58 protein-coding genes, 7 tRNA genes and 1 pseudogene (2 of these 66 running past the window's edge) are annotated in these 57671 nt (G+C 47.0%); 49 read left to right on the top strand and 17 right to left on the bottom strand.

Translation table 11 applies throughout. From position 1 onward, the window contains the following. The 4 genes from ACO9K6_RS05235 to ACO9K6_RS05220 form a co-directional block, all read left to right on the top strand. Positions 1–290, top strand: partial view of a glycosyltransferase family 2 protein gene (locus ACO9K6_RS05235; protein WP_424766480.1) — the final stretch only. It extends 691 nt beyond the left edge of the window; only the last 290 of its 981 coding nucleotides appear in the window; its start codon lies off the left edge, out of view; the stop codon is at positions 288–290. 169 nt (positions 291–459) lie between these two features. Then, positions 460–1890, top strand: coding sequence for a cardiolipin synthase (cls, locus tag ACO9K6_RS05230; RefSeq protein ID WP_424766479.1), 1431 nt, complete (start codon positions 460–462; stop codon positions 1888–1890). A gap of 77 nt (positions 1891–1967) precedes the next feature. Continuing rightward, a complete protein-coding gene (locus tag ACO9K6_RS05225) occupies positions 1968–2150 on the top strand; it encodes a hypothetical protein (RefSeq protein WP_424766478.1) in 183 nt (60 codons plus the stop codon). Between the two features lie 15 nt (positions 2151–2165). Further along, complete coding sequence (locus ACO9K6_RS05220) at positions 2166–2351, top strand: H-type small acid-soluble spore protein (RefSeq protein ID WP_424766477.1); 186 nt, start codon at positions 2166–2168, stop codon at positions 2349–2351. A gap of 90 nt (positions 2352–2441) precedes the next feature. Here ACO9K6_RS05220 and ACO9K6_RS05215 read toward each other — a convergent pair whose 3' ends face one another. Next, positions 2442–2753: a dehydrogenase gene (locus ACO9K6_RS05215; protein ID WP_424766476.1), complete on the bottom strand. Its 312-nt coding sequence runs from the start codon at positions 2751–2753 to the stop codon at positions 2442–2444. An 80-nt stretch (positions 2754–2833) separates the two neighbouring features. Next, positions 2834–3280: a cupredoxin domain-containing protein gene (locus tag ACO9K6_RS05210; RefSeq protein ID WP_424766475.1), complete on the bottom strand. Its 447-nt coding sequence runs from the start codon at positions 3278–3280 to the stop codon at positions 2834–2836. Positions 3281–3446: 166 nt separating this feature from the next. On the opposite strand from ACO9K6_RS05210, the gene uptA reads away from it, so the two are divergent. From uptA to ACO9K6_RS05180, 6 genes are all read left to right on the top strand, one after another. Continuing rightward, positions 3447–4055 (top strand): undecaprenyl phosphate transporter UptA, encoded by a 609-nt coding sequence (gene uptA, locus ACO9K6_RS05205; RefSeq protein WP_424766474.1) that lies wholly within the window; start codon positions 3447–3449, stop codon positions 4053–4055. Between the two features lie 39 nt (positions 4056–4094). Then, on the top strand, positions 4095–4703 hold the full coding sequence (locus ACO9K6_RS05200; protein ID WP_424766473.1) for a DedA family protein: 609 nt from the start codon (positions 4095–4097) through the stop codon (positions 4701–4703). A gap of 49 nt (positions 4704–4752) precedes the next feature. Beyond that, positions 4753–5319 carry a thioredoxin family protein gene (locus ACO9K6_RS05195; RefSeq protein WP_424766472.1) on the top strand — a complete coding sequence of 189 codons (567 nt, stop codon included), beginning with the start codon at positions 4753–4755 and terminating at the stop codon, positions 5317–5319. Positions 5320–5328: 9 nt separating this feature from the next. Continuing rightward, positions 5329–5991 (top strand): MBL fold metallo-hydrolase, encoded by a 663-nt coding sequence (locus tag ACO9K6_RS05190; protein ID WP_424766471.1) that lies wholly within the window; start codon positions 5329–5331, stop codon positions 5989–5991. A 22-nt stretch (positions 5992–6013) separates the two neighbouring features. Next, positions 6014–8272 carry a Tex family protein gene (locus tag ACO9K6_RS05185; RefSeq protein WP_424766470.1) on the top strand — a complete coding sequence of 753 codons (2259 nt, stop codon included), beginning with the start codon at positions 6014–6016 and terminating at the stop codon, positions 8270–8272. A gap of 270 nt (positions 8273–8542) precedes the next feature. Then, on the top strand, positions 8543–9199 hold the full coding sequence (locus ACO9K6_RS05180; protein ID WP_424766469.1) for a nitroreductase family protein: 657 nt from the start codon (positions 8543–8545) through the stop codon (positions 9197–9199). A 75-nt stretch (positions 9200–9274) separates the two neighbouring features. On the opposite strand, the gene cmpA is transcribed toward ACO9K6_RS05180, so the two are convergent. Together cmpA and ACO9K6_RS05170 are read right to left on the bottom strand one after the other, a co-directional pair. After that, a complete protein-coding gene (cmpA, locus tag ACO9K6_RS05175) occupies positions 9275–9421 on the bottom strand; it encodes a cortex morphogenetic protein CmpA (RefSeq protein ID WP_424766468.1) in 147 nt (48 codons plus the stop codon). Between the two features lie 79 nt (positions 9422–9500). Then, positions 9501–9863, bottom strand: coding sequence for a hydrolase/acyltransferase (locus ACO9K6_RS05170; RefSeq protein WP_424766467.1), 363 nt, complete (start codon positions 9861–9863; stop codon positions 9501–9503). 126 nt (positions 9864–9989) lie between these two features. Between ACO9K6_RS05170 and ACO9K6_RS05165 the strand changes: the two genes are divergently transcribed. The 10 genes from ACO9K6_RS05165 to ACO9K6_RS05120 all read left to right on the top strand — a co-directional run bounded on the left by ACO9K6_RS05165 (position 9990) and on the right by ACO9K6_RS05120 (position 13122). After that, complete coding sequence (locus ACO9K6_RS05165; RefSeq protein WP_424766466.1) at positions 9990–10469, top strand: SprT family protein; 480 nt, start codon at positions 9990–9992, stop codon at positions 10467–10469. A gap of 27 nt (positions 10470–10496) precedes the next feature. Next, positions 10497–10572 (top strand) — tRNA-Asn (locus ACO9K6_RS05160). A 5-nt stretch (positions 10573–10577) separates the two neighbouring features. Next, positions 10578–10668, top strand: a tRNA-Ser gene (locus tag ACO9K6_RS05155). A 106-nt stretch (positions 10669–10774) separates the two neighbouring features. Then, a tRNA-Glu gene (locus tag ACO9K6_RS05150) sits at positions 10775–10849 on the top strand. Positions 10850–10900: 51 nt separating this feature from the next. Then, positions 10901–10976: transfer RNA gene (locus ACO9K6_RS05145), tRNA-Lys, on the top strand. Between the two features lie 57 nt (positions 10977–11033). Further along, a tRNA-Leu gene (locus ACO9K6_RS05140) sits at positions 11034–11118 on the top strand. Between the two features lie 179 nt (positions 11119–11297). Next, positions 11298–11612, top strand: a complete 315-nt coding sequence (locus ACO9K6_RS05135; RefSeq protein WP_424766465.1) for a hypothetical protein — start codon at positions 11298–11300, stop codon at positions 11610–11612. A gap of 112 nt (positions 11613–11724) precedes the next feature. Next, positions 11725–11799 (top strand) — tRNA-Glu (locus ACO9K6_RS05130). A gap of 51 nt (positions 11800–11850) precedes the next feature. Further along, positions 11851–11936 (top strand) — tRNA-Leu (locus tag ACO9K6_RS05125). Between the two features lie 229 nt (positions 11937–12165). Beyond that, the gene (locus ACO9K6_RS05120) at positions 12166–13122 is read left to right on the top strand and encodes an iron-hydroxamate ABC transporter substrate-binding protein (protein WP_424766503.1); all 957 of its coding nucleotides are present in this window, start codon (positions 12166–12168) and stop codon (positions 13120–13122) included. A gap of 260 nt (positions 13123–13382) precedes the next feature. Here the strand turns inward: ACO9K6_RS05120 and ACO9K6_RS05115 are convergent, their stop codons facing one another. Beyond that, complete coding sequence (locus tag ACO9K6_RS05115) at positions 13383–13721, bottom strand: L,D-transpeptidase (protein ID WP_424766464.1); 339 nt, start codon at positions 13719–13721, stop codon at positions 13383–13385. Positions 13722–13917: 196 nt separating this feature from the next. After that, positions 13918–15219 (bottom strand): uracil permease, encoded by a 1302-nt coding sequence (gene uraA / locus ACO9K6_RS05110; protein WP_424766463.1) that lies wholly within the window; start codon positions 15217–15219, stop codon positions 13918–13920. Positions 15220–15323: 104 nt separating this feature from the next. Between uraA and ACO9K6_RS05105 the strand changes: the two genes are divergently transcribed. The 4 genes from ACO9K6_RS05105 to ACO9K6_RS05090 all read left to right on the top strand — a co-directional run bounded on the left by ACO9K6_RS05105 (position 15324) and on the right by ACO9K6_RS05090 (position 18192). Continuing rightward, on the top strand, positions 15324–15470 hold the full coding sequence (locus ACO9K6_RS05105) for a hypothetical protein (RefSeq protein ID WP_424766462.1): 147 nt from the start codon (positions 15324–15326) through the stop codon (positions 15468–15470). An 87-nt stretch (positions 15471–15557) separates the two neighbouring features. Next, complete coding sequence (hflK, locus tag ACO9K6_RS05100) at positions 15558–16619, top strand: FtsH protease activity modulator HflK (protein WP_424766502.1); 1062 nt, start codon at positions 15558–15560, stop codon at positions 16617–16619. Further along, complete coding sequence (gene hflC / locus ACO9K6_RS05095) at positions 16616–17482, top strand: protease modulator HflC (RefSeq protein ID WP_424766461.1); 867 nt, start codon at positions 16616–16618, stop codon at positions 17480–17482. The genes hflK and hflC overlap by 4 nt, the downstream gene beginning before the upstream one ends. 203 nt (positions 17483–17685) lie before the next feature. Beyond that, positions 17686–18192 carry a C40 family peptidase gene (locus ACO9K6_RS05090; RefSeq protein ID WP_424766460.1) on the top strand — a complete coding sequence of 169 codons (507 nt, stop codon included), beginning with the start codon at positions 17686–17688 and terminating at the stop codon, positions 18190–18192. Between the two features lie 62 nt (positions 18193–18254). On the opposite strand, the gene ACO9K6_RS05085 is transcribed toward ACO9K6_RS05090, so the two are convergent. The 4 genes from ACO9K6_RS05085 to ACO9K6_RS05070 all read right to left on the bottom strand — a co-directional run bounded on the left by ACO9K6_RS05085 (position 18255) and on the right by ACO9K6_RS05070 (position 21006). After that, complete coding sequence (locus ACO9K6_RS05085) at positions 18255–18824, bottom strand: manganese catalase family protein (protein WP_424766459.1); 570 nt, start codon at positions 18822–18824, stop codon at positions 18255–18257. A 43-nt stretch (positions 18825–18867) separates the two neighbouring features. Then, positions 18868–19131, bottom strand: a complete 264-nt coding sequence (locus ACO9K6_RS05080; protein ID WP_424766458.1) for a spore coat protein CotJB — start codon at positions 19129–19131, stop codon at positions 18868–18870. Next, the gene (locus tag ACO9K6_RS05075; protein ID WP_424766457.1) at positions 19131–19358 is read right to left on the bottom strand and encodes a spore coat associated protein CotJA; all 228 of its coding nucleotides are present in this window, start codon (positions 19356–19358) and stop codon (positions 19131–19133) included. Before ACO9K6_RS05075 ends, ACO9K6_RS05080 begins: the two co-directional genes overlap by 1 nt. Before the next feature lie 355 nt (positions 19359–19713). Beyond that, on the bottom strand, positions 19714–21006 hold the full coding sequence (locus tag ACO9K6_RS05070; protein WP_424766456.1) for a glycosyltransferase family 39 protein: 1293 nt from the start codon (positions 21004–21006) through the stop codon (positions 19714–19716). A gap of 302 nt (positions 21007–21308) precedes the next feature. Between ACO9K6_RS05070 and ACO9K6_RS05065 the strand changes: the two genes are divergently transcribed. From ACO9K6_RS05065 to ACO9K6_RS05035, 7 genes are all read left to right on the top strand, one after another. Beyond that, positions 21309–22265, top strand: a complete 957-nt coding sequence (locus ACO9K6_RS05065) for an ABC transporter permease (RefSeq protein WP_424766455.1) — start codon at positions 21309–21311, stop codon at positions 22263–22265. A 34-nt stretch (positions 22266–22299) separates the two neighbouring features. Next, positions 22300–23196, top strand: coding sequence for a carbohydrate ABC transporter permease (locus ACO9K6_RS05060; protein WP_424766454.1), 897 nt, complete (start codon positions 22300–22302; stop codon positions 23194–23196). A gap of 76 nt (positions 23197–23272) precedes the next feature. After that, complete coding sequence (locus tag ACO9K6_RS05055) at positions 23273–24937, top strand: extracellular solute-binding protein (RefSeq protein ID WP_424766453.1); 1665 nt, start codon at positions 23273–23275, stop codon at positions 24935–24937. 100 nt (positions 24938–25037) lie between these two features. After that, the gene (locus ACO9K6_RS05050) at positions 25038–26579 is read left to right on the top strand and encodes a response regulator (protein ID WP_424766452.1); all 1542 of its coding nucleotides are present in this window, start codon (positions 25038–25040) and stop codon (positions 26577–26579) included. After that, positions 26576–28384, top strand: a complete 1809-nt coding sequence (locus ACO9K6_RS05045) for a sensor histidine kinase (RefSeq protein WP_424766451.1) — start codon at positions 26576–26578, stop codon at positions 28382–28384. Before ACO9K6_RS05050 ends, ACO9K6_RS05045 begins: the two co-directional genes overlap by 4 nt. A gap of 70 nt (positions 28385–28454) precedes the next feature. Next, positions 28455–29414: a ribokinase gene (rbsK, locus tag ACO9K6_RS05040; protein WP_424766450.1), complete on the top strand. Its 960-nt coding sequence runs from the start codon at positions 28455–28457 to the stop codon at positions 29412–29414. After that, positions 29408–29548: a TetR-like C-terminal domain-containing protein gene (locus ACO9K6_RS05035; protein ID WP_424766449.1), complete on the top strand. Its 141-nt coding sequence runs from the start codon at positions 29408–29410 to the stop codon at positions 29546–29548. The genes rbsK and ACO9K6_RS05035 overlap by 7 nt, the downstream gene beginning before the upstream one ends. A 123-nt stretch (positions 29549–29671) precedes the next feature. Here the strand turns inward: ACO9K6_RS05035 and ACO9K6_RS05030 are convergent, their stop codons facing one another. Then, positions 29672–30562, bottom strand: a complete 891-nt coding sequence (locus tag ACO9K6_RS05030) for an ROK family protein (RefSeq protein WP_424766448.1) — start codon at positions 30560–30562, stop codon at positions 29672–29674. 257 nt (positions 30563–30819) lie between these two features. Between ACO9K6_RS05030 and ACO9K6_RS05025 the strand changes: the two genes are divergently transcribed. The 8 genes from ACO9K6_RS05025 to ACO9K6_RS04990 all read left to right on the top strand — a co-directional run bounded on the left by ACO9K6_RS05025 (position 30820) and on the right by ACO9K6_RS04990 (position 42073). Next, positions 30820–32064, top strand: coding sequence for an MFS transporter (locus ACO9K6_RS05025; protein ID WP_424766447.1), 1245 nt, complete (start codon positions 30820–30822; stop codon positions 32062–32064). 249 nt (positions 32065–32313) lie between these two features. Then, positions 32314–33606: an ABC transporter substrate-binding protein gene (locus tag ACO9K6_RS05020; protein WP_424766446.1), complete on the top strand. Its 1293-nt coding sequence runs from the start codon at positions 32314–32316 to the stop codon at positions 33604–33606. A 92-nt stretch (positions 33607–33698) separates the two neighbouring features. Continuing rightward, a complete protein-coding gene (locus ACO9K6_RS05015; RefSeq protein ID WP_424766445.1) occupies positions 33699–34595 on the top strand; it encodes a carbohydrate ABC transporter permease in 897 nt (298 codons plus the stop codon). Beyond that, positions 34596–35429: a carbohydrate ABC transporter permease gene (locus ACO9K6_RS05010; protein ID WP_424766444.1), complete on the top strand. Its 834-nt coding sequence runs from the start codon at positions 34596–34598 to the stop codon at positions 35427–35429. Between the two features lie 91 nt (positions 35430–35520). Next, entirely contained in the window at positions 35521–37278 is a 1758-nt protein-coding gene (locus tag ACO9K6_RS05005) for a family 43 glycosylhydrolase (protein ID WP_424766443.1), read from the top strand. Between the two features lie 32 nt (positions 37279–37310). Further along, positions 37311–38624, top strand: coding sequence for an ABC transporter substrate-binding protein (locus tag ACO9K6_RS05000; RefSeq protein WP_424766442.1), 1314 nt, complete (start codon positions 37311–37313; stop codon positions 38622–38624). A 10-nt stretch (positions 38625–38634) separates the two neighbouring features. Then, complete coding sequence (locus tag ACO9K6_RS04995; RefSeq protein WP_424766441.1) at positions 38635–40461, top strand: cache domain-containing sensor histidine kinase; 1827 nt, start codon at positions 38635–38637, stop codon at positions 40459–40461. Further along, entirely contained in the window at positions 40454–42073 is a 1620-nt protein-coding gene (locus tag ACO9K6_RS04990) for a response regulator (protein WP_424766440.1), read from the top strand. The genes ACO9K6_RS04995 and ACO9K6_RS04990 overlap by 8 nt, the downstream gene beginning before the upstream one ends. 50 nt (positions 42074–42123) lie before the next feature. Here ACO9K6_RS04990 and ACO9K6_RS04985 read toward each other — a convergent pair whose 3' ends face one another. Further along, complete coding sequence (locus tag ACO9K6_RS04985; RefSeq protein ID WP_424766439.1) at positions 42124–43023, bottom strand: ArsR/SmtB family transcription factor; 900 nt, start codon at positions 43021–43023, stop codon at positions 42124–42126. A gap of 158 nt (positions 43024–43181) precedes the next feature. On the opposite strand from ACO9K6_RS04985, the gene ACO9K6_RS04980 reads away from it, so the two are divergent. After that, the gene (locus ACO9K6_RS04980) at positions 43182–44948 is read left to right on the top strand and encodes a glycoside hydrolase family 2 protein (protein WP_424766438.1); all 1767 of its coding nucleotides are present in this window, start codon (positions 43182–43184) and stop codon (positions 44946–44948) included. Between the two features lie 105 nt (positions 44949–45053). On the opposite strand, the gene ACO9K6_RS04975 is transcribed toward ACO9K6_RS04980, so the two are convergent. From ACO9K6_RS04975 to ACO9K6_RS04965, 3 genes are all read right to left on the bottom strand, one after another. Continuing rightward, positions 45054–45281 carry a 3-dehydroquinate dehydratase gene (locus ACO9K6_RS04975; RefSeq protein WP_424766437.1) on the bottom strand — a complete coding sequence of 76 codons (228 nt, stop codon included), beginning with the start codon at positions 45279–45281 and terminating at the stop codon, positions 45054–45056. Between the two features lie 119 nt (positions 45282–45400). Beyond that, positions 45401–45598, bottom strand: coding sequence for a helix-turn-helix transcriptional regulator (locus ACO9K6_RS04970; protein ID WP_424766501.1), 198 nt, complete (start codon positions 45596–45598; stop codon positions 45401–45403). Positions 45599–45604: 6 nt separating this feature from the next. Beyond that, a complete protein-coding gene (locus ACO9K6_RS04965; protein WP_424766436.1) occupies positions 45605–45811 on the bottom strand; it encodes a hypothetical protein in 207 nt (68 codons plus the stop codon). A gap of 174 nt (positions 45812–45985) precedes the next feature. Between ACO9K6_RS04965 and ACO9K6_RS04960 the strand changes: the two genes are divergently transcribed. Continuing rightward, complete coding sequence (locus tag ACO9K6_RS04960; protein ID WP_424766435.1) at positions 45986–46372, top strand: Sir2 family NAD-dependent protein deacetylase; 387 nt, start codon at positions 45986–45988, stop codon at positions 46370–46372. Between the two features lie 268 nt (positions 46373–46640). Here the strand turns inward: ACO9K6_RS04960 and ACO9K6_RS04955 are convergent, their stop codons facing one another. Together ACO9K6_RS04955 and ACO9K6_RS04950 are read right to left on the bottom strand one after the other, a co-directional pair. After that, positions 46641–48143: a response regulator transcription factor gene (locus ACO9K6_RS04955; protein ID WP_424766434.1), complete on the bottom strand. Its 1503-nt coding sequence runs from the start codon at positions 48141–48143 to the stop codon at positions 46641–46643. Between the two features lie 33 nt (positions 48144–48176). Further along, positions 48177–49913: a cache domain-containing sensor histidine kinase gene (locus ACO9K6_RS04950; protein ID WP_424766433.1), complete on the bottom strand. Its 1737-nt coding sequence runs from the start codon at positions 49911–49913 to the stop codon at positions 48177–48179. 181 nt (positions 49914–50094) lie between these two features. Here ACO9K6_RS04950 and ACO9K6_RS04945 point away from each other — a divergent pair, with 181 nt between their 5' ends. The 8 genes and pseudogenes from ACO9K6_RS04945 to ACO9K6_RS04910 all read left to right on the top strand — a co-directional run. Further along, complete coding sequence (locus ACO9K6_RS04945) at positions 50095–51453, top strand: ABC transporter substrate-binding protein (protein WP_424766432.1); 1359 nt, start codon at positions 50095–50097, stop codon at positions 51451–51453. A gap of 93 nt (positions 51454–51546) precedes the next feature. Next, entirely contained in the window at positions 51547–52425 is an 879-nt protein-coding gene (locus ACO9K6_RS04940; protein WP_424766431.1) for a carbohydrate ABC transporter permease, read from the top strand. 4 nt (positions 52426–52429) lie between these two features. Next, positions 52430–53269 carry a carbohydrate ABC transporter permease gene (locus ACO9K6_RS04935; RefSeq protein ID WP_424766430.1) on the top strand — a complete coding sequence of 280 codons (840 nt, stop codon included), beginning with the start codon at positions 52430–52432 and terminating at the stop codon, positions 53267–53269. A 64-nt stretch (positions 53270–53333) separates the two neighbouring features. Continuing rightward, entirely contained in the window at positions 53334–55502 is a 2169-nt protein-coding gene (locus tag ACO9K6_RS04930) for a glycoside hydrolase family 2 protein (protein ID WP_424766429.1), read from the top strand. A gap of 141 nt (positions 55503–55643) precedes the next feature. Beyond that, positions 55644–55978, top strand: a pseudogene (locus tag ACO9K6_RS04925) (TIM-barrel domain-containing protein); the annotation flags it as partial. Then, complete coding sequence (locus tag ACO9K6_RS04920) at positions 55938–56267, top strand: hypothetical protein (RefSeq protein ID WP_424766428.1); 330 nt, start codon at positions 55938–55940, stop codon at positions 56265–56267. The pseudogene ACO9K6_RS04925 and the gene ACO9K6_RS04920, both read left to right, overlap by 41 nt. 273 nt (positions 56268–56540) lie before the next feature. After that, positions 56541–57311, top strand: a complete 771-nt coding sequence (locus ACO9K6_RS04915; protein WP_424766427.1) for a sugar phosphate isomerase/epimerase family protein — start codon at positions 56541–56543, stop codon at positions 57309–57311. 30 nt (positions 57312–57341) lie between these two features. Further along, positions 57342–57671, top strand: partial view of a Gfo/Idh/MocA family protein gene (locus ACO9K6_RS04910; RefSeq protein WP_424766426.1) — the start only. 690 nt of this gene lie beyond the right edge of the window; the window shows 330 of its 1020 coding nt (coding positions 1–330); the start codon lies at positions 57342–57344; the stop codon falls past the right edge of the window.

Below are 57671 nucleotides of genomic sequence, written 5' to 3'. Positions count from 1 at the left end.
ATGGCATCTCGATGAGCTGCAATCCGTGGATAAGGCCCTACAGCGCGATTGGCGGGGCAGGCTCGAAGCTGGTAAAGCTGCAGCTAAAGGGTCTGCATGAACATCGGAAATGGCATCTCATTCCGGGGCTCATTGCTGAATCGGCTGCCAAGCTGATCGGCTACAAGCTGGGTTATCATTTTAATCGCCTGCCGGCAAGCGTGACGCGCAAGCTCAGTATGCATAAGCTTGTTTTGGCACATATTGCGAGAACGAACGGCTTCGAGACGCAGCAGACAATGAAGCAATGATTTATTGTTATGAAATACTATGTGATCATTTATTAAGGCTTCCCGAATGGGAGGCCTTTTCGTTTGCTGTGTTACTCCAGTAGTATACCTTCCCACCCTGACGCTCAAACTAATCATTCCTGAATAAACCTGTCAGCGTCTCGGAGCGTGAGGAGAAAGTGGTGTTAGCGTGGCACAGTGGCTCGGTTGGTTGAACGTGGCGCTTGTCGTTTATATTGCGCAATTGGCGTTTATTTTTGTGACGGAGCATCGCCGGCCGTTCGAAATGAGGGCCTGGCTCTTTATTGCGTTCGTTTGCCCGTATATTGGTATTGCGGCTTATCTTGTTCTGGGGCAGGAATTTGTTAGGAGGCGGCATTTTAGCAGGTTTAAGGAGGCGACATTTGAACTCGCCATAGAGAGATCATCAGCGGTAGCAAAAGCGGCTGAGCTCGGTCTGAAGCAGCAAGACCAGCTGGAGAAGCTGTTCGCGATGCTTGCTGGATTGGCTCCGTTTCCGATCACGCGGCGTAATACGACAAAAGTTCTCACTAACGGATATGGCACCTACGAGACTATCTTTCAAGAGCTTGAACGTGCGCGTCATCACATCCACCTGGATTATTATACGATTCGCGATGATGACATCGGCAAAAAATTCCTTAGGGTGCTTTCCCGAAAGGCCCGCGATGGAGTAGAGGTCCGGGTTGTCTATGATGGTATTGGCAGCATGAAGCTAAGCGAGGCGTATATTCAGGAGCTTCGCGTGGCGGGCGTGCAGACAAGCTGTTTTTTGCCGCCGCGCTTTGCTTTTTTTGATAAACGTTTAAATTACCGTAATCATCGTAAAATCGTCGTTGTGGACGGAAAGGTCGGCTTTGTAGGCGGCATTAATATCGGCGATGAGTATTTGGGCAAAGACGCAAAGCTCGGGTTTTGGCGGGATACGCATTTACGGCTCGAGGGAGACGCGGTTTATTTTTTACAGGAGCTGTTTCTGCAAGACTGGGCTTATGCGGCTAAGGAGCAGTTGAATGGCAAGAAATATATGCAAGCTCATGGCTGCGAGGGTGAAGAGAGGGTGCTGGTTGTCTCCAGCAAGCCCGGGCTTCATGATCAGAAGATCAAGGAGGTCATGCTTGCGGCCATTATGATGGCCAAAACGAGAGTCTATGTGACTACGCCATATTTTATTCCGGATGCGGGTATACTAATGGGTCTTCGCTTAGCAGCGTTAACCGGCATAGACGTAAGGCTTGTTATTCCTAAGGTTGCCGATTCCAGGCTTGTGCTGCGCGCTACAATGTCCTATATCCAGGAGATGCTGGAGGCGGGTGTCAAGGTGTATCGCTATGAGAAGGGGTTCATCCATGCCAAAGTATTAATTGTTGATGAAGTGCTGGCTTCCGTTGGAACAGCGAATGTGGATATGAGGAGCTTGTACAGCAACTTTGAACTCAATGCAGTCATGTTCGATTTGGACACGATTAGACGGCTGGAGTCAGATTTTTGGGATGATTTACAGCATAGTCACCAAATGGATTTCGAGGCTTTCCAGAGCAGACCTCTCAAGCAGAAGCTAGCGGAGTCTGCGCTGCGTCTGCTCTCTCCGCTGCTGTGAGACATGCATGGTTAAAGGCCATTTCGGGCATATTTTGTTAGGAAGGACGATTGAACTAGCTAAAGGAGGATTAACGAATGAGTAGTTTAGAGCATGAGCAGAAGCAGACCTCAGCAGAACCTCAGAATGAGGGCAGGGATGATTATTTTATGGACATCGACCGGATGGTGAATGAGGGATTAGGCGGAGGCAATGTGACGCTGCAAAATGGACTCATTGATGAATCCACCACGGATACGATGGAGCGGGAAACGAAGTAAGGGGGGTACGATGCGATGGATACAGCGCGCGCAATGGAAATTTATAAGTCGAAGGAAACCTACAAGGTTCATCTTGACAGAGATTCGGTCTGGATTGAGAATGTAGACGAGGATAACGGCATGGCGACAGTCATGGTCGGCAACAATCCGGTGAATACGAAAACAGTCTCCTGCGACCGGCTGAAGGAAGTAGACTCATGACGGCATGACAAGCGAGGCAGCCCTGACAGTATGGGAGCTGCCTCTTTTCGTTGAAGTCAAGCGCCTAGCTTGACTGCTCTTCCCATTCGTTCAACCGCCGTACGCCTCGCGGAAGGCATCACATAGCTTTGTGCGGTCTACCTCCCAGAGCTCGGCGATGTCTGCGCTGACGTGTTCATCCCACCAGTCTGCTTGCACCTTGCGGTTGCTTTCATTTTCGACGATCCAGGTGAGATTCAATATAACCTTTTTAAAATAAAGCGACTCGGCCTGTTCCATCTTATCCTTCGGAATCCACAGCTTCATCCGTTTCACAGTACGGTAAAGCTCCTTGCTGCAGGCTCTGCGAATTTTGCGCGCGGTCGGGTAGCCTGCGGTATGCTTTTGCGCGTTAGCTTTCACAGGTAAAAGCCTCCTCTCTATCACATATGTATGCGTTTTGAGAGAGGATGGTCACTCCGTCCAGCTGATGTTTGCAGCCGTTACTGTACGACGATATAGCCGACCATTGGTCCGCTATGGCGCATATCAGTGTGGGTCAAGCATAGGATAGGGTAGGTGCCTTCTTTCTCTGCGGTAAATCGAACGATTGTCGTTTTTCCCTTCGTAACCTCACCGCGGATGCCAAGCCCTTCGACGACAAAAGGATGGCTGTTGCCGTTCACTCCGCCAATGTGCAGCTCGATCGATTCGCCTTTATTTACGATAATTGTACCGGGATCCCAGCGGTACACCTCGATTTCCTTGCCGTCCTCAGTATTGGTTTTGAACTCCCCGGTGACCAGGTGAATGACGCGCGGCGCAGCGGCTTGTCCATTTACTGCACGAGACTGATCCCAGCTTAAGTACACGCCGACTAATACGATTAAAGCAGCCACAACGATAAACAGCTGAATCTGTCTTTTGCTCACTATTACTACTTTGGACATGAAACGATCACCTCATCTATTCGTAACATTTAGAGCTAGTCTATGCAGGGTCTTGTCCGCGCATGACAAAAGTGGATTGGCATGAATACCTATGTTAAGATAGCTTCAGCAGTCGAAATGATTGGAGAAGCTATGACCAGCAGAGGAAGGCGGTTTGTTAACGACAATGGAATGGGTAAGTAATTTTTTGCATGAGGTGCTGGTTTGGATCGAAGACCTGGGGTATTTCGGCATCCTAATTGGTCTGCTGATTGAGGTGATTCCAAGCGAAGTCGTACTGGCCTTCGGCGGTTATTTGGTATGGAAGGGTGACGTATCCTATTGGGGAGCCGTTCTGTTCGGTACGCTTGGCGCTGTTGGACAAAACTGGATATTATATGCGATTGGAAGGTACGGGGGCAGACCGATTGTCGAGAGGTTCGGCAAATATATAAAAATTAAATCGAAACATGTCGATACCGCGGAAAAATGGTTCAATAAATTTGGTGCCGGCATCGTATTTACAGCTCGTTTCGTACCTGTCATGAGACAAGTTATATCCATTCCAGCCGGCATGGCGCGCATGAATTTTGGTTTATTCACGCTGCTTACAGCACTTGCTTCCATCCCTTGGTCTATCTTATTTGTTTACTTAGGAAAATCACTAGGAGACCAATGGCAGCGAATTGACGAGAAGGCATCCCAATACGTTCAGCCTGCTATCTGGATTGCTCTCGCAATATTTGTCGTTTACATGCTATTTAAGCTTTTAAGGACACGCGGCAAGACCGTCTAATTATACGGTAATGAGATTAGTTAATAGGTGGAGGTTTGTATGGAAAACTGGATTACGGATTTTATGGAGCAGTATGGATATTTCGGTATTTTACTCTTGATTGCGCTTGAAAATTTATTTCCTCCGATACCGTCTGAGGTGATTCTGACATTCGGGGGCTTTATGACGACATACACCAGCTTAACGCCGCTGGGCGTCGTCGTCACCGCTACGCTGGGATCGGTTATCGGAGCCATTATTTTATTTTACCTTGGTCGGCTACTTGGCGTGGAGCGTTTGGAGAAAATCATCGATAGGTGGGGGCATGTCCTTCGCGTCAAAAAAGAAGATATACGAAGAGCGGATGCCTGGTTTGATAAATACGGCTACTGGGCTGTGTTTCTTTGTCGGATGGTTCCGCTCATTCGCAGTCTGATTTCCATACCCGCAGGCATGTCCGGCATGAAGTTCGTGCCATTCCTTCTATTCACCATATTCGGAACGCTCATTTGGAATACGCTGCTTGTGTACATCGGTGCTGCGGTAGGAGATAACTGGCATGATATTATTAACTTTATGGATATTTACTCCACTATTGCTTACGCGATTATCGCAGTTGTAATTATTATTGTTCTTATATTATATATTCGCAGAGCCAAAAAGTTTTAAGTATAATTAGGTTAAACACTACCATTTCATAAACGAAAGAGGGATATCGATGAGCAAAAGCATAGCGGATAAGCTTGGACAAGGGATTAGCCCACAGCAGTTTATTGACGGCATGACTAAAAATAAAGAGTCGTTTATCGACTGGTCAGAACAATTCGTTTGGACGGACGAGAGCGATAAGGCGTTTTTTGAATCGCTGAGCAACCGTGATGATCTTCGTTGCCTCATCTTGATGGCAGATTGGTGCGGAGATGTTGTTCGCAACATACCTGTCGTATTCCGCGCTCTTGAGAACAGCGGCATTCCAATTGATGTGCTTATTATGGAAGAGAATCTCGATACGATGGACCAGTATCTGACGCTGGGCGGCCGTTCGATTCCGGTTGTTATTTTTGCCGATACGGGCGGAGCGGTGCTTGGACAATGGGGTCCGCGTCCTGCCTATGTTCAGGAACCGATGGTTGCGTTCAAGCAAGCCAATCCGGACCGTGAAGCGGCGGATTATCAAGATAACCTGGCGGCTGCACGTCAAGAAATTATGCGCCGATATGGCGAAGGAACCGGCTACCAGTCTGTGATTGTGAAAGAACTGCGCACTCTGCTGGAGTCGTTATAGAAGGTGGCTATGAGCGAGAATATGAAGATTGAGACATTTACCCTAGGACCCTTACAGACGAATGCATATGTAATAAGTGTGACTGAGACAGTCGCGGCAGAAGGTCGGCAAGCGGAGCGGGCGATCGTTATCGATCCTGGCATGAATCCTAAGCGGCTGCTCGAACGCTTAGCGGGCGTGAAAGTAGAGGCAATATTGCTGACGCATGCGCATTTCGATCATATGGGCGGAGTTGATGAGGTTCGCAAAGCAGCGGGTTGTCCGGTTTACATACATGATTTGGAGGCGGATTGGCTGACTGATCCCCGTAAGAACGGGTCCATGCGCTGGCAGGACGTTACGCCGCCGCTGTCTACAGATCCTGCTGAATATGCCCTTGCAGAGGGACAGACGCTGAAGATGCTTGGCTTGACCTTTAACGTCATGCACACGCCTGGTCATTCGCCTGGAAGTGTGAGCTTCTTGTGCGGCGAGCATTTGTTCTCCGGCGATGTGCTGTTCAAAATGTCGGTCGGCAGGACAGACCTGCCGGGTGGTCGCGAGCGGGATTTATATAATTCCATTCGTACGAAGCTGTATAAGCTAAAACCGGAGGTTATCGTATATCCCGGACATGGCGGACGCACGACAATCGGCTTTGAAATGGCAAACAATCCCTATACAGGGGCATGAAGCAAAGGACGGTGCATGACGTTTGACGGATACGAAGCAGCAGATAGTGACAGCCGAGCTGGAAGAAGGCGCAGGCAAGACAAAATTAACAACGGAGCAAAGGACCGCCGAAAGCGAGCGGATCGTAAAAGCGATTGCGGCACTGCTTTCCATTCCGGTTACGAAGGTGAAATCGGCGGTAGCGCTGCTGGATGAAGGAAATACGATTCCGTTCATTGCTCGTTACCGGAAGGAAATGACCGGTGAGCTGGATGAAAATGATCTGCGGTCTATTGAAGAAAAACTTCAATATATGCGTAATTTGGAGGAGCGTAAGCGCGAGGTCACTCGGCTCATAGCGGAGCAGGGCAAGCTGACAGACGAGCTGGAGGCGGATATTCAGAAATCTGTTAAGCTGCAGGAGATCGAAGACCTGTATCGCCCTTATCGGCAAAAGCGTAAAACCCGCGCCAGTGTCGCGAAAGAAAGAGGGCTTGAGCCGCTGGCGAGCTGGCTGTGGTCACAGCCGCGTCAAGGCGAACCTCTAGATGAAGCGGCTCGTTATGTGAATGAGTCGAAGGGGGTTCCAAGCGCGCAGGATGCCCTGCAGGGAGCCATGGACATTATTGCCGAGAATATCGCAGATGATGCGGCTATCCGCTCATGGGTGCGTAAATTTACGTTCGATCAGGCGCTTCTGAAAACAGATGCGAAGAATGCGGACGAAGAATCGGTTTACGAGATGTATTACAGCTATCAGGAGCCTGTACGGAAGCTTCCGCCGCATCGCATATTAGCGATCAACCGCGGTGAACGCGAGGACGTGCTGCGTGTGAGCTTCGACGTACCTGCTGAGCGAATACACGACCATATTCAGCGTAAGCTGCTTCGGAACGGAACGGCCGCTAGCATTCGCGACATCCTTGCCGCCGTGGTTGAAGACGCTTATAAGCGTTTGATTTCACCATCGATTGAACGCGAGGTGCGCGGTGAGCTGACCCAGAAGGCTGAGGAGCATGCGATTTCTATTTTCTCCGAAAATTTAAGAAACCTGCTGCTGCAGCCTCCTGTTCGCGGCAATATCGTACTTGGGGTAGACCCCGCGTTCCGTACAGGCTGCAAGCTTGCGGTCATTGATGATACGGGTAAGCTGCTCGAGGTTGCGGTATCGTACCCGACCCCGCCTAACAATAAAGTAGCCGAAGCTGAACGTCAGATTAACGGATTAATCGATAAATACAAGGTCGAGTTGATCGTAATCGGCAACGGAACAGCCTCGCGCGAGACGGAGCAGTTCATTGCGACCCTTTTAGGCAAGCGCAAGGCGTCCTCTGCCGGCAGTGAAGAGCTGAAGTACATTATCGTCAATGAAGCAGGCGCGAGCGTTTATTCGGCCTCTAAGCTGGCTCAGGAGGAGTTCCCTGCCCTTGACGTAGCGGAGAGGAGCGCGGTGTCGATTGCCCGCAGGCTGCAGGACCCGTTGGCTGAGCTCGTTAAAATTGAGCCGAAGGCCATTGGCGTCGGTCAATATCAGCATGACGTCAGTCAGAAACGGCTTGATGAAACGCTTGGGGGTGTCGTCGAATCGGTGGTTAACCATGTCGGTGTCGACGTCAACACCGCATCCGCTTCGCTGCTTTCTTATGTAGCGGGCATTAATGCGACAATTGCGAAGAATATTGTTAAATATCGCGAGGAGAACGGCCGCTTTGCGAAGCGGACACAGCTGCAGAAGGTACCGCGCTTGGGTGCAAAATCCTACGAGCAGTGCATTGGCTTCATCCGTATACCGGAAGCAAGTAATCCGCTCGACAGCACCCCAATTCATCCCGAGTCGTATGATGTGGTGGACAAGCTGTTTAATGAGATGGGAATCCAGCTGAAGCAGTTAGGCTCTGAAGAGCTGAAGGTGAAGCTGGCGGCCGCTGATGCTGCTGCGTTAGCTCCAACGCTTGGCGTAGGGGTTCCTACGCTGCGCGATATCATCGACAGCCTTCTGAAGCCCGGTCGTGACCCGCGGGAGGAACTGCCTCCTCCAATCTTCCATACGGATGTGCTGAACTTGGCGGATCTGGCTCCGGGAATGGAACTGCAGGGAACGGTGCGCAACGTAATTGACTTCGGCGCCTTTGTCGATATCGGAATAAAGAATGACGGACTCGTTCATATCTCGCAAATGAGCGAGAAATTCGTCAAGCATCCGATGGATGTTGTATCGGTTGGCGATACGGTTACGGTTTGGGTGCTCGGTGTGGATGAGAAAAAAGGCCGTGTGAGCTTGACCATGCGCAAGCCGAACTAACCGGCTGCAGCTGGCTCGGTGTGCGATGTGAAACAAGCAAGGCGGAACGAGGATCAAGATAATTATTTCATTATCGCGTAATCCGCTCTGCGGCTTGGAGGGGCTGTCCTTATGAGGTCAAATATGACCTGAATAGGGCAGTTCTTTTGGTTGTGTTCATTTTTTCCAAAGTTAATATACCAAAGTAAGTAAATTGACAAATGTAACGATCACAACTATACTGTGTATATAAAAGATACAGATAAAAACTATTCCTTGGAGGGAACCCCTATGACACAAGCGCAATTAGAAACAACGACACAACCTCAAGCTGCATTTTTCGATGTGTTGAACTCGCGCCACTCTGTACGCAAGTATGATAGCAATGCCACCATTTCGGAGGAGGAGCTTCGCGAGATTTTGGAAATGGCAACGAAAGCACCTTCATCCTCGAATATGCAGCCTTGGCGCTTCCTTGTTGTAACGGATCCTGAGTTGAAGCAAAAGCTCCATCCAATTGCTTTCAATCAACAGCAAGTAGTAGAAGCATCTGCTGTAATTATCGTGTTGGCGGACCTGGAAATGTATCGTTTATCCGACAAAATATACGGCGCTTCTGTTGAAGCGGGGTATATGACGGAGGAGGTCGCAAATAATTTCATTAAGAACTCGACCGAAATGTATTCTGCTCTGCCGGAAGAAAGACGAAAGGAAATCGTCGTATTTGATACGGGGCTCGTTGCTATGCAGCTTATGCTGACTGCGCGCGCCAAAGGCTATGATACGGTTCCTATGGGCGGCTACAACCGTGACCAAGTAAAGGAACTGTTCCATATTTCGGACCGCTACTTGCCGACACTCATGCTGCCGATCGGCAAAGCTGCAGCCGAAGCACATCCGACTTCCCGTCTGACGGTTGACGATGTAACTTCTTTCAACAAATTCTAATGCTTCTTGCATAAATACAAAACCGGCTCTTCCAATGAGGAGGCCGGTTTTTTTATTGCCGATTTATGGGAGCCATTAGTGGAAATCGGCGCCGTTGCTGCCTTGCTCCTTCGGATTTTGCTTATTACGGTAGAAATACCAGCAGTCATTAAGGAGCTTCACTTGCCGGCGGTCTTTCTTATGAAATGCGCGCATCAGTTGGTTGCACAGCCACTGCGGCATACGCATCGTCCTCCTCCCGGGCCTAACATGTTGTACTTTTACATTATGGGGAAGGGCGAATGTCCGTGCAGGTCCAACCTTAAATGAGCTGTTCTTCCTCGTACTCCTCATACCACTGCTCAAGCTGCGCTTGCAGAGCCCGTATTTCCGTCAGCAGCGAAATAAGCGGATAGGATTTCTCCTGCACGCCGGCAAAATCCTGCTCCAGTCTGTTAATGTAATCAAGACCGGATAAAATCATAATGGAAGAATCATGCAGATCGACATCATTGCATTCCGCCACGGCGTAAGGCAGGCTTGGGATATATTCGGCCGTCAATTTATCGATTTCTTTATGAAGACGCAGATTAAGCGCGCTTAGCTGATAAGCGTGCGATTCAGGCATTTCGACAAAGAAGATGCTGTCGTTCTGTTTCATTAAAACAAAGCGCATAGTTGCCATATTGATAAGTGCTCTCCCCTCGGTATGTTACCGTGTTTCATATACAAGTAAGTCTGTTTATAATTCCTACTTGACAGTTTAGCCTATTGAGGCTTTAAAATTCAAGTAGTTAGGGGAGAATAATTGATGAATAATGATTCGTTACAGCAATGGGTTGAGCAAATTTCGACGGCTTATTTCGGCCGTCCATTTCTGCACCAAGCAACCTTTAACAGCCGTCTGAAGGCAACGGGGGGACGTTATTTTACACGTTCACACAATATTGAGATCAGTCCGCATCAACTGGAGACGTTTGGCTTTGCTGAAACGGAAAAAATAATCAAGCATGAGCTGTGCCATTATCACTTGCATATTATGAGGCGGGGATACCGGCACCGGGATGCCGACTTCAGAAATCTGCTGGCCCACGTTGGCGGCTCGCGTTATTGTCAATCGCTTCCAGAGCGTGCACAGCGCAAAAAGATGCCTTATCGCTATAAGCTTATTTGCAGTAAATGCGGCATGGAGTATTTGCGTAAGCGAAAAATTGATCCCGCTAGGTATGCATGCGGCAAATGTCGGGGCAAGCTAAAAATAATTGCGCTTGACTTTGAAAATGAAGCATGATAAATTATTACTTGTCACTTTTAATTTTCCCTGATAGCTCAGTTGGTAGAGCACTCGACTGTTAATCGAGTTGTCACAGGTTCGAGTCCTGTTCGGGGAGCCAAGTTTGGAGAGATACCCAAGTGGCTCAAGGGGACCCTCTGCTAAGGGGTTAGACTGCGTAAGTGGTGCGAGGGTTCGAATCCCTCTCTCTCCGCCACATGTTTTCTCACAAGTGTTTGCAACGGGGGACCGTTCAACCGGTCTTTTTTATTTGCCTGTATAGGCTGCAGCCAAGTGTGAAGCAATAATTGCTTTGTTATCAAGGCCCGTTGGTCAAGGGGTTAAGACACCTCCCTTTCACGGAGGTAACAGGGGTTCGAATCCCCTACGGGTCACCATCTTTTCTCAAGCTGAAAGAGCTCTCAAGAGTTGCTTTACAGTCACAGTGAGAGCCATTAGCTCAGTTGGTAGAGCACCTGACTTTTAATCAGGGTGTCGAAGGTTCGAGTCCTTCATGGCTCACCATTTGCTTCAACCCTCGAAGCGGATGCGAGTGAAGGGAACGGTATGAATGTTAAATGTGCGGTAGTGGTGGAACGGCAGACACGCTATCTTGAGGGGGTAGTGTCCCATGGACGTGCAGGTTCAAATCCTGTCTACCGCACCATAACCTAATTAATACCATGTATATAGGTGAATTTAGAGGGTGTGCGACACGAACACTTTTCTGATAGATGCTGCCACTTTATATTCAGATCATAAAATCTGACTAGAGAGTGGTTTTTTCGTTATAGATGATGGATACCGTGCGAGCAGAAGCATCAATTGAAATGAGGAGCTGTGGATATGAGAATGAATTTGAATTTTACGAATAAGGGACAAGCAGCAATCGCTAAGTTCAATAATGAAGAGTTGCTGGAAATATTCGCACGATACAGCAATACGTTAATGAAAAAATATTCAATTGAGATTACGGTGCCGGCTGAAGGCAATGAAGCGATTGTAGAAAAAGGCGCGATGACGGTTATAGCGGATAAGATTGAATGCGATGTAGATACCTTCTTTAAGGAACTGGGAAGAGATGTAAAGGTGCCTCTGAAGAAAAGGCTGTCTCCAGAAGATAAATTAGACAATGTATTCAAGGCGGAGTCACTTGATTAGTAATCGCCAGGTCTGAATCTTATTCTCAGAAAAAGTGCTTGTAATCCAGCATATATGCTGATATAATCATTTTTGTTGTCTGAAGGATATAGCTTATATAGCTGTAAGAAATGGCCCGTTGGTCAAGGGGTTAAGACACCTCCCTTTCACGGAGGTAACAGGGGTTCGAATCCCCTACGGGTCACCATTGTTTCATTCATCTTTACATGCTCGGAGCAAATGAAACAACTTCATATGTGCGGTAGTGGTGGAATGGCAGACACGCTATCTTGAGGGGGTAGTGGGCGTATGCCCGTGGAGGTTCGAGTCCTCTCTACCGCACCATAACGAAATAACGAACACCTTCGCGCGAGCGGAGGTTTTTTTATTTTTACAGGAAGGAAGGGGAGTGCAACGCAGGGAGGCTTGAATGAAAAACCTTGAAAAAACACTTGCTTTAAATGACGATTTATGATTTAATGACAATGAAAATCATTATCGATAAACTGGTGAGGGAGAAATGAAAGTGAAAAGATTTGGACTAGGAAAAGCGGGTTTATTGGCTTTAGCATTGATGCTCGTGCTCGTTATTGCGGCATGCGGCTCTGGAAATACGAATCAAGCAGGGGAGAACAACAGCCCAAATAACGCAGCGGCAACGAATGGGACGAATGCTGCGGAGGCTTCGAATACACCAGCATCAGAAAGCGAGACCGTTACATATAAAGCGGCTAATGGTGATATTGAAATACCTAAAAATCCAAAACGGATTGCACTGCTTGCCGATTACTTTGGATATTTCATGCAGCTTGGCATTAAGCCGGTTGCCGTAACGAACTATTCGTTCCAGAATCCGTTCTTTGAGGGTCTTCTGGACGGTGTCGAAAATATCGGAGATGGAAGCGATTTGGAAAAAATCATTGCAGCGCAGCCTGATCTAATTTTCACATGGGATGAGAAAAGCGTAGAGCAGTTGGAAAAGATTGCTCCAACGATTCTCATCCAATACGGCGCTTTGAACTATAAGGATCAGCTAAAGGAATTTGGAAAAATAACGGGTACGGAAGCAAAGGCAGAAGAGTGGTTGGCATCTTGGGATGCTAAAATCGCTGAAGCGAAACCGAAGCTGCAGGAGTCAGTTGGTGATAAGACGATCTCGATTATTCAAACCGACGGTAAAAACGTATATGTATTTGGCGATAAATTCGGCCGCGGCGGTGAAATCCTCTATCAAGAATTGGGGCTGAATGCGACACCGGCAACGAAGAAAGAAACGATTGATCAAGGACCAGGCTATGCGAGTATCTCGCTGGAGAAGCTGCCTGAGTTCGCAGGCGATTACATCTTTGGAGGAGCATGGACGCTGGAAAATACCGCGGACTTGCTGTATGATAGCGCCATTTGGAAAGAGCTTCCGGCTGTAAAGGCGAATAATGTATTTGAAATCCATCCGATTGGCTTTTACTTCAATGATCCGATCTCGCTGGAGAAGCAGCTGGATTTCTTCTTAACGAACTTGGTGAAGGAATAAAGCCCCATAGTTAAGCTTTTAATTAACAGTTGAAATTAAACAGTAAGAGGACTCTTTCAGAGGTATTAATAAGATACCTTTGAGAGAGTCTTTTTTTGTTGTCCTGGATTCAACTTTATTTGATGAAGTTATCCATTGATAGATGGAATTAGTCTTTACGAATAAGAAGAGACCTCCCCTAAAGCGGCTTGCAATAATTACAGTAAATGTATATACGAGAGGCGAGACGGAAGTTTTCGGTAAATCGGAAGTCCAGGCAGCTACGGCCGAATCGTCACCATTGTGCCGATAGGCACGATTTGCGATAAAGCTACAACGTCATCATTAAACATGCGAATGCACCCATGCGAAACAAAATGGCCGATGGAGGAAGGATCATTGGTACCATGGATGCCGTAATGCGGCTTAGATAAGCCCATCCAGAAGTCGCCAAAGGGTCCTCCTGGATGGGCTTGCTTGTTAATGATGAAGTATTCGCCGGTTGGCGTCTGGGTTACCATCCTTCCGACTCCTACAGGGTAAGAATGAATGACGGTATTCCCGTCTAAAAGATGCAATTGACGTTCAGAGAGATCAACGATAATCCGATAGGCAGGCATTTTCTCAGCACTCCTTTCCATATAGGGTATGTGGGAGTATGCAGAATGGCTTCACAGCATTAAAAAGTGAAGAGGCAGTGGGTAGAAAGAGAGCGGTAAGCACCTATGTGTTCCTACAATACAAAAGTAACAATTAGTAAATGGAAAAAGGAGAGTCCCTCAAGGTCATAGACCTGGTGGACTCTCCTTTTTTTGTTTAATGTCCTGCTGCCTCGCTGTCATTGGAGAGCCTTAGCACCTCGAACAGCTTGAACAGAAGACTAAATACGATTGCGACCACCGTTGCAAGCGCCATCCCGTGAATGGAGAAATCTCCAATCGTAAGTTTAACGCCGCTTAGACCGGTTACGAAAACGATGGTAGAAAGGAATAGATTGGTTGGTTTGCTGTAATCCACTTTTGATTCTACAAGCATGCGAAGACCTGATGCGGCAATAACGCCGAAGAGCAGCAAGGAAACGCCTCCCATAACGGGCGCTGGAATACTGGATATGAGCGCGGAAAACTTGCCTGAGAATGACAGCACAATCGCAATCACAGCCGCTCCGCCAATGACGAAGGTCGAGTAAACTTTCGTAATTGCCAATACGCCGATATTCTCGCCGTAGGTCGTATTCGGTGTGGAGCCTACGAAGCCGGACAAAATCGTTGAAATACCGTTGCCAAGCATAGAACGGTGAAGGCCAGGGTCCTTTGACAAGTCCTTCTCCACGATGTTGCCTGTGACGACCAAGTGACCGATGTGCTCTGCAATGACGACAAGCGCAGCCGGTGCAATAACAATTATGGCCGTCCATTCAAATTGAGGAAACGTGAAGGTCGGCGATTGAATCCAACCGTTCTCTCCCACCTTGCTGAAATCTGTGAAGCCCATGAAAAAGGCAATCACATAGCCGGTAACGATACCGAACAAAATCGGAATAATGCGCATAAATCCGCGGAATAGCACGGATGCAAGTACGGTTACAACCAACGTAATTGTCGATAAAGCGACGACTCGCGAGTCAGGCGACCAGTTATCTGGAGCACCGGCTTCTGGAATCCAGCCAGCCATTCGCGCAGCAACCGGAATAAGCTCCAAGCCGATGATTGCAACAATGGCTCCCATAGCTGCTGGAGGGAATACGATATTAATCCATCCTGTCCCAGCGGCTTGAATAATAAGAGCTACGATCGTAAAGATGACACCGGAAATAATAAATCCGCCAAGCGCCGCCGCATAGTTGCCGCCGCCGGCTGCTTGATCACCGATCACGGCGCCAGCTGGAGCGAGGAATGCAAAGCTTGAACCGAGATAAGCAGGGATTTTGCCTTTGCAAATCCATATGTAAAACAGTGTGCCGATTCCGTTCATGAGCAAGCAGACCGCCGGATCGACGCCTAGGATATTCGGTACGAGAACAGTCGAGCCGAACATGGCGAACAAATGCTGCAGGCTGAGCATGAAGCTTTGTCCAAGTGGCGGTCTTTCATGGACACCTATTGCTTTTTTCATCATAATGCGCTCCTTCAATGATCTAGTTTAGCTAGGTATAACCCTTGTAGATTCTACCTAGTTCCGCAGTGGTTGGCAAGTGTTTTCTTATCATAGGCTGGGCTGGAATGAATACATTAATGAAAAAGGGTGGGGAAGCACGCGGTTATAAGGATGTATTTGAGGATATGGTTGGCAAGCAAGGTGTCGTCCTTGTTAATTCCGCTGCGGATGCGCCCGGCATTGTAAGGATCGGCAAATTATTAAAAAAATGAAAAAAAACCGTGACCTATGCCCGAGTTACACGTATTATCCATTAAATCAAGGGATGTTGTCAAAAGGGGAGAGATGTATTGAGCATTATGGATCAAGATCAGAATCAAGGTCAAAATCATGCCCACATTAATACGCGCAGACCGCCGGAGTTCAAGCCGGGCACGGTGAAGAAGATAGTTATCGGTATCGTGGCTGCGGTTATCGTGGTTTGGTTGGGATCATCGTCATTTTACACGGTGCAGGAGCAAGAACGTGCGGCGATAATGACCTTCGGTAAGTATACGAGTGAGAGCTCGGCGGGGCTGCATTTCAAATGGCCTTATCCGATTCAGCAAGTCTATACTGTACCGGCAGAGCTGACGCAGCGTATTCATATTGGATATCGTCAGGAAGGCAATCAGGTTACGCCAGTAGAAGATGAAGCAATGATGATTACGGGGGACGAAAATATTGTATCGGCAGACGCGGTCGTGCAGTGGAAAATAAGCAATATTCGTGATTTTTTATTCAATATTGATGATCCTGAGCAGTTTCTGCGTAATGCGGCAAGCTCGTCGATCCGTTCGGTCATCGGCTCAGAGAAGCTGGATTACGCCATTACGGACGGTAAGACGGTTATTCAGGATAAGGTCCGGGAGAAGCTGGTCCAGCTGCAGGCGAAATACAACACGGGCATTCAAATCATTGATATTAAGTTCCAAGATATCGAGCCGCCAAGCGGTCAAGTTGCTGAAGCATTCCGCGAGGTAACGAATGCGCGGGAAGAAAAAAATACGAAAATCAACAACGCAGCCAAATATGAGAATGATCGTATCCCGAAAGCACGGGGAGAGGCGCAGGCGTTAATTGAGAACGCAGAAGGTCAGAAGAAGTCGCGTATTCTCAATGCTCAAGGTGACGTTGCACAATTTAATGCGATTTTCGCCGAGTACAAGAACAATCCGAATGTTACACAAAGCCGTTTAGTTCTTGAAACATTGGAGAAAATATTGCCTAATGCTCAAATTTTCATTACAAATTCGAATAGTGACACCGTAAATTATTTACCATTAAACGAACTGCTGCGCAGCGGATCGAGTAACGTGACGGCTCCGCCAGCAGCGACACCGCCTGCAGATGCAGCTCCGCAAGGAGGCAATGCGCAATGAAAAAAAATCAATGGATAACCCTTATCGTAGGTGTCATTGCTCTTATTCTATTATCAGGCTCGATGTATGTCGTAAAAGAAGGCGAGTACAAAGTCGTTCTTCGATTCGGTGAAGCAATGCGGGTGGCGCCTGAGCCAGGCTTGAAATTTAAAATTCCGTTTATTGAAAACGTATCGATGCTTCCGAAGTATCAAATGACGTATGAGAGCAGTCCGACGACTATTCTTACGAAGGACCAGAAGCCGATTGTTGTCGATAACTATACCGTTTGGCGAATAACGAATGCATCCGAATTTTTAAGAACCGTTCAAACGGTGAGCGGCGGCGTTCAACGACTCGATGAGGCAGTATATAACTCAGTCAGACGCAAGCTGTCTGAGGTGAACTACGATAACATCATCAGTGAGAACACGGAGCGCGGCAATATTAATGATGAGATCACGAGGGATGTTGTTGAAGCATTAAAGCGAGACAGCTACGGCATTGAGGTTATTGACGTGCGCATTAAGCGTACCGACTTGCCAGAGGAAAATAAACAAAGCGTATATAACCGAATGATTTCGGATCGTCAATCGATTGCCGCGAGGTATCTGTCAGAAGGTGACGAGGAATCGCGCAAAATAACATCGAAGGCGGATCGTACAGCCACTGAGCTCATTGCTCAAGCGGAAGCCGACTCGAAGAAAATTATTGCGGAGGGCGAGGGCGAAGCGGCTCGTATTTATAATCAGGCTTATGGCAGCGACCCGCAGTTCTACAACTTCTACCGTACGCTTGAAAGCTATGTGACGACGCTGCAGAATGAGCCGGTCATCATGATTCCGATCGATTCACCTTATGCGAAGATACTGTTAGGACAATAGGATAAGCAAGGATTGAGGGACTGTTTTCCGGGTTAATATTACCTGGGATACAGTCCTTTTCTCAGATTAGGAAATTCTCATTATTTTTTCATTTATGGGCTGAAAGCCTCTTCAATACTAGCAATTTTTTCTCATAGGTATAATTTAGGTAACCTCAAATTTGCTATATTTGTTGCAGACAAAAATAGTGGAGGTCATCTTAAATGCAGCTTAAACCATTCATTACGAAAGTTATCATAGCAAGCATGTGCGCAACGACAGTGGCGACAGCTATTCCATTTGTACAAGCCCCGCTTGATTCAAAGGTATCGGCAGCGTCAAGCTCGAAGGCGGATAAAGTCATCAGTCTTGCGGAAAGCTACAAAGGCCGTATCAGCTACGATTGGGGTACAAGAAACGTAAACCGTATGATATTCGATTGCTCCTCCTTTACGCAATTCATCTACCGCAAGGTAGGCGTTGAATTGAAGTGGGGAACGAAGGACCAGAAGTCGCAGGGTACGGCTGTCAGCAAAAAAAATCTTCGTAAAGGCGATCTTGTCTTTTTTGATACGGTTGGAAAAAACAATCGCGTCATTAACCATGTTGGCATCTATATGGGCGGAGGGAAATTTATTCATAACACGCCTTCTAAAGACGGTCTTGCGATTAACAGCCTGAGCTCAGGCTGGTGGTCCAGCCATTACGTTAGCGCTCGGAGAGTGCTGTAATCTGTAAGCAAAAACAGGACATTCCCGTAGAGGAAGGGTCCTGTTTTTTTTACCGCTATCTGCTAATAGAATATTTTTTCATTTTGCTTCTCTTTCAAGATTTCCACGGCTTCTCGGAAGCGTAAGGAATGTACAATTTCACGTTCCCGCAAAAACTTCAAACTATCTTGAAGATCGACATCATCCGTCAGATCAATGAGCCATTGGTAGGTTGCTCTTGCCTTTTCCTCCGCTGCGATGTCCTCGTATAAATCTGCAATCGGATCTCCTTTGGCTTGAATATACGCTGCTGTCCATGGCACGCCTGAAGCATTCTGATAAAATAATGCGCTGTCGTGAGCAACATAATGATCACCTAATCCGGCCGCTCTCAGCTGCTCGGGTGTCGCATCCTTCGTCAGCTTATAAACCATGGTGGCAATCATTTCTAAGTGAGCGAATTCCTCTGTCCCGATATCGGTCAACAGTCCGATGACCTTATCCGGAATCGTATAGCGCTGATTCAAATAACGCAGCGCTGCTGCGAGTTCACCATCCGCTCCTCCATATTGCTCCAATAAAAATTTCGCCATGAGCGGATCACATTTGCTTACGCGAACAGGATATTGCAGCTTCTTCTCATAAATCCACATTCACCGTACCTCCTCAACGATTTGCACGATAGAAAATCGTTCATTAAACCTGCCAAGGCCAAGGGGACTCAATCCATGAGAAAGGAGCGTGGACATAGCTTTGGCCAAAGTGCTTCAGCGGACCATACTCGGTTTCATAGCGATGCGCGATCTTTTGTCTGAGTTGAGCATATTGATTGTATTGCTGGATGGCATTCGTATCGCTCGGATGTGTGTCCAAATATAAATTTAATTCCACTAATACAAAATCAACGGCCTGCAATTCGTGAAGCAGCTTGTAGTAATTTTCATCCAACACTTTTTGCATCAGACTTCACCTTCTTCTGGCCTGTTGTTTTTGGGACCATACGAACTATAGAGCGCAGGCCATAGCGTTCCATGCTTCAGTGCTTCAAACGGTGTGAATTGAGGGAGGTTTGGAGGCTGAAAGGGAATAAATAATTGAGGCGGCGTACTAAAGCTTTTTACTCTTATGGGCGGACATGGATCTAACGGACTTACGTAAGGCTTAAAATAGCGTACCTGCTCGTTCACGATCGCAGTCTCCTTTCGGGTATTGTTCGAAACAATATATGGGCGTATGGTTGACCAAAATGCCTAATTAATGTATAAACTGCAGCCTAAGCCAGAGGTATACTTCCAAATTCCATTTCTAATGTACAAAACACATTAGAATCACAGCCTTATAACTGCTTTAAAGTGCCGGCTGCTTCAAGAGCAGCACAAGGAAAGCCTGATATTCTACCGTTATGGAAGAATATCAGGCTTTTTTGCTCAATTGGGGTGTCTAGAGGTGCCTCCAGTCGCTCCCTTGGCAGGGAGGGCTTGGGAGGTTTCGAAAAGCCTTTAAAGCTTGCTTGGAAGCCTATGAAGGTTTGTTTAGAATTTTTTATAGGCTTGGAGCATTCTTGGTTTGTTTTCGTTCGAAATATTTGATCGCCCAATCTATAGCATAAGCCGCTAATATGAAAATAAGAAACACGTTCGGATAGCCGTAACGGTTGAAGGCGACAAAGGGAATATAGATTACCGTAAAGTAAGCCAGGGAAAGCAACATGAAAAAGTAAGGGATGCTTTTTTTCTTCATCGCTTGAATGAACAGAAGCACCAGCCCCGCAGCCCCCATCAGCATCAACAGCGCGTGATAAACGACTACTGGCGCTTTAGGCACATCGAATACTGTTTTCCAATAATAAGGCGTTGCATAAAGGCCGAATACCTTGTCGACGGTATACCATTTCAAGTACTCCAGCGGCCGTTCCTGAAAGCCAAAGATAACAATTTTTTTGGCGGCATCAGCCAAATCATTATCCGAGCCAACGAATAAGTTGTTGCTGTCGCCTTCGTATTCCGGATGAGCCTCGAAGAAGGCCTGCGATGGCGCTGCGTGATGGATCAACGCTCCTAGCAGCATCGGATTTCCGGCTGACTTCGTGAATGGAATGAATTCATCGAACGTTATGTAATTGCGAATCCACCATGGCGACAAAATCAGAATGAGCGTTATTGATATAATGGCCGTGCGCGTGACGATTGTTCGCAAGCTTACCCTTTGGAAGAGCCAAAGGAGAAACCATACAATGGGCAAAAGGATCGAATGCGGCTTGAAATAACAAGCCAATCCAACGAGTACGGCGGCAATGACGTAATGCTTCAACTGATGGCTCTTCAAAGCAAGAAGGGTGATGCAGCATAATAAGATAAAGATCGTTCTGAACATCGTTTCCGATAAAATGGCGCCAGCGGAGAAATAATCCGGCAAATAGAGCGCAGTCGCGATAGCGGCAATTAGGGCTGTCCTCTGATTGAAGAGCTGATTGGCTAGCACAAATATAAAGTAAACGGACAGTGCCTGCAAAGCTGCTTGAAAAATGCGGAAAGCCATCACTGCCGTATCGTTTTGTCCGAATATAAGCATCAGTCCAGATAATACGACAGGCATACCTGGCATAATAAAGGTAGAAGGCTCCTCGCCGCTATTATAAGCAATCGTGTTCTTATTCAATAAGATTTTCGCGCTATTTACATATTTTACGTCATCGTTGTCAAGCTTCTCATAGGAGCCTAGCAAGTAATGATCACCGTAAACAAGTGCGGATGCCGTACTTCCTGCAAATACAAGAAGAATCGTGACGAGAAGAGCGATCTTAATCGGCTTGGATACATTTTTTAGCTGAAACAAAACTGGACACCTTCATTTCTTTTATATACTTGAGCTGCAAAAATCATCTTCCAATAATAATAGAGACGGACATTTGATGCAAAAAGTTCCAATTGCTAATTGGTATTTTTGGAGACTTTGCATGTTCGTGCAAGGACAGTTGCTGCATAGCATAAAGAGCGGTGAAGGCAAATATTTTAAAAATTAATTTTTTATTATTTAATCATTGATAAGTATCATTTTTAGTTGTTCAGTTAGCTAGTCTCGTTTTTGTCCCTGCGATAGAATACAAGAAGAACAACAAGTGCAAGGGGGATTGAGCAGTGGCGCAGATTTCTGTAGAGAGCGAACTGAAATTAAAAACGAAACCAAAAAACGGCTTCAAAAGATTTATTAAGCAAATTGACATCCAACTCATGGTTATACCTGCATTATTGCTCATTTTTGTATTTAGCTACATACCGATGTACGGCGTTTTGATGGCGTTCCAGGATTACAGTCTCTTCAAAGGTTTTTTTGCCAGTGAGTGGGTTGGACTGAAGCATTTCGATATGTTCTTCAATTCACCTGAGTTTTTCAAAGTGATGCGAAATACGGTTGTCATAAGCTTATTGAAATTTTTCATAGGTTTCCCGGCACCGATCATTTTAGCTCTCATGCTGAATGAAGTGAAAAACATGTTGTTTAAGCGTGTGGTACAAACGGTTAGCTATTTGCCGCATTTTATGTCATGGGTTATTGTTGCCGGTCTAGTGATGTCGATGCTCTCTACCGATAACGGAAGCATCAATATACTTATGGAAAACTTGAATTTTATTGATGAACCGATCAATTTCCTCTCGATTCCTGAGTTATTCTGGTCCATTCTCGTATCGACCGGAGTTTGGAAGGAAATCGGTTTTGGTTCGATCGTTTATTTAGCGGCAATTGCCGGCATCGATCCGAGCATGTACGAAGCTGCGTCGATGGACGGTGCGAGCAAGTTTAAACAAATTTTCTTGATTACGATTCCTTCTATCATGCCAGTCGTGATTATATTTATGATTCTTGCCATAGGAAATCTGCTGAATGCGGGTTTCGAGGATATACTCCTGCTGGCGGTCAATCCGGTACTCAGGGACGTGTCAGATGTTATAGACACTTATGTGTATAGGGTAGGTCTTCAAAATTCAAGGTACTCTTACGCAACTGCGGTAGGATTGTTCAAAGCGGTAATTAGCGTTGGTCTGTTGACGATGGCCAATTACTTAGCCCGCAGAGCCGGAAGCAGCTTGTGGTAGATTATACAATTAATCCGGAAAGGCGGATGATGCAGTGATTCGGTTAAGCTTTGGAGACCGTGTAATGACGGTTACAATTTATATTCTGCTTGCGTTATTAGCTTTTATAACCTTCTATCCTTTTTGGAATGCATTAGTTATTTCGTTGAATGAAGGCATGGACACAGCCAAGGGAGGCGTCACCTTTTGGCCGCGAGCTTGGACGATGGAAAACTATAAAATTGTGTTCGAGGACGACCGGCTGCTTGGCGCCTTCTTTATCTCGGTAGCCCGGACGATTGTTGGAACAGCAGCATCTATCCTCTTTACCGCTATTTTTGCTTACGGTATCTCAAAGAAGGAATTGATGGGCCGGAAGTTTTATATGGTCGTTTGTATTATTACAATGTATTTCAGCGGCGGACTTATTCCTTCCTTCTTGCTCATTCGTGAGCTTGGCCTGATGAACAGCTTCTGGGTGTTTATTATCCCGTCGCTTATCAGCGTATGGAATATGATTATTTTCCGGACCTTCTTCTTGGGCTTGCCTGCAGGGCTTGAGGAGTCGGCGAAAATTGACGGTAGCGGCAACTGGGGAATCTTTTTCCGGATCGTTATTCCGCTCTCTGGGCCAGTAATCGCAACTCTATCGCTTTTTACAGCTGTATTCCATTGGAATGACTGGTTTGGTCCAAGTATTTACATTTCCAACGAGAATCTTCTTCCGATACAGACCATGCTGAAACAAATTTTGAATACGAACGTCATATCCGATCAGTTGTCGCAGCTAGACTCCGCGGCGCAGGGCCAAATGGCCAAAATGCTGACGGTTACTGGCAAGTCACTGTCGATGGCGACGATGATGGTAGCAACGCTTCCGATTATTATGGTGTACCCGTTCCTTCAAAAATATTTTGTGAAGGGCGTTCTTATCGGCTCTTTGAAAGAGTAGGACCTCATGCATTGAATGTAGTTTAGGGCGAAAGCTTTGAACATAAAAAAACAGCTTGAAAGGGGAAATTAGACAGATGAAGATCAAAAGCAAACTGCTAGTTCCAGTTGTATCCGCTTTTATGGCCGTCTCATTGATGGCAGGCTGCAGCAATAATGGCGGCAACTCCGGCAGCGGGGAAACGGCTAATGGCAATGCTGATGCAAACAACAGCAACAGTAATACTCCAGCAGCTGTTTATGAGCTCGGCAAGGAGCAGTTAGATTTCACTCTTTATGGTCACTACGATTGGTATACAATGCCAGAGTGGGGCGGGGATATCACTAGCACATGGATTAGAGATACGAAAAAAGTTAATGTGAAGCCGATTCATTCCGGCGGAGCCGCTCAAGAAAAGCTGAACACCATGATCGCAACCGGAGATTTGCCGGATGCAATCTGGATGGAGCGCGTTGATGTTGAAAAATTGCGCAGCGCAGATATGCTTGTGCCGCTTGATGACTACCTGGACAAATATCCTAACTTGAAAAAATGGCTAGGCGATGAAGGCATCAACATGCTTCGTTCCGAAGACGGCAAGCTGTATCAGTTCCCGAACTGGTATACAAAGCAGCCAAACGGTAACGCAGGTTATGTCGTGAATAAGAAAATTTACGAGGAGCTTGGATCACCTAAGCTCGAAACAACGGATGATTTATACAACTACCTGAAAATGGTTAAAGAAAAATTTCCAGACGTAGTACCGTACGACCCGGACAGAGCGGTTGACGGTCAAGGCTTGGATACGCTTTATTCCGCATTTAAAGAAAATGATCAGAAGTACCCAGGTATGCGCGCTGTTCCTAACGGCGATCAGCTGACTTCGATCTTCCTTGATCCGGCATACCGCGAAGCTATGCAATATACGTCTAAGCTGTTCCGCGAGAAGCTAATCACACAAGATGCTATGACGCAAACCGTTGACCAAATTAAAGAGAAATTGCTGGCAGGCCGAGTTGCGGTATATTCCTCCGCAAGCCCAACTGAAAACGCAATGCTGGCGCACGGTGAACTAGTAAAGCAAGATCCGAATGCAGGCTACTTCATGATTTGGCCAATTCACAAAGAAGGTCTCGATAAGAACAAAATTTTCCCTGGCACGTACGGCATGCTTGGTTGGAACGTAACAGTTATTACTAAATCAGCTAAAGATCCTGAAAAAATCTTTGCTTTCTACGATTGGTTGACAGGTCCTGAAGGACAAAGCGTAATGATGTGGGGCCCTCCTGGCATCTACTGGGATGGAACGGAAGCTGATGGCGAAACACCAATTTTCACTGAAAAATACACATCTGAAGCAGGTGAGCTTGCTAAGCTTCAAGCCATCACAACAAGCTTGAACTGGGTTGGCAATACCGTATTCATCGATACAACTAAAGCGGCATTCGAAGAAACATTGCCGGTAGAGCAGCAGAACTGGTCGACTCGTTACCAACGTGAGATTACATGGAAGACGCAATCAAACGCAACGGAGTTCATCAACATTGATCCGCAGCCAGAGACAGAGGAAGGCATTATTCGTCAACGCATTGAGGATCTGTATCTGGAAGTAAGAGCAAAAGCATTGTTTGCGAAAAGCGATGAGGAAGTCCTTGCAATCCTTGACCAAGCGGAGAAGGATGCACAAGCAGCAGGCTATGATAAGCTTCTAGCTTATAAGACTCAAAAATGGCAAGAAAACCTTGCTAAAATTAATGGGTAATAAGCTGTTTAGCTCGTCATAACTGACATAAAACAGCCATAAGGGTGTGCTATAATAAGCATACCCTTATGGCTGTTTCTTGAATGGAGCTGAGAACATCATGTATAAAGTATTATTGGCAGACGACGAGAGGCTGGATTTGGAAGGGATGAGGACCTTCATTCCCTGGCAGGACCTTGGGATGGATGTGGTGGACGCCGTCATGAATGGCTTTGATGCTTGTAAAGTGCTCGAGGCAGAGAAAATCGATATTTTGGTCACGGATGTAAGGATGCCTAATATGTCTGGACTGGAGCTCGCAAGAAGAGCGCTGGAGAAGTGGAAGGATATTAAAATTATTTTCGTAAGCGGTTATCAGGATTTCAGCTATGCCAAGCAGGCGCTATCGCTCAACGCGGTTAATTATGTGCTCAAGCCGATGGATGACCAGGAGCTGATTGATTCTTTAATCAAGGTCCGCGAGGATCTCGATGAGGAACGGGTTAAGCAGGATACATACGGACAGATGGTCCCGATCGTAAAGAATGAGTACTTGCTGCAGCTGCTGGAAGGGTTATGCAGCGAGAAGACGATTGCCGCGCTGAAGCAGGAATATAATATGAGCAATTTCGTCTTTCCGGGCTGCGTTGCAGTGCTGGAGATCGATGATATGTCGTGGAAGCAAGCGGACGAAAGTCATATGGAGCAAGAGTTGATGGAGCGGCTTGTCTCGATCTGCGCTGAGTTCGGTGCCCGTCACATTTGTAAATTGAGCAAAGCGCGTGTTGCGCTTCTTATAGAGCAATCGTATTGCGATGCGCTTGTGAATCAAATTATTGAAAAGGTTAATCGAAAGAAGGATTTTACGATAACAGCTGGCGTCGGAGAATTGAGACAATCGCTTGCCGAGTTGAAGCAATCCTACCGTCATGCTATTGAGGCACTGGATCTAAAGATGTTTTATGGCAAAGGGAAATTGATCGTTCATGGAGAAGTCCGGTCGGCTGAGAAGGAAGACGTGAAAAACCTGGATGAGAGGCTTGAGGCTTTATTCGGGGCAATGTCCAATTATGAACTCGTATTGATTCATGATGAGCTGGATGATTTGTTCCAGGTTGCCAAAAGCATGAAATCCAAAATTACGATTCGAAATTATGCGTTATATATTCTGATGAGGCTCGATCAATATTTGCAAAGAACGAATGAAAACGTATTCCAATTACTCGGCATGGAGCTTGATAATTATGATATCATAATGCAATTCGAGACGATTGACGATATTCATTTATGGCTGAGAAGGCGTGTTTATGAAATATCGGAAACCTTGCAAGCGAACAAGCATAAAAAAAATTGGAAGCTCATTAAGCAGCTGGTTGAATATATGAAAGTAAGGACACATGAGAATATAACGCTGCGCGACTTAGCCGAGCAGTTTTCATTATCGCCGAACTATCTCGGCTTGATTTTTAAGGAGGAGACCGGTAAAAATTTCAGTGAATATTTCATTCTGCTTCGGATGGAACAGGCCTGTGAGCTGCTTAAAACGACAAATATGAAAATATATGAAATTGCGGATCAAGTAGGCTATCGGCATCTTCCTTATTTCAGCAGACAATTCAAAGAAACGTATGGCATGACGCCATTGGAGTATAGACGCACATGAAAACCGTCAAGAAGGATGATCGTTATGTTCCATTCGGCATTAAGCTCATGCTTACCTACAGCTTATTTATCATCATTCCGGTGCTGCTTGCAGGCTATGCGGCGAATCTGATCTTTACCAACTCGATTCAGGAGCGTACCCGTGAAGCCAATCATGGGACCTTGCAGCAAATAAAGGATAATATTATGTACAAAATGGAGGATATGTCCCGAATATCCGACATGCTCTATTTGGACAGTAACTTAGCCTCCTACCTGCGTCATTACGAGGAGGGCTGGGTCAGCTATGAAGTTACGACGAAACAGCTCCTTCCGAAAATCCAGACCACGATAGAGGCAGCCAACAATAAGATGCGGCTTGCGGTCTATCTGCACAACAATACGCTTCCTGAAGTTTATCATAATTACAATAATACAGATCCGCTTAGCACCGAGGGACCGCTGTTCGATTTATATCATATTACCCGTATTCAGGATAAATCCTGGTATAAGGAATTTCCCGAGGAGCAGTATGGTGTTACGCTGCAATGGAAGCAGGTCGAGGGAGATTCTGTATTCCGTCATATTTCGCTACTTAGACGGCTCGTCGATACGAATAAACCGACAACCATCGATGAAATAGGCTTTATTCGCATTAGCTTAAGGCTTACGGACTTGCTTGAGAGCGTCGATGCAGATAAGCTGGGTGAGGAAACCCAAATTTTCGCGCTCGATGAAAATAGAAAGATTATGTTTTCCTCTGGCAGTAAGGAGTATTTGATCGGAGATACCTTAAGCGAGGAAAAAATGGCTGATTATTGGGTGATCGGTGAAGAGATTCCGCAGCTGAATTGGCGGCTTGTCGCTCTTGTTCCTACCGATATTATGGATAAAGCAACTCAAAAGGTGCAGTTGTGGACTATTTTAATTTGCTTGGCATGTTACCTTGTATTCTCGTTAGCTGGATTATTCATCTCCCGGTTCTACTCCCGCAAGGTTTCCAAAATCGTTCGCGTTCTGGATGCTTTTCAGGAGGGGGATTTTCAGAAGAAAATTAACTTCAAGGGGAAGGATGAATTCACCCGAATTTCCATCGCGCTTAATGAGATGGGGCAGAACATCGATGAGCTGATTCAAGAGGTCTATATGACAAACTTGAAGAAGAAGGAAGCGGAGCTGGAATCGCTGCAGGCGCAAATCAATCCGCACTTCTTATATAATACGCTGTCCTCAATCAGCCGTCTGGCCAAATTCGGCGAGGTGGACAAGCTGCAGCGGATGGTAATCGATTTGGCGAAGTTTTATCGCTTATCGTTGAACGAGGGGAGAACCGTCATACCGATCAAGAACGAGATCGAGCAAATCGGTGCATATATTAACATTCAAAAAACAAAATTCGGAGATGGGATGCGGGTGTTCTTCGATGTCGATCCGGATATTTTAAAGTACATGACCATAAAGCTTATTTTGCAGCCGTTTATCGAAAATACGCTGGAGCACGCTTGGTATGGGGAACGTATTAATATCCGAATTGTCGGCAAGCTGGAGGATGGAAAAATTACCTGTCAAATTATCGATGACGGAATCGGAATTCGTCCGGAAACGCTCAGCCAGCTGTTCGATCCTGCGGAAAGCTTGAATGTCGGCTACGGCATTCGTAATGTGGACGAGAGAATAAGACTGCATTACGGTGCAGAGTATGGGGTAAGCATTGTGAGCAAGCCGGGAATCGGGACCTCCGTCAATATTACGATTCCAGCGATTCCGAAGGAAAACGGCATTAAGGGAGGAGAGGAGCCTAGTAACTCTCTTCTCCGCGGCGGATAGCGGTACGCCGCGAAAAGCAGTAGAAGCACAAATTGCTCATCAGCATCGATATGGAAAGGAAGGAATTGACTTGTCAAAGCTGCTCGTAGTTGGAAGTATAAATATGGATATCGTCAATAATGTAGCGCAGTTTCCTATGCCTGGCGAAACGATTCACAGCAAAGGGACGGCATTCTTTCCCGGCGGGAAGGGGGCGAATCAGGCAGTCGCTGCCGCTCGCTCGGGCAGTGAATGCCTGATGCTAGGCGCTGTCGGCGAGGATCCTTTTGCTGATACTTTATTGAACTCTCTGCATGACAATGGAATAGACACCACACTAATGTTTCGCAAAGCAGGAACCTCGGGTTTTGCTATTATTACTGTGAATGGTGAAGGGGACAACCATATCGTATTATCTCCAGGAGCGAACGGGCAGCTGACAGAAGCGGACGTGACAGGAGCGATTGCCGACTGGTCTTATGTACATGCCGTGCTGCTTCAGAATGAAATTCCTTGGGAAACGACGCAATCAGTCATTCAAAGAGCGAGCAGCAACGGCGTACCCGTGTTTTATAATCCGGCACCAGCAAGAGAAATACCTGACGCGCTGTTTCATTCCATACATACGCTTATATTAAATGAAACAGAAGCTGCGGTTGTATCCGGCGTATCCGTAAGCGATTCTGGATCAGCTTTGTCTGCAGCGGAACGGATCATTGCCAAAGGAACGAATGCGGTCATCTTGACGCTAGGAGAAAAAGGCTGTGTTTATCGAAATGCCAACGGGGAATCGTTAACCGTTCCTGCGTTTAAGATGAAGGCAGTGGATACGACGGCAGCAGGAGACACCTTTATCGGCGCGTATGCCGCTGCAAGCGCGGAAGGACTTGCCGTTAAGCAGGCAATAACGTTTGCTTCAGCGGCGGCAGCGCTTGCCGTTACGAAGGCAGGTGCTCAAGCCTCTATTCCTTCCAAAGCTGATATTGAAGCTTTTATCCAAAGTCGAAGCAAGCCGGAGATACGGAATACGAGGCTGAAGCCAAGGTGTTAGTGGAGCTATTGATTCAGACGTTAAGCTATTATAAGTTTGAGCGCGACAGATCGATCCATATTGTACAGGGCTTTCGAAGCTATTTGCATGGGTTCGCCTCCCTTGAGCAGAAGGGTGGCTTCGGTCTGACGTAAGCGGTTGATGAGAGTATAAAGATTGTTCTGGAAACCTATCTGGCTGGTTTTTCGGTATCCGTTAAGCATTGAACAAAAAACAGCCCTGTTTCATTAATGGAATTGGGCTGTTGCTTATGATAATTAATAAGAAACTTGAACAAGTGCGGCTGCGCCGATCAAGCCGGCATCCTGCTGCAATTGCGCGGGTACGATTGCTGTCTCACGCCCTGATGGATTAAGCGCACTTTTGGATACATACTGCTGAACAGCTGAAAAAAGAGGCTCGCCTACCTGCGATACGCCGCCGCCGATGACGATTTTGTTCGGATCCAGCACATTAATAAGCGATACGCAGCCGATCCCAATGAATTTGAACACACGGTTGACGAGCTCAGACATTTGCGGATCGCCCTGAGCCGCCAGATCAAATGCCTCCTTGGAGGATACCTCGCGGCCAAGCAGCTCCGAGGCTTGACGAGCTACTGCTGTCCCTGAGGCGACCATTTCCCATGGCGTACCGTCAGGGTCGACAATCAAGAAGCCAGCATCGCCGGCATTTCCAGTTGAGCCGGTAATGAGCTTGCCGTGCAAATAAATGCCTGCACCGATTCCTGTGCTTATTGTAATGAATATAAAATGGTCGGAATCCTGCGCCGCGCCAAGCCATTTCTCGGCAAGGGCCGCTGCGGTAGCGTCATTTTCCATTTTTACGGGTAAAGGTAAATATGAACTCAGTGCGTCTACGACCGGGAAGCCCCACCAGCTTTTGAGATTCGGCGGACAAGTCAGCTTTCCGTTTCGAGTATCGAGCGGACCAGGCGCTCCTACGCCTATGCCTTTCATTGCTTCGAGCGAAAGACTGTTCTGCTCAGCGAGCTGCTTCACCGCTTCAGCGATTCGCCCTGTCATCTCGGCTGGTGATATCGACAAATCGGTTTTGAGAGAGCCTTTGGCAATTACATTACCTTGCTCATCAACAAATCCGTAGGCAACCTTAGTGCCGCCAATGTCTATTCCTACTGCTATACTCACGTCATGCCCTCCAATTAGCTGAAAAATAGTGCTGTAACCATTCGACAAAAAGTCTATCACACTCGTGCTGGATAAGGAAGCATTCAGCCAAAAAGCGGAAAGTTATACCAGAATTTGTGCCGATAACTAATGCTGTACAAATAATAGGGACTGTAGTAATATCCAATCAAATGAGGTGCTACAGTGAAGATCCTTTGCTTCGCAAAGGGTCTTGTCCACGTTTGCAATCAACTACAGTAAGGAAGGTATCAGACCTTATGGAATCAAAAACGAAAAACAGTCCGCTTATCGTAAAATTCGGATTGCCAATGACCGCTAATGTGTGGCGGAACGCCCGCATCGATGTCGGCGCCTCCTTACTGTTCAGTCTGTTTAATGTCGTGCTTAACCAGTTCTATGTAGCCTTTGCGATTCAACAGGGCGCCAGCAATCTGCAGGTAGGCATTTTAACGGCTGCGCCTGCAGTGGGCCTGCTGTTCTCGCCATTTTGGGCGGCTTGGATTGAGAAATCGAATAATCCAAGACCGTTTGTCATTATTCCTAATGTAATCGGCAGGCTGCTGCTGCTGCTGCCGGCATTTTTCGCTTATCCTTCGGTCTATGTCGCTGTTGCGCTTGTTTTCCAGCTGTTAATGGGAATTCAGGCTCCAGCTTATGCGGCTCTCATATCGCGCATGTATCCTAGCGATTTAAGAGGCAGGCTGATGGGCTACGTTCGGGTGGCAATGGGCATCCTGATGATTCCGCTCGCTTATTTTGTCGGGAGCTGGTCGGAGGCGTTCGGCCCTTCGGGTCCATTAATTGCCGCTACAATTGCCGGCATGCTGTCCATTGGACTATTTAATACGTTGATCATTCCGAAGGGGATAGAAAAGGTGAAGCCTATTATAGTTGCTAAGGCCAGCCGATTCCCGCTTCAGGAGCAGTGGAAGCTCGTAAAGGAGAATTCGACGCTTGCCGTTTTTCTAATTGCAACTACTTTTTCGGGCTTTGGCAACATGCTTGCAAGTCCCCTCTATCAAATTATTCAGGTCGATGTACTAGAGCTGTCGAACGTGCAGATCGGCTATGCGCGTGTTGCGTATTTCTCGGCATTACTGCTTACGTTCTTGATTGCCGGATGGATGATCGACCGCTTTGACATTAAATATACATTGTTGTTTGGTATTGGCGCTTATGCCGTTGTGCCGATGCTGTATGGGCTTTGGGGCAATTATCCCGCTGTTATCATAGGAAATGCGGTTCAGGGAGTGGGAGAAGCGATCTGGGACATTGGAATACTCGCCTTCGTATTCCGTCTTGCGCCCGGCCGCGAAGCGATGGTGTTCGGCCTGCATTTGATGCTCTTCGGCATTCGTGGAACACTAGCTCCAATTCTAAGCGCGTCATTGTCAAACAGCGTATCGTTATCGGTGCTGCTTGTGGTGGCCTCGATTTTCGGCTGGATCGGTACGGCACTTTTTGTTTCAGGCAACTGGAAGCGGATTAAGCAGCTAGGCTGAGGAATATTAATCTCTCCTTCGCAGTGCTGTACAAAGCATTTAAGTGAAAAATAAAGAAAAAAAGCTGCTTGGAGCAGGTCCGCCGTGATCTGATCCAAGCAGCTTTTTTGCTTTACTTATTTTGACCACCCAAAAATATGTCCATATGACCTATAAATGCGACATTTTAAGAGCACCGTTGTCTGTATATGATGAGAGCACGGAAGACGAAACGTCTATCCAATTTGATTAATAGGGGGATATACCAATATGACTAAAGCACACAAAAAGTTTTCCATGCTGCTCCTCATGATCACCATTATTGCATTAATTGCAGCCGGCTGCGGCGGCAATAACAATGGCGGGGGAGAACCGGCGAACGGAGGCAGCGATACTGGAGCATCCAATGGGAAGAAAACGGATATTTTGTTCTGGTCGCCCTTTTCCGGCTCGGACGGTCCATTCATGAAGAAAATCGTGGACAAATACAACAGCTCACAAGATCAATATAATGTGAATTTCGTAATTCAGCCAAACGGCGAATATTACAAGCAGCTTGACGTCGCTCTTAGCACGGGCAAAGAAAGCCCGGATCTGATGATTATGCACGTAGACCAAGTCCCGACGTATGCAAGCAAGGATCAGCTTCAGGCCATAGATAGTATGGCGACAGCGGCTGGCATTAATAAAGCCGACTTCGTGGAGGCTGCAGTTGAATACTCCACACTTGACGGGAATTGGTATTCGATCCCGCTCGATATCCATCCGCTCGTTATGTACTATAACAAGGATTTGTTCGAGAAGGCAGGCGTAGCTGGCGCACCGACTAATCGTGCGGAATTTGATGATGCGGTGCAGAAGCTTACGGATAAAGCCAGCGGCGTGTACGGCTATGTTGTACCTACTCTTTGGCCGCAACAGTTTATCTTCCCAACGCTCGTATGGCAAAATGGCGGCGAGCTGTGGAACGGCAACGATGTTGCCTACAACTCTCCTGAAGCTGTCGAAATGGTGCAGTACCTGCGCGGTCTAATTGATAGCGGCATCTCCCCAGGAAATGTCCAGCAGGATGGCGAGAACACACTGTTCTTGCAGGGCAAAAATGCGATTCAATTTAACGGCCCTTGGATGAAATCGCAGTACGATGAAGCTGGCCTTAATTACGGCGTTGCACCGGTTCCGCAAATCGGTAAAGCGAAGCAAGCGGTTTTCGCAGGCTCCCACGGCTTCGTTGTACCGAAAAGTGTTACAGACGAGAACATTACAGCTGGTATTGGAGATTTCCTGAAATATGTATCGACGAATTCGATGGACTGGGCGGAGTCTGGTCAAGCGTTGGCATCGAAGCCGATGCTTGAAAGCGAAGAGTTCAAGGCGCTAGAATTCCAAAGCAGCATTGCTTCTGCCTTCTCTTATGTTCAATTCGCACCGAACGTATTGAACTGGGCTACCATCTCCGAGCCCATCTGGGGCGAGCTGAACAGTGCATTGCTCGGCAAGAAGGATGCACAGAAGGCGCTAGATGATGCGGTTGCCAAATCACAGCAGGCACTCAAAAAATAATAGTGTGGAAGATGGGGATGTAAGGTTCGTTCCCATCTTCCCTCTATTTTAAGGCTTTGAAGAAAATAAGCAGTTCTCAGGGGGGACCCGGCTTGAAAAGCACATTGGCATCGCGGTTTACTTCATTTTTGTTCGTGCTGCCATATTTGGCGGCGTTTAGCATTTTTCTTTTATTCCCAATCTTATATGGCATTTATATTAGTCTTCATAACTTCGAGCTGCTATCCGTTGACCACGAGTTTGTCGGGCTCGCCAATTACATCGAAATTTTTACGCCGGGAACCTATATAAGCGATATCTTTTTCCGGGGGCTATGGGTGACGGCGCAGTTCGTTATCTACTCAGTTCCGCTATTGATTGTGGTAGGCCTAAGCTTGGCGATGCTGGTCAACGCGCTTCCAGGTAAAATCCGCGGGCTGTTCCGCACCTTCTACTTTCTGCCCTATGCCTTGTCCGCATCGGTAATGGCGGTTATTTGGCTTATGATGTTCGACACGAACGCAGGCTTTCTGAACAGCATGCTCATGAAGCTGGGGCTCAACACGATTCCTTGGCTTACGGATACCCCATGGGCGTGGGTTTCCTTGATCATTACGACGTTATGGTGGACGATCGGCTTTAACATGATTATATTTATTAATGCATTAAATGAAGTGCCGGAGGACTACTATGAAGCTGCTTCGATTGATGGAGCGAATGCCTGGCATAAATTTACGAAAATTACGCTTCCGTCGATTCGTCCGGTCATGCTGTTTGTCATGATCACGTCGACGATTGCTTCTTTTAATATTTTCGCGCAGCCTTTCCTGCTCACGCGCGGAGGTCCTGGAGATACGACCAAGGTACTGCTCATCAACGTGCTGGATCAGGCTTTTATCCGCAAGGAAATCGGCGCAGCATCAGCGATGGCAATCATTATGGCGCTAATTATTATCATTATTTCAATCGTACAATTCAAGCTCACGAGTGGCAGAAAGGGTGATGCGTAAATGGTGAAGACGAGAAAGCTGTGGCTCGTGCTGCTTGCCGTTGTCATTGCGGTCATTTTCCTGCTTCCGCTCGTTTGGATGATTTCAACATCGTTCAAAAATGATTTCGAAGCCTTGTCAGGCAAAATGAACTTTTTTCCGCTCAAGCCAACGGTCGATAATTTCGTGCAGGGTCTGAACGGTGAGCTGATGAACGTTCCGATCATGCGCTGGATTATGAACTCCTTATTTGTTGGTATCGCAGGAACGGCTATCGTACTGATTATTGATTCGATGGCGGCATACGCGCTAGCGAGGCTGCAGGATTTGCCGCTGCGCCGAACGATGCTGTCTCTCTTTATCGCCTCGCTGATGATTCCCGGCGTATTGACGTTTCTGCCGATGTATATGGAATTTAATGCGCTCAATTTGATCAATACGTACCCAGCACTTATTTTACCGGCAACCGCAGGAGCGTTCGGGGTGTTTCTGCTTTATCAATTTTTCGCCTCTTTTCCGAAAGAAATTGAAGAGGCTGCCCGCATTGACGGAGCGAATAAGTGGAAAATTTATGCACGTATTCTGCTGCCTTCGTCCGTTTCCATTATGGTGACGCTCGGCATCTTCACATTCATGGGCATATACAATGATTTCGTATGGCCGCTATATGCGACGACCTCGCCGGAAATGCGGACGATTACAGCCGGTATTGCGATCATGGCGACAGGCAGCTATACGCAAAGCTACGGCAAGCTTATGGCCATGACAACCATTGCAACGCTGCCGGTTGTAATTATTTTCATATGGGGACAACGATCCTTTGTGAAAGCCATAACGCAAACAGCTGTTAAATAAGCAAGCGATAACTCCAGGTTAGACGAAGAAGAGACCATTAGGGTCTCTTTCTGCACATTAACCATACATCAAAAATGATGGAGGGAATAAGATGAATGCAGCACGCAAACGGCTCGCTTGGATTGCTGCTTTAGCAGTGGCAATTATTATAATGACGATGGGGGTTTGGCTTTTCATGAACAAATCGATTGGACAATCATTGCAGTCGCAGCCGTATAATGGGCATGGCGGCAATTTTAAAAATTCACTGGCTTCGATGGATACGCCTGATCCCAGCGTGGTATACAAGGACGGCTTTTATTATATGACCTTTACGCATAATGGAACCGATATTATGATAATGAAATCAAGAACAATCGATTTCAGTCAGGCGGAGCGCAAGGTTGTATGGTACCCTCCTGTTGATACGATGTATTCAGCTAACCTATGGGCGCCGGAAATTCAATATTTGCAAGGCAAATGGTATATCTATTTTGCAGCCGACAATGGCTTGAACGAGAATCACCGGATGTATGCGCTGGAAGCTTTATCCGATGATCCGCTTGGCGAATATTCATTTAAGGGACAGATCACCGACGATACGAACAAGTGGGCAATTGACGGTCTTGTGCTTGAGCATGAAGAGAAGCTGTATTTCATCTGGTCAGGCTGGGAAGGCGATATTAACATTCAGCAGAATACATACATCGCCCCGATGAGCAATCCGTACACGATTAGCGGTCCGCGGGTCATGCTAAGTGAGCCGGATCAGGAGTGGGAGCGTGCAGGGGGACCTCCGTATATCAATGAAGGGCAAGCGATTTTGAAAAAAGATGGAAGAGTATTTATTGCCTATTCCGGCGCCGGAAGCTGGACGCCATTTTATGCGATCGGACTGCTCGCGTTGGAGGCTGGCGCTGATCCGCTGGATGCCTCCAAGTGGACGAAGCTCGAGAAGCCCCTTATGGAAATGAACGCGGAAGCTGGCGTTTTCGGACCAGGGCATAATAGCTTTGTCACATCTCCGGATGGCACCGAGAGCTGGATTGTATATCATGCGACAAGCGGAGAAATGGATGGCTGGAACAATCGGAAGGCGCGCGCCCAGCGAGTTGCATGGGGAGAGGAGGGGCTTCCGATATTTGGCGCTCCGTTATCGCTAAATACAGCTATCGAGGTTCCTTCTGGAACGGGGGTATATCGAGCTGTGCATGCCAACAGACAAACTGGGGATGAAGTAAGCTTCACAGGCATTTCTTCAAGCTTCGATACGACTGTTCCCATGCTGCTTCATTATAGAAATGATACGGAAGCCGCAATTAAGCTGCAAGCTGTCGTTAATGGCGGAGAAGCATCAGAGCTTGAGCTTGCACCGACGATTAAAGAAGAAATGGGCTATATTTATCACCAACTGCCTTTGCAAGCTGGGACAAATGAGCTTATTTTATCTGGACTTAACGTGAAAGATCATGTCATCGCAATTGAAATGATTCGCTATGAAGCGGAATACGCGCAAATCGGAGAAGAAGGCGATCTGCAGGAAAATCCTTTTGCGTCGAATGAACGGTCAGCCAGCATTCAGCAAGGCTTGGAGGAAGCGCTTCGTTTTACCAATATAAGAGTACCTTATGCAGGCGATTACAATGTTACATTAGCTATAGCTAATGCGTCCGATCAGGAGCAAAAGCTAAAGCTGTCCGTGAACGATGGACGGGCACAGACGATTGCGATACCTGTGGGCGAGCGCAATCAATTTATTGAAATAGCTGTATCCGTCAAGCTGGGCGATGCACCTAATACGCTAACCATCGGAAATGCGACGGGACAGCTTGAAATCGATTATTTAGGACTAACGGCAGAAGCAAAGTAATGCAAGCAGAAAAGTAAGGGAGGCTTCTCTATATGAACAAATTCAAATTCAAATGGAGCACGCAGCCGGTCATCTATGCGCTATTTGGCCTCCTAATAATCGTTGCAATGACAAGCTGCTCCTCCTCGGAAGAGAATGCAAACAACGATAAGACAGATAAGCAGTCGGCAATTCGGCTTGAATATTGGACACCGTTCAGCGGCGGTGATAATCAGTTCATGACACAAATGGTCAACCGTTTCAATCAGGAAAATCCAGCAATTAAGGTCGTTCAGGTGAACTCGCGCCTGGATGATTATTATTCGAGGCTAAGAACCGCTATTATGTCCGGAAGCGCGCCGGACCTTGCTATTTTGCACCAAACGAGCCTGCCGCAATTCGTTCAGAATGGTTACATTGAAAATCTGGCGGAGTCAGCGGCACAAATCGGCTTGGATTGGTCCGGCTTTCATTCGAATATTCTCGATTCAACGGTCTATAACGGTCAGCATTATGCGGTGCCGCTGGATACGCATGCGTTGGTCATGTATTACAACAAGACCTACCTCAGAGCAGCAGGATTGCTCGATGCTGCAGACAAGCCGGTAATCGGGCACGGGGCAAAGGCATTCGAGGCTTTCCTTGAGGAGCTTAAAGCCTCTGTGCCGCACGGAGTCGCTCCAATGGCGCAGCCGAGCACGCGGATCGATGCGGTGTGGCTTTGGTGGAGTCTATACAATCAATTCAACGGAGGGGGGACTTTTTATAATGAAGACGCCAGCGAAGCGGTTTTCAATAATCCGCAGGCGCTGAAGGCTTTGTCTTATATAGCTGGGCTTTACCAGAAGAAGTTGATTCCGCCGGATATTAATGATGCGTTTAAGCTGTTTTATGACGGTCAAGCAGCCGTTCTTATTACTGGTATGTGGGGAACGGGTGCCTTCGAGAATGCGGAGAAACTGGATTTTGGCGTAATACCAATGCCGGTGCTTTACGATCATGCCGCAGTGTGGGGAGATTCGCACACGCTTGTCATTCCAACGAAGCATGCGATGACCGATCAGAAGAAGCAAGCGGCGCTAACCTTCGCCAAATGGTTTGTCGAACATGGTTCGCAGTGGGCAGAAGCGGGGCATGTACCTAGTATGACCAAAGTCGTGGCCAGCGAGCCGTTCAATAAGCTTAAATACCGCAGCGATTACGCGGCTACTGCTAATTATGTTGCTTACTGGCCTAGACATGTGAAGCAGTGGTCGATCGTTGAAATTCTTATCCAGGAATTTGAAAAAATCAATTACGGCCAGCAAACGCCAGAGCAGGCGCTGCAGGCTGCTGTGAAAAGGGTCAACATTGAGCTGAAGAAGTAAGGAGAGCGTCATGAAGCGGACAAAGGCAATGATCAGGTGGTTTGGAAATCAGGAGCTGGCACGAAAGCTTATCATCATTAACTTCATATTAATTGTGCTTCCGCTCAGTGTCATGGGCTACTTCGCCTTCAGCCGATTTGCCCAGGCGCTGGAACAGAAGGTTGGTGATTATCAGCTTCAGACGCTGAAGCAGTTGACGTTAAACCTGGATACGTATATGGCGGAATTGGACCGTTTAACACTAATGCCTTATCAATACGAGCAAATTATCGCTTTCCTGGAAAGCAAGCGTGAGCAAGGCCAGGCATTAACATTGGAGGAAATTAAGGAACTGAACAGCTTCGTGTCACAGGTGTTTCTAAATGGCAGAATCGATATTGTCGGCGTATCGCTGTTCGGTGAGAGCGGCGCTTCCTATGTCGTGCTTCCGGAGAGCCAATATGTAACGAGCTACAAGCTCGATGAGAATGCGCAGTGGCTTAGGAACGAACAAGGTGGAAGCGGGCAATCTACCTTTATTACGACGCATGAGATTCAATCGACGAGCGGTACGATTTATTCGGTATTCTCGATTGCGCGCGAGCTGAGAAGCTTCGATAGCGGGAAGAAGCTTGGTTATATTGTCATCGATGTTGATCCTAAAGTCATTCATCAGATTTTATCGCAAGTCACCTTGGGCAGCAGAGAAGCTTTATTTATGGCTGATCAGAGTGGAGCGATGATCGTTGGAAAAGAGGCATCAACGCGGCCGCTTGAGGATATCACCGCTTTGCTCGGCAACGAGGCTGACGAGGGAGTGACCCATTCTACGATTAGTGGAGAGAGACAGCTTGTTGCTTATGTGACATCACCAATTACGAACTGGACAACAGTTGGGATTGTTCCGGTATCCGAGCTCATGAAGGACAGCCTTATTATTCGAAATTCGATTATGCTCTTCGGCATTATTAGTGTAGGACTGGCGATGCTGATGTCCGTGTTCCTCGCGTTTCGAATTACGGAACCGCTGCGCGGACTAATTAAGCTGATGCGCAAGGTGGAGCGTGGCGATTTACTCGTATCCTTCCCTGTAAAACAATGGGATGAGGTGGGCCATCTGGGCAAAGCATTCAATACGATGGTATCGAAGCTGAGCGAGCTTGGTTATTTGCTCTACGAGACGGAAATACGGGAAAAGGATGCTCAGATCGCGGCTCTGCAGAGCAAGATCAACCCGCATTTTTTGTATAACACGCTTGGCTCTATCAGCATGTACGCCGAGGTCGAGGGCAACCGTGAGGTTGTACGGATGACGAATAATTTGAGTAAGCTGCTCCGCTACAGCTTAAGCAGCCAGAAGGAGCGGGTAAACCTTCGAGATGAGCTTGAGCATGTGAAGGGTTATATGACAATACAGAAAATGCGCTACGAGGAGCGGATCGAGTTCCAGCTTGATACCGATGATTCCTTGCTTGATTGCACAGTTATTCCGCTTATCATCCAGCCCATCGTGGAAAATGCGATTAATCATGGCATCGATAAAGGTGCAGGGAGTGGGCAAATAAAGCTAAGCTGCAAAATAGATCAGAACGTGCTGCGAATTATCGTTGAGGATGACGGAATCGGTATGACAGAAGAGCAGCTTGGCGATATCCGCCGCATGCTTCAGCATACGAAGGATATTGGCGGCAGAACGGGCAACGGCTTGTTGAATGTGCATAGACGAATCGTGCTGCATTTTGGAGAAAATTATGGTCTGACACTCGAAAGCATGCCGTATCAAGGCTTGAAGGTTATGATGACTATGCCTGCCATAAAGGAAAAGCCATTTATAGAGGAGGTCGCTGTTCATGCCTAGCATTGTGATCGTTGACGATGAATCGATTTTTCGCATTGGGCTGCGTAAAATGATTGCCGAGCTTGACCCGGATTGGGAGGTTGTGGGTGAAGCGAGAGATGGCTATGATGCGCTTCAACTGGTGGAGGATCTGAAGCCTGACGCACTGCTCACCGATATACGCATGCCGCGCATGGACGGCATCCAGCTGCAGCAGATGGTTCGCGAGCGCTTTCCGCTTCTATTATGTGTTGTCATAAGTGGATTTGATGATTTTACGTATGTGCAGCAATCGATGAGACAAGGCGCTCGTGATTATATGATGAAGCCGATCGAGCGGGAAGAGCTGGCTAAGATGCTGGAACAGCTGAAGCAAAAGCTGCGGGAGCAGCGGACCTTACCTGCTCTTAAAACGCATCGCGAGGAGCATCAAATCAAGCAGTATGTAAGCGAGCATCTCGTCACGGGCTTGCTGCGCGGAAGCATGAATGATGCTGATTTGGAGCTGCTTCGCACGATTGGCATTGATTTTCGATGGCCTTATTTTGCATGTATGGTAGTTAAGCTGGACAAAAGCTCCGTTAACAGCGAACGCTATAATCTGTCAGACCCTTCTCTGTTTCAGTTATACATTCAACAGCTTGTTCAGGAGATACTTAGCCGCCGCGCGAATGGTTTCTGCTTCATCATGTCGGAGACAGAGGTTGTGGCGCTGCTTAATATCCCGGATCAGCATCATGCGATGCTCGGAGTGAAGGAGATCGGGGAAACGATTCGCAGGCAAATTACGACTTTATCCAATATGACTGTCACCATTGGCATCGGTCAAGCTGCAGAGAGCGTGCATGAGATACCCGACGCATATAATGAAGCGGAGATTGCATTGCTTCATCGTCTAATCGTTGGCGGCGACAAGGTGCTGGAATATAGCGAGCTGGCGCAGGGAGAACGATTTAAGAGCAGTCTGAAGACGTGGTCATGGGAAAAGCTGGAGCAAGCTATTAACGAAGGAAACCGTCAACAGGTTACTAAGGCGGCACACGCTTTCGTCAGCGGGTTGTGCGGCGAGGCGCAAACTCCGGAAACCGTGCATCAGGAAATATGCAAGCTGCTCATCCATTACTACGAGCTGTCCGGCAAGCTGGGGCTGACGAAGCAATGGCTTGGTACGATGGATATGAAGAACGTACTTTTTCATATATGCTCCATTTCCTCCAGAGAAGAGCTGATGGAGGAATGCGCCAGCCTGCTTGTCCGCTTATCAGAACATATAACCATGAGCGTTCCGCAGCAAGGCCCGGACCCGATCGAGAAATCGCTTCGGTATATCGAATTGAATTATGCGAAACCACTGACGCTAAGGGAAGTTGCCGATTCCGTCTATTTGAACGCGGCTTATTTCAGCACGCTGTTCAAGCAGCGTATAGGCAAGTCGTTTATCGAGCGGCTGACCGAAATTCGTATTATGGAAGCTAAACGGGCAATGGCGCATACCGATCACAAAATAGCTGCGATTGCAGAGTATACCGGCTTTACAAATATCCGGCATTTTAATCGCGTTTTCAAGAACGAAACTGGCTTATCTCCTAAGGAATATCGCGACCGTATGATAGAGAAGCGGGACGTCACCTAGTGCGTTAAACGTTAACGTTAGCGGTGATATCAGTATCGTTAGCAGTGGTGTCAGTATCCGATATACACCTGAATATCCTGGTCATAATTGCCGAATTGCTTGCCAAACATGCTTAATCCTCCTTTGTGGATAGCCGTCTCGGGGGCACTGATTTTGAAGTGAATATCTTCTCCGTAGCTGATGGGCAAATCATGGATAGTTTTATCTGACATGCGTATTCCGTCAATGTAGGAGCCGCCTGCATCGATCGTAATTTGCTTGAGCAAGCCGTGCTGGGTTCCCAGATCCCACCAGGTCGGTGTGTAGACGCCTCTTACCGCGCCGAAATCGCCGGGACAGGTCCAGACACCTAAGCATACATCATTTAAATAAAAAGAGAGATCGGATGGCCAATTTTCGTTATAGTGCGGGGCTTCCGAACAAATTTCTAGTGATATGGATATGTTTCGCGCGGTTTGTTTGCCAACGAGATAATTGGGAATGCGGTATTCGATAAATCCGCTTGCGAACCATAGATGTCGTGCCGTAACACGCTCAGGATCAGAGAAATAGCGAGGATCGTCTACCATGCCGATAATTTTGGTCTCGGAGGAAAGTCCGCAGGTTGGCTTTACCTCATACGCGGAATATTGACCGATTGGAATAGATACCGCATAGCGGTTCTGATCATGCTTTTCTTTGACTCGAAATTGAAGCGTTGCAGATTCAAGCGTCAAATGACAAATTTTTTGGCGGCCTCTTGTACTGGGTACACTCTCCGTCGTAATGATGGATACCTCCTCCAGCTTCTGCACATGCTTCGTTACAATGGCTGATGAGATGCCTAATGCTTCAGCAAGCTCCTTAATATTCATCGCCTGCTCATTCAGCAGCTCAATTATTTTTATTCTAGTATCGGACGAAAAGCATTCAAGAAATTTGATATTGCTCGTATTCACCTCTATGTTCATAAAAAGCTCCTTGTTTTGTTTTTATCTATTATATAACCAAAAAGTTAATTAAACAACTTTAAAGTTGACTATTGATTTAAGATCTATTACGATATGGTTTAATGATATACTTTTTAATTATAAATTAACTTTTAAATTAATCAAAAGGAGCTGTACAAATGACAACACCGATAAGAGAGGATTATCCAAGACCGCAGCATGCCCGCACATCGTGGTTAAATCTTAACGGAGAATGGGAATTTGAATTTGATGATGCTAATGCCGGTCAGCGCCTGGGATGGCAGCATGGCGGAACGGCATTGACCAAAAGAATTCAAGTGCCATTTGCTTTCCAAAGCAAGCTGAGCGGTATTGCTGATCCGGATTTTCACGATATCGTATGGTATAGGAAGCAAATGAAGCTCCCAAAGGATTTCGAGAATAAGCGTGTTCTGCTACATTTTGGCGCTGTTGATTATGAGGCGACGGTATGGGTTAACGGACACCAGGTCGTCTATCATGAAGGCGGGCATACACCGTTCTATGCTGACGTAACGGAAGCGCTTAACAGCGGCGGCGAGAATACAATCGTTGTCAAAGCGGTCGATTACAGTCGCGACGTGACGCTGCCACGCGGCAAGCAGTACTGGCTTCATGACTCGGCTAGCATCTTTTATACGCGCACGACAGGCATTTGGCAAACGGTTTGGATGGAGGCGGTTGTATCCGTTTATTTGAATAAGGTGAGGTTTACGCCGCATTTGGATACGAATCAAATTGAGATTGAGGCCTATTTGAAAGGCGATGTGACAAACTCGAGCATACAATTAAAGGTTGATGTGACCTTTGAGGGAGAAGCTGTTGCGTCAGATACGTATACGGTAAACTCAAGCCAGGAGCGCCGGGTGATCGGTCTGCAGGATTTTAACGATCATGGACTAGGCCGCTGGTGGTCGCCTGAGAATCCAAGCTTATATGATGTTCAATTTACAGTCGTGCAGGATGGACAGCCTATTGATGAGGTAACGAGCTATTTTGGCATGCGCAAGATTTCGATTGAAGGCGGCAAGCTCTGCTTGAACAATCGGCCATACCAAATGAAGCTCGTACTTGATCAAGGCTATTTCCCGGATGGCAACCTTACGCCGCCAAGCGATGACGCGATTCGCAGAGACGTTGAGCTTACGAAGGAAATGGGCTTCAACGGTGCACGCAAGCATCAGAAAATCGAGGATCCGCGGTATTTGTACTGGTGCGATAAGCTTGGATTGCTCGTATGGGGCGAAGCGGCTAATGCATATCAATATTCGAACGAGTATGTGCGGCGGTTTACGAAAGAGTGGCAGGAGGCAGTTGAACGTGATTACAATCATCCGAGCATCGTGGTGTGGGTACCGATTAATGAGAGCTGGGGCGTACCGAATATTCTCATCGATAGACAGCAGCAGCAGCATGCTCTTTCGATGTATTATTTGACCAAATCACTTGATCCGACAAGACTGGTTGTATCGAATGACGGCTGGGAGATGGTGGAGACGGATCTGTACAATATTCACGATTATGAATGGCGAGAGGATGTGCTTACGCAGCGTTACGGATCGGTAGAGGCAGCGATCTCAGCGAGACCGGCCAATCGCGAGCTGTCGGTAGGCGGATATGCTTACGCTGGACAGCCGATTCTTGTAACCGAATTTGGCGGTATCGCTTATAAGAAAAGCGAATGGGAAGGCTGGGGCTATTCCGGAGCGGATAATGATGAGGACTATATAGCCAAGCTTGAAGCTGTCATCAAGCCGATTCGTTTGTCGAAGGCTGTGCAGGGCTATTGCTACACGCAGCTTACCGATGTGGAGCAGGAAATTAACGGATTGCTGACGTACGACCGTCAGCCTAAGGTGCCGCTTGACGTTATTCGAGCCATTAACGAGGGACGCAGCGTTAATTAAGAGGTGACTGTCTCAGACCGTTTCAAAACAAACAAAGAGGCCGATCCGCGGGCAGCACAAAAGCTGCTCTCGGATCGGCCTCTTTGTTTTGAAATCGAATAAACGTTAATACAATGAAATCGTCAACGTATCGCGTTCGGAGTAGGAATGAAGAGTTGCTTCGCTTCCTACGATCTCCACGCTGATTAATGATTTTATACAGGTTTTCAGTGCATTTTTACCCGTGGTCAGCTTGCGGTTAAGTACGGTGGACAATTTTTCGACCGCTTGTTTATTTGTATCGGTTAAGTAGACGGGTATCGTTTTATTTTGAAAGTTGATTAGTGTTCTCATCGTATGGACCTCCATCCCGATTAGGAATTTCTTTTAGTGTAACGTGCAAATATTAAATAATTCTTAAAAATGCGTGAGAATTTGGTTACAAAGCTGTTATTTTTGCGAAAATTTGAAAATTATGAGCGTCGTTCATGTGATTCTATCTGCCGTCTGCGGAATTGCGATGGTGTGCATTTCATCGTTTTGCGAAATACTTTAACAAAGTAGCTCATATGATCGAACCCTACGTCCAGCGCGACGGTCGATATTTTCCGCTCAGGCTGCAGCAACAGCTCTGCAGCCTTCCTGATCCGATAGGCATTCAAATACTCAATCGGCGTTTACCTCGTCATCACTTTGAAGAAACGGCAAAACTGTCCTTCGCTCATCGGTATTTGGTCGGCTATTTCCGAAATGCGGATGGGTCGATTGTAGTGCTGCTGCATATACACAATAGCCTTTTTCAATCTATCGATTTTCGTGGTGTCGCCTGCATTCGTTTCGCTGCGATTAACGTAGCGTCCTGCCTCTGAAATTTCATCCAGCATGATGTAGAAGCGTCCTTTAATTGCAGCTTCAAAGCCTGATCGCTGTTTGGCATAAGCATCCATTATGCTCTTTAATGATGAGCATGACTCTGTTAGATTAGTTTCATTCATAATCAGTATAATGCAATTATGAAACAAAATAAAATGAAATGCTATTGGAAGGATTGAAGCATTGTGAGCCCCATCGCGGCCATTATGTGCTGGCGGAGCTGGAAACAGCAGGGGAAATTAAAAGCAGTTATTACTCAGAACGTTGATGACCTGCATCGAAAGGCAAGCAGCAAAAATGTAATCGAGCTTCACGGAAATATTAAGCACTTGTACTGTACCTTGTGCAAGGATAAGTATAATGATTCTGTTTATTTGCTGAACTCACCCTACTGCCGGTGCGGAAGGTTCATCCGACCGGATGTGGTATTGTTCGGGGAAGCTCTGCCGGAAGAGGCGGTGGAAAAGGCTTTTGTCGAAATCGAGAGAGCGGATTTGCTGATTGTCTCAGGCTTCTCCTTTGGCCAATATTCTTTTGAATACCGGCAGCTGGTTTCAATTCGAACCCTATGAGTGCTTCGGAAACCGTGTGTACCCCATTCGTCAGAACTAAACCTTCAAGAAATACTCGGATATATTTTATTATCAATATGTCAAAATTCGTGTTCGTCCGGTACAAGAAATCATAAAGGCAACGGTTGATTATGTGCAAAAACTATACGGGCGGAAAAAGCAAATTGTCGAGATGCTTGTGATGGGTGAGCAGTGCATAGGGGCGCTATGACAATGGGGCTGTCCTCAGACCTTTTCAGGTTGATAGGACACCCCCTTGACCTTGAGTTCAAGAAATTTCCGGCTTCTTCCGGTCGCGGAATTGGGAGGGGGTGATGCCGGAGTGCTTTTTGAAGACCAGACAGAAATACCGCTGGTCGTCATACCCGACTTCTTCGGCGATTTTGTTGATTTTAAGAACGCTTCCGGACAGGAGCGTTTTGGCTTTTTCTATTTTAATCTCCGTAATGTAATCCGAGAGGGTGACCCCTGTTTTTTTCTTGAAAAAGTTACTGATGTAGGACGGATTAAAGTTTATCACTTTAGCGATGTCGGCGGCGGATATGCTTTTATGAATATTGTCATTCACGTATTCTTTAATCTGGCTGATGATTTTATCTTTATAATCCTTCATCCGGTCATTGAGAAAATCGACCATGTTCTCCAGGCAGTCGTAGGTGGCATTCCCCATGGAGCGGGCGCTTTTGACATGGTTCAGTTGTTTGATGCAGGCGTAATTGTGCTGATACAGCTCCTCCGGCGGCACGCTGTACAGCTGCTTGAAATAGTTCGACACATAATTAATGATCTCGGTGCAGTGATAAATCAACAAATCCGGCCCTATCTTGTTGGCCAGTGCACGCTCAATAAAGTCATCCATAAAAACTTTCGTCTGTTCCCGTCCGTCCGGTGCCGTCAAGGCCTCAATGAGCGGGGGATACGAGATGTCCAGCTTCTCATTTTTCGTATAGATGACGTCATAGATCGTGGACATTCGTTCACCGACAAACACGGCGTGATTGCCAGCTTCTTTGCTCTGGATGTAGGAAAGATGAATGTTATCGGCGTAGGGCTTATTGCCTCCGATTCCCCACTGGATATCGATATTCAATTTATCTTTAATTTCCTGTGTAATATGCAGGAGAATGTGCGACACAGTATTGAACTCAAGCCCCGCGAACAGCATAATAATCTCGTCTTGATTGTACAACCGGTGGATAGATCTTTCAGCGGCCATCACATCGGTTATCATACTGTCCAGCACGTTTAGGCAATCGGGAAGCTCTTCAATATTGGCTGTGGCTACGAAAAATTGTTCATAATTGCATTCCTCGTAGTATTGCCCGTACAGCAGCGCTTCGGCAATCATTTTTTCGCTTTTTAATCGGTTGACATCGGCATCGGAATGCCGGTTCAATTCATCGACCTTGGCCGTGGCAATCTTGACGGCATCCAGCAGCTCGTCAATTTCGACCGGTTTGGTCAGGTAGTAGACCGTCCCGTGCTTCATGGCCTCCCGCGCGTAACTGAAATCGCTGTAGCCGCTGCAGACAATGAATATTACTTTGGGCTTCTGTTCTTTTACGCGTTCGATTAATTCGAGGCCGCTCATTCCCGGCATCCGGATATCCACGATGGCAATGTGAATGTCGCTGTTCATGATTTGGTCAAAGGCGGCTTTACCGTTCGTTGCCGTCCCGGACAGCCTAATATTGTGTTCTTCCCAATTGATGATACACTGCAGAGTTTCAACGACAAGCTTTTCATCATCCGCTAGAAATAAATTGTACATGTCTCCAGTTCACCTCTAAGTCAGAGTAGTGGATTACTTCATATCTTTCAAAACCACGGTTATTTTCGTGCCGACTCCTATCACGCTGTCAATCTGCAGGCCGTAGCCGTCGCCGTAATAAAGCTTGATACGCTCGTCGACATTCCGAATGCCGATCCCCCGGCCTTCCGTGATCACCGACTCCCTGTCAAAGCCAATCCCGTCATCCTCGATGACGAGAAAGATATTTTCGTCCTGCAGGTAGCCGCGAATGTAGATGTTTCCGGGTTCATCCTTCTGCTCCAGTCCATGATAGATCGCATTTTCAACAAGCGGCTGAATAATGAATTTGATCATTTTTTTGTAAAGAATGTCTTCCCTGATATCGATATGAACATTTATTTTCTCTTCATACCTTATTTTTTGAATTTCCAGGTAGCTTTCCACGTTTTTGATTTCATTTTTGATGATGGTGAATGAATCGCCGCGGTTTAGGGCGAATTTGAATATTTTTGACAGGTTCATGGTCATGGTCGAAATGTTTTTCGCCCCGATCCGCTCAGCCATCAGATAGATGCTGTTCAGCGTGTTATATAAAAAATGCGGATTGATCTGGGCTTGAAGCGCCATCAGCTCCGCCTCTTTTTGCTTGATAATGGCATTGTACAGGTTGGAGGTCAGCGCTTTGTTCTCATTTACAACCTTCTGAAATTCGGCCCCGATGATCCCGACCTCATCCTTCTCGTCAAACTCGAAATCAATCTCCTCCATCTTGCTTAATTTCCCGATGGCGAGCTTCAGCAGTTTGATCTGGCGGGTGATTTTTTCGCTGCTCAGGATGATGAAACTGATCGTCAAAGTCAGGGACAGCAGGATCAGGGTAACGGTTATAAACATCACGGATTTATTTTTGGCATGCAGCGTGTTGGTATTGACCAGACTTACGATTTTCCAATTCGTGACTTCATTCGTCTTCACACTGTAGGTGTATTCGTTGCTCCCAAGATGAAAGCTGTCGTTGACCTTCCCGGAATTGATCTGACGAGTTAATGTCTCCGCAGCGGTGGGATCGGCAGACAGGCCTGGGATGGAAGAGTACAGGATGTTGTCCTGGTTCATAATCGCGAAGCTGTAATCGCTGGAATCCATATTGACGTTTAACCGCTCAAAGATATTTTTATCGATCCCGATTACAATCATGCCGATATAATCCATCGTGTTCATGTTCTTGAAAGCCCTTCCGTAAAAAATGGCATTTTCGTTGTTGTCGAGACCGACGTTTTTGCCATCCAGCCACTGTCCGGTCGTGTTATTCTCTTCGATATCCTTAAACCAGTCGTTTATTTTTTCAAAGAAATCCTGGTGGTAGGTATGTATAACGGATTTCGATGAAAACAGCTGGATGGTTTTTCTGTCCAGATAATACATAGTGCTGCGGTTCGAGATCAGGATCGTTTTAATATACTCTTTATTGATCGTAAAGCTGCCCATCAGCTTCATCAGATCCCACTTGCTCGGATCTTTGGTGTCGCTGATATTCTGGACGACATCGAGGGTGGAGACAATGTTGACCATATCCTTAACATCGCCGAACATAATGTTCAAATTGGAGTCTATCGAATTCAGAAGATCTTGTCTGGCGCTGGAAACATAATCATTTGTAGTATTGCTGTACGTGTACGTTGAGTAGATGGAAATCATGACCATAGGTATGAAGGAAACGAGAATGGAGATCAGAATGAAACGCTGTTTGATGGTGTCAGGAAACGGGAACAGCTTTAATTTTTTCATGGACTAGTCCTCGTCTCTTCTATATTTAGGACATCATAAATGATTTTTTCTCAAAATGGAAGCGCTTAACGTCTTTAAATTTTAAACAATTTCAAAAGATTTTCAAATATTAAATTGTTGGAAGCGCTTTTATAATAAAGACACGCAAGACAAACAAAGTACTACTTGGGAGGGTTATAAGGTGAAGAAGATTAAACGGTTTTATGCGATTTTGTTGAGCGTCGTTATGCTTGCTGTACTTATTTCCGCATGCGGCGGAAATAACGGTAACTCGGCCAACGCGCCGGCGAATACGGAAGGGAATGCACAAGGTGAAGGTTCGGCAGACGGGCCTAAGCCGCTCAAAATCCATTACCTGACATCAAAGCTTCTTACGGACGGCGCGGTTCAGACGATCATGGACCTCGCGGAGCAGTATAAAAAAATCAACCCGGGGTTCGAGCTGGAAGTGGAAAGCATCTCCGACCGTCCGGCCTATCTGCAAAAAATCAAAATCCTCGCTTCGGCCAACGAGCTGCCTGACTGGTTCGACGCCGATCCGGAGCCGTTCTTCGAAGGCATTGCCAAAAAAGATCTCGTTGTGAATATCGGCGACGTCTATGATGAGCTGGGCGTAACGGATAAATTCTTTAAGGTCTCCATCGATTATCCGCGGCTTGATGACGGTTCCCTGTACCTGATGACATGGAATGCGAACGCCGAGTACTTCTGGTATAACAAAGATATGTTCACCAAAGCAGGCGTAACCGAGCCTAAAACATTCGACGAGTTCCTGGCCGTGGCCGAAAAGCTGAAAAGCCAGAACATTACACCGATTTCCGTACACGGCAAAGATTTCTGGCCGCTGCTGAGATATATGGCCTTTATCCCATTCCGTATGGAAGGCAACGATTACCTGGATAAACTGCGTAAGGGCGAAGCTAAAATGTCCGATGAGCCAGGAATCAAAACAGCCGAGTTCCTTCAGACTTTGGGCAAAAACTATTTCAATGAAGGCTGGTCCAATGCGGATTACAACACCTCCCTGGAGCTGTTCCTGAGCGGTAAAACCGCTATGTACTACATCGGAACGTGGCAAGTTAAAGACATGATCGATGAGAATATGAACCTGAAGGAAAATATCGGCTACTTCAAAATGCCGACCTATAGCGCTTCCGACAAAACGACGCCTTCCGATTTCTTCGCGAATTCCGGTATCGGAACGGCAATCACCAAAGATTCTTACAACGATGAGATGAAAAACTGGCTGAAATTCCTGTTTGATAATTTCGCCGATACGGCTCTTTACAAATATCACATTATCCCGTCGATCCAACCGGAAATTAAAGATGATCTGTCGCAAATCTATAAAGATATGCTTAAGGATATTTCCGAGGTTCAAACCTATACAAAAGTATGGGACGTGCGCCTTGATCCGGAAACAAACGAAGTGATCGGCAGGGAAACTACCAACCTTGCGCTCGGGGTGTCCACACCGGAACAGTTCGCCAAGCGGATAGACGATGCCATAGCCCAGAACGCACCGAAATATTTTAAGTAACAGAGGTTTAAGGTGTAGAGGGCAGAAGCGGGAAGCGGGAATCCGTTTCCCGTCCTGCCCAATCCCATGACTTGAGGTAGGGGGGGAAGACCTGTGGTAAGCAATAAAAAATATGAACCTTGGCTTTTCGTCTTGCCTGCGCTGCTCCTGTTCGTATTTACAGTCATTGTTCCGATCATCTGGTCGTTTTCCTACAGCCTGTATGAGTGGAATGGCATAGGGGATAAGCGGTTCATCGGTCTGGACAATTATTTGCGCATGTTTAAGGACAATATTTTTATTACTTCATTTAAAAATAACCTGATCTTTACCGCTCTGGGGACCATCGTGCAAATCGTCGTCGGCATGACGATGGCCGTCATCCTGACTAGCATCACGCGGTTCCGCAATTTTATCAAAGTCATCTATTTTATCCCTTGCGTGATTTCATCCATGGCTATCAGCCAGATTTTCTCCAAAATGCTGTCCATCAACCCTGAAGGCGTCGTGAATTCCTTCCTGGGCGCGGTAGGCCTGGAGAGTTTGCAAGCGGCATTTTTGTCCGATCCGAAATTGACGTTGATCATTGTGACCCTGGTGGATGCTTATAAATTTTGTGCGATCTATATGGTCATTTATTATGCCGCCTTTGTCGCCATCAACAATGACATTATCGAAGCCGCGGTGATCGACGGCTGCAACTGGTGGCAGCAATACGTTTATATGCGTTTCCCGCTCATCAAGGGAATTTTCTTCATCACGGTCGTCATGCTGGTCAGCGGTACGTTAAAAGGGTTCGATGTTCCGTATATCTTGACCAACGGCGGACCGGGAGCCTCCAGTGAGCTGGTATCCACCTATATGTATAAAGTGGCCTTTAACTCGGTGAACTACGGATACGGAAGCGCCATCGCGGTATTCCTGGTCATTGAATGTCTGTTGATCGTAACGTTAATCCGTAAACTGATTTCAAAAGTCGATGTAGAGGTGTGAGGATATGAAAACAGCACCGTTGAATTTAGGCGTACGCTCGATATTTTATATAGTCCTGGCACTGTTTCTAATCGCACAGATCTATCCGATCTTCTGGGTAATCATCTCCAGCTTTAAGACGCAGGCTGAGGTTATGAATAATGCGCCCTATTCACTGCCGTCGGGTTTATATCTCGGAAACTATATAAGTATGCTGGAAAACTCCAAGATCCCGAAGTATTTCCTCAACAGCGCTATCGTTACGGCCTTAACATTGCTGTTCACGATTGTCATCGGAGCTCCGGCCGCGTTTGCGATTGAGAAAATGAAATTCAAAGCCGGGAGCAAGGTCATGACTTTCTTCCTGCTGGGGATCATGATTCCGATCTTCGTAACTCTGCTGCCGATGTTCCAGATGTATAATGCGCTCGGCTTGCGGAATACGTATATGTCGCTGATCCTGCCGCAGGTGGGCTTCAATCTGCCGATATGCATTTATTTATACACCGGATTTATGCGTTATGTTCCCAACTCGCTGATGGAATCGGCTTATCTGGACGGGGCCGGCTCGTTCAAGATATTTACCAAAATCATTTTGCCGATGTCCAAAAACACGACCATTACGATCATTACATTTAATTTCATTTTTATCTGGAATGAATTCATCTTTGCCAACACATTTATGACTTCATCCGATATGAAAACACTGCCGCTGGGCTTGAATGATTTCGTAGGCCTTTATGGCTTTACAGATTGGGGAGCGACTTACGCGGCTATCACTATAACGATTATGCCGACGCTCATTCTCTATTTTATTTTGAACAAAAATGTTATCGAAGGCATGGCGTCAGGTGCGGTAAAATAGCCCGCTAGTATCATTAGTGTAAATTACGCTGCCATTTATCCCATAACCAATGGAGGAAACCGACATGAATTTGGACTTGAAAAAGAATTGGCATATTTTGCAGGATGTGCATGATACCGGTGAGCATCTGGAGATTTACAAGGACGGTTTCGATTACGTGGCCATCGGCCACCAAATGTCCGAATGGGAGCCGATTGACGAGCTGAAGCATCTTCAGGTGCTGTTGTCGGATAAACCGTATTTCGGGCGAGAGCTGCGCTACTTCAACCAGGCCCCATGGTGGTACAAAAATGAATTCGACATTCCGGCGGACGGCAGTCATCACGGCGTATTGAAGTTCACCAACGTGGATTATTTCTGCAAGGTGTGGTTTAACGGCGAATACATCGGGGAGCATGAGGGTTATTCGATTCCTTTCGAATTCGATGTCAGCAACCTGATCCGCAAAGGCGACAAGAACAGCGTAATTGTAAAGGTCTGGTCGCCTTGGGATAAGGATGTTCATCTTAATGACTTTAACCGCCGCACGTTTAACATCAAACGCGATCTGACCAAAGGCACTTACGAGCATGATGATACCTTGATTGCACGGGACGTCAACCCGGTTGGCATCTACGGATCGGTCAGCCTTGAATTGTATGACGGAATCCGCTTTGCTGGCGCACCGCTCGTGAGCTATGAGCTGGCGGATGATCTGACCGCCGCCACGATTAAGGTCAGCGCAGAGGTAATCAACCAGCAGCAGGCTGAGTCGGCAGTCCTGGTATGCACGTTGATTAATACGGCATCCAATGTAATCGTCGGCACCTTCCGTGAGGAGCTGGATTTGTCCGCCGGACAGAGCAGCGTAACCTCATCGTTTGATGTGGATTCCATTCAGCTGTGGAACACCTGGGACCGGGGCGCACAAAATCTTTACGAGCTGCACATCGAATTGGTGCAGGATGATAAACCGCTTTATTCGGCATACAAGCGCATTGGATTCCGCAAGGTCGGGATGATCCGGACGGAAGAGGAAACCACGTTCATCGTAAACGGCAAAAAGATGTATATCAGGGGAACGTCATATTTTCCAGAAGTTTATATCTCCTGCATGCATAAGGACCGGTATCTGCGTGATTTGCAGGCTATCAAAAATGCGGGCTTCAATTTGGTCCGGGTGCATGTCCATGTGGAGCAGCCCATTTTCTATGACCTATGCGATGAAGTGGGCATTGCCATCATGCAGGATTCGGAGTATAACTGGACGCATCCGGTGGACAGTGATTGGGCGAAGCGTTTCATCGAGATCTATGAACAAACGGTTTATCTGCTGAACGATCATCCGTCTGTCATCAACTGGATTTGCCTGAACGAACCGGGCGTCTTCGACAACGCCGGCCGGTCGGAGGGGTATGCAATGCAGATTAGCCCGGGACCGCAGCTTTATGATACTGTAACAAGAATCGATCCAAGCCGCCCTGTAATTAAAGGCTCCTTCTGCGATGACGACCTCACCAGCGGAGACAGCCATAACTATACGGGTTCGCTGGAGGCTCCAGACGTTCACTACACGGCCATTTACGGTACAACGGAAAAGCTTAATACGGAATACGGCTTTGATGCGCCGGGCTGCGCCTCCAATTTGAAAACGATCGGCCCTGTCAATAAAAGGCTGGCGAATATTATCGACGATATTGATGACATCCAGTACTACCAGTACCGGTTGATCAAATATTTTACAGAGCATTACCGCATCCAGAAATACCGGCCATGTTCCGGATATGTGCACTTTATGTTTATCGACCTGTGTCCGCAAAGCTTCTACGGTGTCTACGATTGGTGGGGCATACCGAAAATGGGCTTGAAGGCGCTTACGGAAAGCAATCAGCCGCTGGGCGTGTTCATGGAACAAAGCGCAGATAAGCCTGTCGGCATATGGTTTGTGAATGACCTGGAGCAACCGCTGGGCACTTGCAGCGTGGAATGGACAGTTACGGACGACAGCCGCGCGCTGGTGTCATCCGGCACCCGAACGGTGGAAGTCGGCGGCGATTCCTCATCCTATATTACTGATCTTTCGTTTGAAGTGGACGGCAGCAAGAAATACCGTGTCTCGCTGATCGTTAAGGACGGGAATGGCAAGACCATCGCTTCCAATAGATACGAAGATGCGTTTAACCACCCAGTCCATGTCAAAGGGCATCCTTGGCGGATGAACCACGAGTATGGAGTGCGAGTGTACTACGTTTAGGATATATGAGTGAGGCTGTCTGAAACCTATTTAATGCGGCGGCGCAAGGTTGAAGCAAGGCTGGCAAATAAATGGAAGTGAAAGGGAGAGACCTTTTGACGGCCCGAGCATGATGGAGGTACTAGGCAAATATACGGATAATCATTCGTCGACGGAATGGCGGAACGCGATCTGCCGCTGCACGTATTCCACTTTGACTGCTTCTGGATGCGTGAATTCCAGACAGATTTCCAATGGGACGAGCGCGTATTCCCTGACCCTGTCGGCATGCTCACGCGCTTGAAGGAAAAAGGATTCAAAATTTGCGTGTGGATTAACCCGTATATCGCTCAGCGATCCTGATTGTTCATGGAAGGCAAGGAGCATGGTTATTTGGTCAAAAAGCCAAACGGCGAGGTATGGCAGTGGGATCTTTGGCGCCAGGGATGACGCTGGTTGATTTCACGAACCCTGCAGCCTGCGAGTGGTATGCCGGCTAGTCTGCCGCTTTTCGTTCGCCCGAACTCGATTATTGCGCTTGGCGCTAACGATGTCCGTCCTGATTATGACTATGCCGACGGCGTTACGCTGGAGCTCCATCATTTGGAGGATGAGCGATCGGCATCGACAATCGTTCGGGATGTGAAGGGGGGAGCAGAGATGACCGTTACTGCCAGCCGTCAGGGCCGTACGATAAGCGTACAGGTGGATGGCAGCGGTAAGCCGTTCTCCTTTGCTTTGAAAGGACTTGGCGATATCGTTTCAGTTGAAGGTAATCATGCCTAGTTGATTAATAATGTTATTCAGGTTGGCGCTGGGAGCAGTCAAACTAAATTAACAATCTATATATCATAACAAGCCTTGCAGCTCTGTCGCGGCCATTTATCGGCTAGGACAGGGCTGCAGCTGTTTTTAACCATAGAAAATCATCCTTTGACCAAAATCGCATAAGAAAATACTAATTAAACAACTGTTTTTCATTTATCACTATCGATATAATGATTAACGGAAAGCAAAATTAAATACATTGATAACTAAATATAAGGGAGTGCGGCTCACATGACACGAATGGCAGTTGGATTGCAATTGTACACAGTTCGAGATGCTACGGCAGCGGACTTCGAAGGCACGCTTCGCCAAATTGCTGCAATGGGCTATGAGGGCGTTGAATTCGCAGGTTACGGAGACATCAAGGCAGAGGACATGAGAGATCTGCTGCAGGAGCTTAACCTGAAGGCAATCGGCAGCCATATTGGATTGCATTTGCTGGAAGAACGCTTGGATGAGGAGATTGCGTATCTTCAAACGATTGGAGCGAAATATGCGATTTGTCCTTGGCTGCCTGCAGACGCTCGTGACACGGAAGCTTGGCGCGGCCATCTCGTCAAATTTGAAGAGTATGGAAAGCGTTTCCGCGAAGCGGGCATCACATTCGCTTACCACAATCACGAATTTGAATTCGAGGTGGAAATCGATGGTCAAATCGTATTCGATGCAATGTACGAGCGCATCGATCCGCAATATTTGCAAGTAGAGATGGATATCGGCTGGGTGCAATACTCCGGTGTCGACCCGCTCGCTTACATCGCGAAGTACGCCGGCCGGTTGCCGCTTCTTCATCTGAAGGATTTCCGTGCAGGCGAGAAGGGTAAGCAAATCGATACGGTTGAGCTTGGCCGCGGTGATTTGCCGTTGCTGCCTATTATCGATGCTGCTTCAAAGGCATCCGTAGAATGGTTAATCGTTGAACAGGATGTCTGCGCTAATCCGCCGCTTGAAGCTGTAGCGGAAAGCATGACCTGGATGAAAAATAATTATCTGAACAAATAATAACAATAGAAGAGGCAGGGGAATATTAAAATGTCAAAAGTACGCGTTGCAGTTGTAGGTTGCGGTTCAATCTCGAAATATCGTCATATTCCGGAATATGCAGGAAATCCAAATGTTGAGCTTGTAGCTTTCGTTGACCCGGTCGGCGAACGGGCTGAGCATTTTGCGAATGCGCACGGCGGCAAAGCGTTTACTGATTTCGAAACGATGCTGAAAGAAATTAAACCGGACGCAGTAAGCGTATGTACACCTAACGCACTGCATGCTCCAATGTCCGTCGCGGCTGCTAACGCTGGCGCTCACGTACTAGTTGAGAAGCCGATGGCTGTTACAGACGAAGAAGCTGAAGCGATGATCGAA

This window comes from Paenibacillus praedii (genome assembly GCF_049725345.1).
Lineage (GTDB): Bacteria > Bacillota > Bacilli > Paenibacillales > Paenibacillaceae > Pristimantibacillus.
This window is presented reverse-complemented; position numbering and strand designations above follow the sequence as displayed.

What these genes read in the sequence shown, in the direction of transcription:
- ACO9K6_RS05225 (WP_424766478.1), top strand. Translation starts at nt 1,968, where the DNA reads ATGAGTAGTTTAGAGCATGAGCAGAAGCAGACCTCAGCAGAACCTCAG.
- ACO9K6_RS05220 (WP_424766477.1), top strand. Translation starts at nt 2,166, where the DNA reads ATGGATACAGCGCGCGCAATGGAAATTTATAAGTCGAAGGAAACCTAC.
- ACO9K6_RS05210 (WP_424766475.1), bottom strand. Translation starts at nt 3,280, where the DNA reads ATGTCCAAAGTAGTAATAGTGAGCAAAAGACAGATTCAGCTGTTTATC.
- uptA (WP_424766474.1), top strand. Translation starts at nt 3,447, where the DNA reads ATGGAATGGGTAAGTAATTTTTTGCATGAGGTGCTGGTTTGGATCGAA.
- ACO9K6_RS05200 (WP_424766473.1), top strand. Translation starts at nt 4,095, where the DNA reads ATGGAAAACTGGATTACGGATTTTATGGAGCAGTATGGATATTTCGGT.
- ACO9K6_RS05195 (WP_424766472.1), top strand. Translation starts at nt 4,753, where the DNA reads ATGAGCAAAAGCATAGCGGATAAGCTTGGACAAGGGATTAGCCCACAG.
- ACO9K6_RS05190 (WP_424766471.1), top strand. Translation starts at nt 5,329, where the DNA reads ATGAGCGAGAATATGAAGATTGAGACATTTACCCTAGGACCCTTACAG.
- ACO9K6_RS05180 (WP_424766469.1), top strand. Translation starts at nt 8,543, where the DNA reads ATGACACAAGCGCAATTAGAAACAACGACACAACCTCAAGCTGCATTT.
- cmpA (WP_424766468.1), bottom strand. Translation starts at nt 9,421, where the DNA reads ATGCCGCAGTGGCTGTGCAACCAACTGATGCGCGCATTTCATAAGAAA.
- ACO9K6_RS05170 (WP_424766467.1), bottom strand. Translation starts at nt 9,863, where the DNA reads ATGGCAACTATGCGCTTTGTTTTAATGAAACAGAACGACAGCATCTTC.
- ACO9K6_RS05165 (WP_424766466.1), top strand. Translation starts at nt 9,990, where the DNA reads ATGAATAATGATTCGTTACAGCAATGGGTTGAGCAAATTTCGACGGCT.
- ACO9K6_RS05135 (WP_424766465.1), top strand. Translation starts at nt 11,298, where the DNA reads ATGAGAATGAATTTGAATTTTACGAATAAGGGACAAGCAGCAATCGCT.
- ACO9K6_RS05120 (WP_424766503.1), top strand. Translation starts at nt 12,166, where the DNA reads ATGCTCGTGCTCGTTATTGCGGCATGCGGCTCTGGAAATACGAATCAA.
- ACO9K6_RS05115 (WP_424766464.1), bottom strand. Translation starts at nt 13,721, where the DNA reads ATGCCTGCCTATCGGATTATCGTTGATCTCTCTGAACGTCAATTGCAT.
- uraA (WP_424766463.1), bottom strand. Translation starts at nt 15,219, where the DNA reads ATGATGAAAAAAGCAATAGGTGTCCATGAAAGACCGCCACTTGGACAA.
- ACO9K6_RS05105 (WP_424766462.1), top strand. Translation starts at nt 15,324, where the DNA reads ATGAATACATTAATGAAAAAGGGTGGGGAAGCACGCGGTTATAAGGAT.
- hflK (WP_424766502.1), top strand. Translation starts at nt 15,558, where the DNA reads ATGGATCAAGATCAGAATCAAGGTCAAAATCATGCCCACATTAATACG.
- hflC (WP_424766461.1), top strand. Translation starts at nt 16,616, where the DNA reads ATGAAAAAAAATCAATGGATAACCCTTATCGTAGGTGTCATTGCTCTT.
- ACO9K6_RS05090 (WP_424766460.1), top strand. Translation starts at nt 17,686, where the DNA reads ATGCAGCTTAAACCATTCATTACGAAAGTTATCATAGCAAGCATGTGC.
- ACO9K6_RS05085 (WP_424766459.1), bottom strand. Translation starts at nt 18,824, where the DNA reads ATGTGGATTTATGAGAAGAAGCTGCAATATCCTGTTCGCGTAAGCAAA.
- ACO9K6_RS05080 (WP_424766458.1), bottom strand. Translation starts at nt 19,131, where the DNA reads ATGCAAAAAGTGTTGGATGAAAATTACTACAAGCTGCTTCACGAATTG.
- ACO9K6_RS05055 (WP_424766453.1), top strand. Translation starts at nt 23,273, where the DNA reads ATGAAGATCAAAAGCAAACTGCTAGTTCCAGTTGTATCCGCTTTTATG.
- ACO9K6_RS05050 (WP_424766452.1), top strand. Translation starts at nt 25,038, where the DNA reads ATGTATAAAGTATTATTGGCAGACGACGAGAGGCTGGATTTGGAAGGG.
- ACO9K6_RS05045 (WP_424766451.1), top strand. Translation starts at nt 26,576, where the DNA reads ATGAAAACCGTCAAGAAGGATGATCGTTATGTTCCATTCGGCATTAAG.
- ACO9K6_RS05025 (WP_424766447.1), top strand. Translation starts at nt 30,820, where the DNA reads ATGGAATCAAAAACGAAAAACAGTCCGCTTATCGTAAAATTCGGATTG.
- ACO9K6_RS05020 (WP_424766446.1), top strand. Translation starts at nt 32,314, where the DNA reads ATGACTAAAGCACACAAAAAGTTTTCCATGCTGCTCCTCATGATCACC.
- ACO9K6_RS05010 (WP_424766444.1), top strand. Translation starts at nt 34,596, where the DNA reads ATGGTGAAGACGAGAAAGCTGTGGCTCGTGCTGCTTGCCGTTGTCATT.
- ACO9K6_RS05005 (WP_424766443.1), top strand. Translation starts at nt 35,521, where the DNA reads ATGAATGCAGCACGCAAACGGCTCGCTTGGATTGCTGCTTTAGCAGTG.
- ACO9K6_RS05000 (WP_424766442.1), top strand. Translation starts at nt 37,311, where the DNA reads ATGAACAAATTCAAATTCAAATGGAGCACGCAGCCGGTCATCTATGCG.
- ACO9K6_RS04995 (WP_424766441.1), top strand. Translation starts at nt 38,635, where the DNA reads ATGAAGCGGACAAAGGCAATGATCAGGTGGTTTGGAAATCAGGAGCTG.
- ACO9K6_RS04990 (WP_424766440.1), top strand. Translation starts at nt 40,454, where the DNA reads ATGCCTAGCATTGTGATCGTTGACGATGAATCGATTTTTCGCATTGGG.
- ACO9K6_RS04985 (WP_424766439.1), bottom strand. Translation starts at nt 43,023, where the DNA reads ATGAACATAGAGGTGAATACGAGCAATATCAAATTTCTTGAATGCTTT.
- ACO9K6_RS04980 (WP_424766438.1), top strand. Translation starts at nt 43,182, where the DNA reads ATGACAACACCGATAAGAGAGGATTATCCAAGACCGCAGCATGCCCGC.
- ACO9K6_RS04975 (WP_424766437.1), bottom strand. Translation starts at nt 45,281, where the DNA reads ATGAGAACACTAATCAACTTTCAAAATAAAACGATACCCGTCTACTTA.
- ACO9K6_RS04965 (WP_424766436.1), bottom strand. Translation starts at nt 45,811, where the DNA reads ATGCTGGATGAAATTTCAGAGGCAGGACGCTACGTTAATCGCAGCGAA.
- ACO9K6_RS04955 (WP_424766434.1), bottom strand. Translation starts at nt 48,143, where the DNA reads ATGTACAATTTATTTCTAGCGGATGATGAAAAGCTTGTCGTTGAAACT.
- ACO9K6_RS04950 (WP_424766433.1), bottom strand. Translation starts at nt 49,913, where the DNA reads ATGAAAAAATTAAAGCTGTTCCCGTTTCCTGACACCATCAAACAGCGT.
- ACO9K6_RS04935 (WP_424766430.1), top strand. Translation starts at nt 52,430, where the DNA reads ATGAAAACAGCACCGTTGAATTTAGGCGTACGCTCGATATTTTATATA.
- ACO9K6_RS04930 (WP_424766429.1), top strand. Translation starts at nt 53,334, where the DNA reads ATGAATTTGGACTTGAAAAAGAATTGGCATATTTTGCAGGATGTGCAT.
- ACO9K6_RS04915 (WP_424766427.1), top strand. Translation starts at nt 56,541, where the DNA reads ATGACACGAATGGCAGTTGGATTGCAATTGTACACAGTTCGAGATGCT.